Source organism: Streptomyces sp. NPDC033180, assembly GCF_055577645.1.
Window position 1 is genome coordinate 56,006 of sequence record NZ_JBVIPU010000015.1, and the last position, 55,881, is coordinate 111,886.

The 55,881-nt window shown below is 70.6% G+C and carries 50 protein-coding genes and 1 pseudogene (1 of these 51 running past the window's edge); 24 read left to right on the forward strand and 27 right to left on the reverse strand.

Annotated elements, in window-relative coordinates:
• Positions 1–187, reverse strand: partial view of a hypothetical protein gene (locus ACZ5WE_RS31270; protein WP_467688119.1) — the 5' portion only. It extends 1,034 nt beyond the left edge of the window; 187 of the gene's 1,221 nt are visible here — the first part of the coding sequence; the start codon lies at positions 185–187; the stop codon falls past the left edge of the window.
• A 242-nt stretch (positions 188–429) separates the two neighbouring features.
• On the opposite strand from ACZ5WE_RS31270, the gene phsA reads away from it, so the two are divergent.
• The 3 genes from phsA to ACZ5WE_RS31285 all read left to right on the forward strand — a co-directional run bounded on the left by phsA (position 430) and on the right by ACZ5WE_RS31285 (position 4,603).
• Positions 430–2,334, forward strand: coding sequence for an O-aminophenol oxidase PhsA (phsA, locus tag ACZ5WE_RS31275; RefSeq protein WP_467688117.1), 1,905 nt, complete (start codon positions 430–432; stop codon positions 2,332–2,334).
• Positions 2,335–2,480: 146 nt separating this feature from the next.
• Positions 2,481–3,266, forward strand: a complete 786-nt coding sequence (locus ACZ5WE_RS31280; RefSeq protein ID WP_467688115.1) for a PDZ domain-containing protein — start codon at positions 2,481–2,483, stop codon at positions 3,264–3,266.
• A gap of 212 nt (positions 3,267–3,478) precedes the next feature.
• On the forward strand, positions 3,479–4,603 hold the full coding sequence (locus ACZ5WE_RS31285) for a M24 family metallopeptidase (RefSeq protein ID WP_467688563.1): 1,125 nt from the start codon (positions 3,479–3,481) through the stop codon (positions 4,601–4,603).
• A 49-nt stretch (positions 4,604–4,652) separates the two neighbouring features.
• Here ACZ5WE_RS31285 and treZ read toward each other — a convergent pair whose 3' ends face one another.
• Positions 4,653–6,398 (reverse strand): malto-oligosyltrehalose trehalohydrolase, encoded by a 1,746-nt coding sequence (gene treZ, locus ACZ5WE_RS31290; RefSeq protein WP_467688113.1) that lies wholly within the window; start codon positions 6,396–6,398, stop codon positions 4,653–4,655.
• Positions 6,399–6,519: 121 nt separating this feature from the next.
• Between treZ and ACZ5WE_RS31295 the strand changes: the two genes are divergently transcribed.
• On the forward strand, positions 6,520–7,071 hold the full coding sequence (locus ACZ5WE_RS31295; protein ID WP_467688111.1) for an FHA domain-containing protein: 552 nt from the start codon (positions 6,520–6,522) through the stop codon (positions 7,069–7,071).
• 61 nt (positions 7,072–7,132) lie between these two features.
• On the opposite strand, the gene ACZ5WE_RS31300 is transcribed toward ACZ5WE_RS31295, so the two are convergent.
• Positions 7,133–8,383, reverse strand: coding sequence for a M14 family zinc carboxypeptidase (locus ACZ5WE_RS31300; protein WP_467688109.1), 1,251 nt, complete (start codon positions 8,381–8,383; stop codon positions 7,133–7,135).
• A gap of 163 nt (positions 8,384–8,546) precedes the next feature.
• Between ACZ5WE_RS31300 and ACZ5WE_RS31305 the strand changes: the two genes are divergently transcribed.
• On the forward strand, positions 8,547–9,704 hold the full coding sequence (locus ACZ5WE_RS31305; protein WP_467688107.1) for a cytochrome P450: 1,158 nt from the start codon (positions 8,547–8,549) through the stop codon (positions 9,702–9,704).
• Here ACZ5WE_RS31305 and treY read toward each other — a convergent pair.
• Positions 9,684–12,137, reverse strand: coding sequence for a malto-oligosyltrehalose synthase (gene treY, locus ACZ5WE_RS31310; protein WP_467688105.1), 2,454 nt, complete (start codon positions 12,135–12,137; stop codon positions 9,684–9,686). The genes ACZ5WE_RS31305 and treY overlap by 21 nt on opposite strands.
• A gap of 81 nt (positions 12,138–12,218) precedes the next feature.
• Between treY and ACZ5WE_RS31315 the strand changes: the two genes are divergently transcribed.
• Positions 12,219–13,523: an MFS transporter gene (locus ACZ5WE_RS31315; RefSeq protein WP_467688103.1), complete on the forward strand. Its 1,305-nt coding sequence runs from the start codon at positions 12,219–12,221 to the stop codon at positions 13,521–13,523.
• Here ACZ5WE_RS31315 and glgX read toward each other — a convergent pair.
• Entirely contained in the window at positions 13,520–15,631 is a 2,112-nt protein-coding gene (gene glgX, locus ACZ5WE_RS31320) for a glycogen debranching protein GlgX (RefSeq protein WP_467688102.1), read from the reverse strand. The genes ACZ5WE_RS31315 and glgX overlap by 4 nt on opposite strands.
• 296 nt (positions 15,632–15,927) lie before the next feature.
• Between glgX and ACZ5WE_RS31325 the strand changes: the two genes are divergently transcribed.
• The 4 genes from ACZ5WE_RS31325 to ACZ5WE_RS31340 all read left to right on the forward strand — a co-directional run bounded on the left by ACZ5WE_RS31325 (position 15,928) and on the right by ACZ5WE_RS31340 (position 20,185).
• Positions 15,928–16,593: a Tat pathway signal sequence domain protein gene (locus ACZ5WE_RS31325; RefSeq protein WP_467688100.1), complete on the forward strand. Its 666-nt coding sequence runs from the start codon at positions 15,928–15,930 to the stop codon at positions 16,591–16,593.
• Positions 16,594–16,647: 54 nt separating this feature from the next.
• Complete coding sequence (locus tag ACZ5WE_RS31330) at positions 16,648–17,979, forward strand: copper amine oxidase (protein WP_467688098.1); 1,332 nt, start codon at positions 16,648–16,650, stop codon at positions 17,977–17,979.
• A gap of 103 nt (positions 17,980–18,082) precedes the next feature.
• A complete protein-coding gene (locus tag ACZ5WE_RS31335) occupies positions 18,083–19,324 on the forward strand; it encodes an SAV2148 family HEPN domain-containing protein (protein ID WP_467688096.1) in 1,242 nt (413 codons plus the stop codon).
• 135 nt (positions 19,325–19,459) lie between these two features.
• Positions 19,460–20,185 carry an exonuclease domain-containing protein gene (locus ACZ5WE_RS31340; RefSeq protein ID WP_467688094.1) on the forward strand — a complete coding sequence of 242 codons (726 nt, stop codon included), beginning with the start codon at positions 19,460–19,462 and terminating at the stop codon, positions 20,183–20,185.
• 4 nt (positions 20,186–20,189) lie between these two features.
• Here the strand turns inward: ACZ5WE_RS31340 and ACZ5WE_RS31345 are convergent, their stop codons facing one another.
• Entirely contained in the window at positions 20,190–21,044 is an 855-nt protein-coding gene (locus ACZ5WE_RS31345) for a phosphotransferase enzyme family protein (RefSeq protein WP_467688092.1), read from the reverse strand.
• A gap of 180 nt (positions 21,045–21,224) precedes the next feature.
• Between ACZ5WE_RS31345 and ACZ5WE_RS31350 the strand changes: the two genes are divergently transcribed.
• From ACZ5WE_RS31350 to ACZ5WE_RS31360, 3 genes are read left to right on the forward strand one after another with little or no spacing between them, the layout of a single operon-like run.
• A complete protein-coding gene (locus ACZ5WE_RS31350; protein WP_467688090.1) occupies positions 21,225–22,148 on the forward strand; it encodes a carbohydrate ABC transporter permease in 924 nt (307 codons plus the stop codon).
• The gene (locus ACZ5WE_RS31355; RefSeq protein ID WP_467688088.1) at positions 22,145–22,987 is read left to right on the forward strand and encodes a carbohydrate ABC transporter permease; all 843 of its coding nucleotides are present in this window, start codon (positions 22,145–22,147) and stop codon (positions 22,985–22,987) included. Before ACZ5WE_RS31350 ends, ACZ5WE_RS31355 begins: the two co-directional genes overlap by 4 nt.
• The gene (locus tag ACZ5WE_RS31360; protein WP_467688086.1) at positions 22,987–24,276 is read left to right on the forward strand and encodes an ABC transporter substrate-binding protein; all 1,290 of its coding nucleotides are present in this window, start codon (positions 22,987–22,989) and stop codon (positions 24,274–24,276) included. The genes ACZ5WE_RS31355 and ACZ5WE_RS31360 overlap by 1 nt, the downstream gene beginning before the upstream one ends.
• Before the next feature lie 19 nt (positions 24,277–24,295).
• On the opposite strand, the gene ACZ5WE_RS31365 is transcribed toward ACZ5WE_RS31360, so the two are convergent.
• Both ACZ5WE_RS31365 and ACZ5WE_RS31370 read right to left on the reverse strand, forming a co-directional pair.
• Positions 24,296–25,066, reverse strand: a complete 771-nt coding sequence (locus ACZ5WE_RS31365) for a response regulator (RefSeq protein ID WP_467688084.1) — start codon at positions 25,064–25,066, stop codon at positions 24,296–24,298.
• A complete protein-coding gene (locus ACZ5WE_RS31370; protein WP_467688082.1) occupies positions 25,063–26,268 on the reverse strand; it encodes a sensor histidine kinase in 1,206 nt (401 codons plus the stop codon). Before ACZ5WE_RS31370 ends, ACZ5WE_RS31365 begins: the two co-directional genes overlap by 4 nt.
• A gap of 217 nt (positions 26,269–26,485) precedes the next feature.
• Between ACZ5WE_RS31370 and ACZ5WE_RS31375 the strand changes: the two genes are divergently transcribed.
• The gene (locus tag ACZ5WE_RS31375) at positions 26,486–28,696 is read left to right on the forward strand and encodes an MMPL family transporter (protein ID WP_467688081.1); all 2,211 of its coding nucleotides are present in this window, start codon (positions 26,486–26,488) and stop codon (positions 28,694–28,696) included.
• A gap of 67 nt (positions 28,697–28,763) precedes the next feature.
• On the opposite strand, the gene ACZ5WE_RS31380 is transcribed toward ACZ5WE_RS31375, so the two are convergent.
• The gene (locus ACZ5WE_RS31380; protein WP_467688079.1) at positions 28,764–29,858 is read right to left on the reverse strand and encodes an ABC-2 transporter permease; all 1,095 of its coding nucleotides are present in this window, start codon (positions 29,856–29,858) and stop codon (positions 28,764–28,766) included.
• 138 nt (positions 29,859–29,996) lie between these two features.
• Here ACZ5WE_RS31380 and ACZ5WE_RS31385 point away from each other — a divergent pair, with 138 nt between their 5' ends.
• The 7 genes and pseudogenes from ACZ5WE_RS31385 (at position 29,997) to ACZ5WE_RS31415 (ending at position 36,542) form a co-directional block, all read left to right on the forward strand.
• Positions 29,997–30,401 carry a MarR family winged helix-turn-helix transcriptional regulator gene (locus ACZ5WE_RS31385; RefSeq protein ID WP_467688561.1) on the forward strand — a complete coding sequence of 135 codons (405 nt, stop codon included), beginning with the start codon at positions 29,997–29,999 and terminating at the stop codon, positions 30,399–30,401.
• 31 nt (positions 30,402–30,432) lie between these two features.
• Positions 30,433–31,687: pseudogene (gene mgt, locus ACZ5WE_RS31390) on the forward strand (macrolide-inactivating glycosyltransferase).
• Between the two features lie 248 nt (positions 31,688–31,935).
• On the forward strand, positions 31,936–32,898 hold the full coding sequence (locus tag ACZ5WE_RS31395; protein WP_467688077.1) for a CDP-alcohol phosphatidyltransferase family protein: 963 nt from the start codon (positions 31,936–31,938) through the stop codon (positions 32,896–32,898).
• A gap of 327 nt (positions 32,899–33,225) precedes the next feature.
• Positions 33,226–34,434, forward strand: coding sequence for a S8 family peptidase (locus tag ACZ5WE_RS31400; RefSeq protein WP_467688075.1), 1,209 nt, complete (start codon positions 33,226–33,228; stop codon positions 34,432–34,434).
• Between the two features lie 102 nt (positions 34,435–34,536).
• Entirely contained in the window at positions 34,537–35,100 is a 564-nt protein-coding gene (locus ACZ5WE_RS31405) for a DUF1697 domain-containing protein (RefSeq protein WP_467688073.1), read from the forward strand.
• Positions 35,093–35,476: a nuclear transport factor 2 family protein gene (locus ACZ5WE_RS31410; RefSeq protein ID WP_467688071.1), complete on the forward strand. Its 384-nt coding sequence runs from the start codon at positions 35,093–35,095 to the stop codon at positions 35,474–35,476. Before ACZ5WE_RS31405 ends, ACZ5WE_RS31410 begins: the two co-directional genes overlap by 8 nt.
• Positions 35,477–35,525: 49 nt before the next feature.
• Positions 35,526–36,542, forward strand: a complete 1,017-nt coding sequence (locus ACZ5WE_RS31415) for a ketopantoate reductase family protein (protein ID WP_467688070.1) — start codon at positions 35,526–35,528, stop codon at positions 36,540–36,542.
• Here ACZ5WE_RS31415 and ACZ5WE_RS31420 read toward each other — a convergent pair.
• The 16 genes from ACZ5WE_RS31420 to ACZ5WE_RS31495 form a co-directional block, all read right to left on the reverse strand.
• Entirely contained in the window at positions 36,535–37,044 is a 510-nt protein-coding gene (locus tag ACZ5WE_RS31420; protein WP_467688068.1) for a GNAT family N-acetyltransferase, read from the reverse strand. The two genes, ACZ5WE_RS31415 and ACZ5WE_RS31420, sit on opposite strands and share 8 nt — an antisense overlap.
• A 46-nt stretch (positions 37,045–37,090) precedes the next feature.
• Complete coding sequence (locus ACZ5WE_RS31425) at positions 37,091–37,948, reverse strand: SCO6745 family protein (protein ID WP_467688066.1); 858 nt, start codon at positions 37,946–37,948, stop codon at positions 37,091–37,093.
• Between the two features lie 11 nt (positions 37,949–37,959).
• A complete protein-coding gene (locus tag ACZ5WE_RS31430) occupies positions 37,960–38,730 on the reverse strand; it encodes a sirohydrochlorin chelatase (RefSeq protein ID WP_467688064.1) in 771 nt (256 codons plus the stop codon).
• 6 nt (positions 38,731–38,736) lie between these two features.
• Complete coding sequence (locus tag ACZ5WE_RS31435; RefSeq protein WP_467688062.1) at positions 38,737–39,639, reverse strand: ABC transporter permease; 903 nt, start codon at positions 39,637–39,639, stop codon at positions 38,737–38,739.
• Complete coding sequence (locus tag ACZ5WE_RS31440) at positions 39,626–40,417, reverse strand: ABC transporter ATP-binding protein (RefSeq protein WP_467688060.1); 792 nt, start codon at positions 40,415–40,417, stop codon at positions 39,626–39,628. The genes ACZ5WE_RS31435 and ACZ5WE_RS31440 overlap by 14 nt, the downstream gene beginning before the upstream one ends.
• Positions 40,418–40,453: 36 nt before the next feature.
• The gene (locus ACZ5WE_RS31445) at positions 40,454–41,584 is read right to left on the reverse strand and encodes an ABC transporter substrate-binding protein (RefSeq protein WP_467688058.1); all 1,131 of its coding nucleotides are present in this window, start codon (positions 41,582–41,584) and stop codon (positions 40,454–40,456) included.
• Positions 41,585–41,814: 230 nt separating this feature from the next.
• The gene (locus ACZ5WE_RS31450) at positions 41,815–43,188 is read right to left on the reverse strand and encodes a sulfate adenylyltransferase subunit 1 (protein WP_467688056.1); all 1,374 of its coding nucleotides are present in this window, start codon (positions 43,186–43,188) and stop codon (positions 41,815–41,817) included.
• Positions 43,189–43,190: 2 nt separating this feature from the next.
• Positions 43,191–44,129 (reverse strand): sulfate adenylyltransferase subunit CysD, encoded by a 939-nt coding sequence (gene cysD, locus ACZ5WE_RS31455; protein ID WP_467688055.1) that lies wholly within the window; start codon positions 44,127–44,129, stop codon positions 43,191–43,193.
• Positions 44,126–44,731: an adenylyl-sulfate kinase gene (gene cysC / locus ACZ5WE_RS31460; RefSeq protein WP_467688053.1), complete on the reverse strand. Its 606-nt coding sequence runs from the start codon at positions 44,729–44,731 to the stop codon at positions 44,126–44,128. Before cysC ends, cysD begins: the two co-directional genes overlap by 4 nt.
• The gene (locus tag ACZ5WE_RS31465) at positions 44,731–45,444 is read right to left on the reverse strand and encodes a phosphoadenylyl-sulfate reductase (protein ID WP_467688051.1); all 714 of its coding nucleotides are present in this window, start codon (positions 45,442–45,444) and stop codon (positions 44,731–44,733) included. Before ACZ5WE_RS31465 ends, cysC begins: the two co-directional genes overlap by 1 nt.
• Entirely contained in the window at positions 45,441–45,620 is a 180-nt protein-coding gene (locus ACZ5WE_RS31470; RefSeq protein WP_344518628.1) for a hypothetical protein, read from the reverse strand. The genes ACZ5WE_RS31465 and ACZ5WE_RS31470 overlap by 4 nt, the downstream gene beginning before the upstream one ends.
• Positions 45,617–47,314 carry a nitrite/sulfite reductase gene (locus tag ACZ5WE_RS31475; RefSeq protein WP_467688049.1) on the reverse strand — a complete coding sequence of 566 codons (1,698 nt, stop codon included), beginning with the start codon at positions 47,312–47,314 and terminating at the stop codon, positions 45,617–45,619. Before ACZ5WE_RS31475 ends, ACZ5WE_RS31470 begins: the two co-directional genes overlap by 4 nt.
• Positions 47,315–47,430: 116 nt before the next feature.
• Complete coding sequence (locus tag ACZ5WE_RS31480; protein WP_323178717.1) at positions 47,431–47,514, reverse strand: putative leader peptide; 84 nt, start codon at positions 47,512–47,514, stop codon at positions 47,431–47,433.
• 126 nt (positions 47,515–47,640) lie between these two features.
• On the reverse strand, positions 47,641–48,204 hold the full coding sequence (locus ACZ5WE_RS31485; RefSeq protein ID WP_467688047.1) for a GNAT family N-acetyltransferase: 564 nt from the start codon (positions 48,202–48,204) through the stop codon (positions 47,641–47,643).
• Positions 48,205–48,258: 54 nt separating this feature from the next.
• Positions 48,259–49,551, reverse strand: a complete 1,293-nt coding sequence (locus ACZ5WE_RS31490) for a GAF domain-containing protein (RefSeq protein ID WP_467688045.1) — start codon at positions 49,549–49,551, stop codon at positions 48,259–48,261.
• A 264-nt stretch (positions 49,552–49,815) separates the two neighbouring features.
• Positions 49,816–51,453: an acyl-CoA dehydrogenase family protein gene (locus ACZ5WE_RS31495; RefSeq protein WP_467688043.1), complete on the reverse strand. Its 1,638-nt coding sequence runs from the start codon at positions 51,451–51,453 to the stop codon at positions 49,816–49,818.
• A gap of 17 nt (positions 51,454–51,470) precedes the next feature.
• On the opposite strand from ACZ5WE_RS31495, the gene ACZ5WE_RS31500 reads away from it, so the two are divergent.
• Positions 51,471–52,604 carry a YihY/virulence factor BrkB family protein gene (locus ACZ5WE_RS31500; RefSeq protein ID WP_467688042.1) on the forward strand — a complete coding sequence of 378 codons (1,134 nt, stop codon included), beginning with the start codon at positions 51,471–51,473 and terminating at the stop codon, positions 52,602–52,604.
• Between the two features lie 145 nt (positions 52,605–52,749).
• On the opposite strand, the gene ACZ5WE_RS31505 is transcribed toward ACZ5WE_RS31500, so the two are convergent.
• Entirely contained in the window at positions 52,750–53,625 is an 876-nt protein-coding gene (locus ACZ5WE_RS31505; RefSeq protein ID WP_467688040.1) for an NAD(P)H-binding protein, read from the reverse strand.
• 80 nt (positions 53,626–53,705) lie between these two features.
• On the opposite strand from ACZ5WE_RS31505, the gene ACZ5WE_RS31510 reads away from it, so the two are divergent.
• Positions 53,706–54,641, forward strand: coding sequence for an AraC family transcriptional regulator (locus tag ACZ5WE_RS31510; RefSeq protein ID WP_467688039.1), 936 nt, complete (start codon positions 53,706–53,708; stop codon positions 54,639–54,641).
• Between the two features lie 26 nt (positions 54,642–54,667).
• Positions 54,668–55,387: a DUF6597 domain-containing transcriptional factor gene (locus tag ACZ5WE_RS31515; protein WP_467688037.1), complete on the forward strand. Its 720-nt coding sequence runs from the start codon at positions 54,668–54,670 to the stop codon at positions 55,385–55,387.
• Here ACZ5WE_RS31515 and ACZ5WE_RS31520 read toward each other — a convergent pair.
• Positions 55,368–55,787: a VOC family protein gene (locus ACZ5WE_RS31520; RefSeq protein ID WP_467688035.1), complete on the reverse strand. Its 420-nt coding sequence runs from the start codon at positions 55,785–55,787 to the stop codon at positions 55,368–55,370. The two genes, ACZ5WE_RS31515 and ACZ5WE_RS31520, sit on opposite strands and share 20 nt — an antisense overlap.
• Positions 55,788–55,881: the final 94 nt, after the last annotated feature.

Here is a 55,881-nt window from a genome sequence, read left to right on the forward strand (position 1 = left end):
AACCGTCCCCGCACACGAAATACGTGCCCCCGGAATCGTCCCCCGCCACCGGCTCCAGCGGGCCGCCCGACGCGAGGCGGACCTCTTCGACGTGGTCCGTACGGGACAGGTCGAATGCGAAAGGGAACGCGGCCAGCTCGGCCAGACGCGGGTCCTGTCGCAGCAGACGGAGTGCACGTTCGGTCATGCTCCGAAAGTAACAGCGGTCACTGACAGCAGACCCACAACAGGACTACCCGATTCCCTATGCGCTTTCCGATACTTTTACTGCGGAATGGGGGATTCGCGGAACTGTGCCGGGGCGCCGGGAGTCTTCTGATGTGAGAGGGCGGCCACTGACCGGGCTGCCCAACTGGCCTCAGGGCAGGGGTATTCGGCTCCAGGGCTGAGGTCATTGCATTTGCATTGATCAACACGGGGGTGTTCATCTTGACCGACATCATTGAGCGCATCACGGAGCGCCTGGCGGGGACGCCGACGGGGGAATCGGCGGGGGAGTTGACGCCGTACGTCACGCCGTTGCCGGTGCCGCCGGTCCTGCGGCCGGACTCCGTCGACGTACGCGACGAGACCGATGTGCCCGCGGAGACCGAGATCGCGCTGCGGCCGGCCTGGATCCGCCTGCACCCGCAGCTGCCGCCGACCCTGATGTGGGGGTACGAAGGTCGCGTGCCGGGGCCGACGATCGAGGTGCGGCGCGGCAGGCGCGTCCGCATCGCGTGGACCAACCGCATCCCGAAGGGCGCCGAGTACCCCGTCACCTCCGTAGAGGTGCCGCAGGCCGTCCCGAGTCCCGCCACCCTGCCGGGGCGCGCGGGTGTCGAGCCGAACAAGGACGTGGCCGCGCTGCCGGCCTGGTCGGTGACGCACCTGCACGGCGCGCAGACCGGCGGCGGCAATGACGGCTGGGCGGACAACGCGGTGGGGTTCGGCGACGCGCAGCTCTCCGAGTACCCGAACGACCACCAGGCGGTGCAGTGGTGGTATCACGACCACGCCATGAACATCACCCGCTGGAACGTCCAGGCGGGGCTGTACGGCACGTATCTGGTGCGCGACGACGAAGAGGAAGCGCTCCATCTCCCCTGCGGGGAGCGGGAGATCCCGCTGCTGCTCGCCGACCGGAACCTGGACACGGACGAGGACGGACGCCTGAACGGCCGCCTGCTGCACAAGACCGTCATCGTCCAGGCCAAGAACCCCGAGACGGGCAAGCCGGTCTCGCTGCCCTTCACGGGTCCGTACAGCACGGTGAACGGCCGCATCTGGCCGTACGCGGACGTCGACGCGGCCTGGCACCGGTTCCGCCTGGTGAACGCGTCGAACGCCCGCATCTACGACCTCGTCCTCGTCGACGAGGACAACAACCCCGTGCGGGGCCTCATGCACCAGATCGGCAGCGACGGCGGCCTGTTGCCGCGTCCCGTGCCGGTCGACTTCGACGAGGAACTGCCCACGCTCACCGTCGCCCCGGCCGAGCGGATGGACCTCCTGATCGACTTCCGTGCCCTCGCGGGCAAGCGGGTGCGTCTGGTGAACAAGGGCCGCGGCCAGGCTCCCGGTGTGCCGGACCCGGCGAACGACGTGCGCTATCCGCAGGTCATGGAGTTCCGTGTGCGGGACACCGAGGCCGAGGACTCCTTCTCGCTCCCGGAGATCCTCTCGGGCTCGTTCCGCCCGCTGAGCCATGACGTCGAGCACGGCCACCGCCTGATCGTCCTGACGCCGCCCGCCACGAAGGGCGGCGGAGGACACCCGGAGATCTGGGAAATGGCCGAGATCAAGGACGCCGGCGACATCCGGGTCCCGACCGAGGGAGTCATCCAGCTGCGGGGCGCCGACGGCAAGACCAAGACCTACCGCAGGACCGCCCGCACCTTCAACGACGGTCTCGGCTTCACCATCGCCGAGGGCAGCCACGAACAGTGGAGCTTCCTGAACCTCGCGGTGAACCCACCGGTGACCCACCCCATGCACATCCACCTGGCGGACTTCCAGCTCCTCGGCCGCGACGCGTACGACACGTCGGGCTTCGACGTCACGGTGGGCGGCACCCTGGCGCCGATCGCCTTCGACCCGAAGAGGGAGATCCCCCTCGCACCGAACGAGCGGGGCTGGAAGGACGTCTTCCTGGTCCCCGGTGGCCAACTGCTGCGCGTGATGGGCAAGTTCGACGGGGCATACGGCCGTTTCATGTACCACTGCCACCTCCTGGAGCACGAGGACATGGGCATGATGCGCCCCTTCGTGGTCATGCCGAAGGAGGCCCTGAAGTTCGACCACGGGGCGGGGCACGGCGGCCATGACGGGGGCCACGGCGGAGGCGGCCACTAGGGAGGACGCACGGGCTGACGGGGCCCCAGAGGGACGGTCGGGCAGCGGAGAGTGACCCCGCCGTGGAGGCCGTACACCTGGACGTCACTCGTTCGTGAATCGTCGCGCCGGGTCACGCCGGGTAGTTCTGTGGCCGGAGGTGAGCCATGGAACAGACTGCGTTGCGTCCCAAGCCGATGCCCGGACAGGATCCCGGCCCGGGCGGCAGGTTCGGCCGAGGCGGCGGATTCGGGGCCGGCCGGAGGTTCGGCATCGGGCGGAAGGCCCGTGCCGGGCGGTCACCCGGCACGGGCCGCAGAGCCGGGTCCGGCCGCCGCCCGCACGCCGCGCGGCGGCGCGGACGGAGGCTGGTCACTCTGCTCTTCGGGCTGCTCTTCTCGGCCGTCCTTGTACTGACGGGGGTGGGTCTGGGTACCGTCAGCGCCACGGTCATAGGCATGAGCAAGCTCGCCGACATGCAGAAACAGGCGCAGCAGCAGGCACAGAAGCAGGCCCAGGGCGGCGCCAAGGGGCAGGGCGACGCCAAGGGGCAGGGCGGGCAGACGTCACCGGTCGGGCCTGCGGGACCCGGCGGTCCTGCCGCTCCGGGCACGGCGTCCGAGCCCGCCGCCCCGCCGAAGCAGTCGGGGAAGGAGCCCGACAAGGCCGGGGAGCGCACCGCCGCGCGCCCCACGCTCGGCGTGGAGGCCGTCGACGCCCCCAGGGGCCCGGGCGCCCTGCTCGTCGGCGTGCACAGCCCGGGTCCTGGCCACACCGCCGGTCTCGTACGCGGCGACGTACTGCTCGCCTTCGGCAAGACCCGCGTCACCTCGGCCAAGGCCCTGGCGGCGGCGGTCGCCGCCGCTGTCCCGGGGAGGAACGTCACGGTGACCGTCCGCCACGCGAGCGGAGGGCGGCAGTCCCTGTCGGTGACGCCGGGCTTCGTGACGTGAGGGGCCGCCGGGCTTCGTGACGTGGGGTGCCGTGGGGTGCCGACGGGACGGGGGCCGCCGCAATTGGCTCGCGCACGCGCCGGCGCAGGGGCAGGATCGGCACTACCGGCACCGCGCCGTAGCGCCGGTCGCCGATCGCCGTACCGCCGTGCACGCCGCAGCGAGCAGCCCTGGAGGCCCCCATGACCGGCAGCCCCATGACCGGCAGCCCCATGACCGGCACACCCGCGCCCTTCACCGCCGACGACTACAAGGCCCGCATGGACCGCGCCGCGGCCGGCGCGGCGGACGCGGGGCTCGCCGGACTGCTGGTCGCGCCGGGCCCCGACATGGTCTGGCTCACCGGCTACGCGCCGACCGCCGCCACCGAGCGCCTCACCGTCCTCGTGCTCGCCGCGGGCCAGGAACCGGTGCTCGTGGTGCCCACCCTGGAGGCCCCGGACGCGGAACTGGCCGCGGGCGCGAGCGCGCTCTCCCTGCGGGACTGGACCGACGGCAAGGACCCCTACGCCGCGACCGCGCCGCTCCTGGACGTCGACGGCCGTTTCGGCATCAGTGACAACTCCTGGGCCATGCATCTCCTCGGCTTCCAGAAGGAGCTGCCGAACACCTCCTACGTGTCCCTCACCGAAGCGCTCCCCATGCTGCGCGCCGTCAAGGACGCCGCCGAGCTCGAGCGCCTCGCGGCGGCCGGTGCCGCCGCGGACTCCGCGTACGAAGAGATCAGGAAGGTCCCCTTCGCGGGCCGCAAGGAGACCGACATCGCCGCCGATCTCGCCGATCTGCTGCGGCGGTTCGGGCACTCCCAGGTCGACTTCACCGTCGTCGGCTCGGGACCGAACGGCGCCAACCCGCACCACGAGGCGAGCGCTCGGGTCATCGAAAACGGCGACATGGTCGTCCTGGACTTCGGCGGCCTGCTGCACGGCTACGGCTCGGACACCTCGCGCACGGTGCACGTGGGGGAGCCCGGCGCCGAGGAGCAGCGGGTCCACGACATCGTGCGCGAGGCACAGGAGGCGGGCTGTGGCGCGGTACGGCCCGGTGCCGCCTGCCAGGACGTCGACAGGGCGGCGCGGGCGGTGATCACCGAGGCCGGGTACGGCGAGCACTTCATCCACCGCACCGGGCACGGCATCGGCGTCACCACCCACGAGCCGCCCTACATGATCGAGGGCGAGGAGCTGCCGCTCGTGCCCGGCATGTGCTTCTCCGTGGAGCCCGGCATCTATCTGCCGGGCCGCTTCGGAGTGCGCATCGAGGACATAGTGACGGTCACCGGGGAGGGCGTGCGACGCCTCAACTCCACGCCGCGCGAGCTTGCGATCGTCAACTGACCGTCCCCGTAGACCTCATGTGGGCGTCCCGTGGGCAGCCCCCGCAGGCTCATGGCGTCGCGAGCACCGCGCACGACTCGGCGGGCAGCCGCAGCAGTCCGTCCGCGCCGGGCGCGGTGACCGGCTCCCACGCCGCGAGCACCCGTGCGCCACGGCCGCCCAGCGGGACGTCGACCGTCTCCTTGCCGATGTTCACCGCGATCCGCAGGTCACCGCGCCGGACCGCGAACCAGCGCTTCTCCTCGTCGTACGCGACTCGCAGCGCCGCCAGATCAGGGTCGAGGAGGTCGCCGCGGGCGCGGCGCAGGGCGATCAGCTCGCGGTGCCAGGCGAGCACGCGCGCGTGGGGGTCGGTCAGGGGCTCGGCCCAGTCGAGGCAGGAGCGGTCCCTGGTGGCCGGGTCCTGCGGATCAGGAATGTCTCCCTCGGCCCACCCGTGTGCCGCGAACTCCCGCCGCCTGCCGCGGCGTACGGCCTCCGCGAGTTCGGGATCGGTGTGGTCGGTGAAGAACTGCCAAGGCGTCGCGGCCCCCCACTCCTCGCCCATGAACAGCATCGGCGTGAACGGCCCGGTGAGGGTGAGCGCGGCGGCACAGGCGAGCAGGCCGGGGGAGAGGGTGGCGGAGAGCCGGTCTCCTTGCGCGCGATTGCCGATCTGGTCGTGGGTCTGCGTGTAGCCGAGGAAGCGGAACGCGGGCGTCCGTGCGCGGTCCACGGGGCGGCCGTGCCGGCGCCCCCGGAAGGTCGAGTACGTCCCGTCGTGGAAGAAGCCGCCTGTCAGCGTCTTGGCGAGGGCGGCGAAGGGGGCGTGGGTGAAGTCTTCGTAGTAGCCGCTTGCTTCACCGGTGAGCGTGGCGTGCAGCGCGTGGTGGAAGTCGTCGTTCCACTGCGCGTGCAGGCCGAGACCGCCCTTCGCGCGCGGAGTGACGACGCGCGGATCGCCCTGGTCGGACTCGGCGATCAGCGAGAGCGGTCTGCCGAGCTCGTCGGCCAGCTCGTCCACGGCCGCCGAGAGCTCTTCCAGGAAGTGGCACGCGCGCGTGTCCCGCAGCGCGTGCACCGCGTCCAGGCGCAGGCCGTCCAGGCGGTAGTCGCGCAGCCAGGCGAGCGCGCTGCCGACCAGATACGCGCGCACCTCGTCCGAGCCGGGGGCGTCGAGGTTGACCGCGGCGCCCCACGGAGTCTGGTGGGTCTCCGTGAAGTAGGGCCCGAACGCGGGAAGATGATTGCCGGATGGGCCGAGGTGGTTGTGGACGACGTCGAGGACGACTCCGATGCCGTGCGCGTGCGCGGCATCGACAAATCGTTTCAGCGCTTCAGGGCCGCCGTACGGCTCGTGCACGGCCCACAGGGAGACACCCTCGTACCCCCAGCCGTGCCGGCCGGGGAAAGGACAGAGCGGCATCAGCTCCACATGGGTGACGCCGAGCTCGGCGAGGTGGCCGAGCCGCCCCGCCGCCGAGTCGAGCGTGCCGTCCGGTGTGTACGTCCCCACGTGCAGCTCGTACAGGACAGCGTCCCGCACTCCGCGCCCCGCCCAGGGCGCGCGCCACGCGTACCGGTCGTGGTCGACGACGGCGCTGAGCCCGTCGGGGCCGTCCGGCTGGCGCCGCGAGCGGGGATCGGGCAGTACGGGTCCTTCGTCGAGCGAGAAGCCGTACCGCGCCCCGTCGGCGGCGTCCGCCCGCACCGTCCACCACCCGGCCCGGCCGTCGGCGCGCTCCATCGCCCGCCTGGCACCCTCGCACTGCAGTGCGACGCGCTCGGCCTCAGGTGCCCACACATCGAACTCCACCGACAGTTCCCCCTTGTCCGCTATCCGCTGTCCTGGGTTCCATCGTGCTGCAGAAGTGATCGGTTCGCGGTCGTTCCGCGTTTTCTGGACACCCCGGCCGAGCTGACCGACAATCAGCAGGGTGACGTCGTCCTTTGAGATCCACACGTACCCCGCGCGGCTGACCGACGCCGAGCGCGACAGGGCGCTGAAGGTGCTCAGGGAGGGCGCTGCACTCGGCAAGCTGTCGCACGACACGTTCGTGCGGCGCATGGAGCTGGCGCTCGCGGCCCGTCAGCCCGACGAACTCGCCGCGCTCACCGCCGATCTGCGGACCGAGGGACGCTTCTCACGGGCGGTGTTCGGCACCGTCGGCGCCGTCTCCGGGTTCACCGTCCGGCTGCGCAGGGCCTGGCAGGCCGAGAAGCTGCCGAAACTGCTCCTGCCGGTGCCGGGGAACCCGCATCCGCTGCGGATCGGCCGCGACCCCGCGAACGGCCTCAGGCTCAGCCACGAGACGGTCTCCCGGGTGCACGCCGAACTGAGCAGTCAGGGCGGCATGTGGGTGCTGCGCGACCTCGGGTCGACCAACGGCACGTCGGTGAACGGCCGCAGGGTGATCGGGGCGGCCGTCGTCCAGGACGGCGACCAGGTCAACTTCGGGACGATGGGCTTTCGGCTCTCGGCTTCGTGAAGCGCCTGCAACTCTCGGTTCCGTGAAGCCCTCCGGGGGCAGAGGCGTGCTGTGCGGGTGGTCAGTCGCTCTCCACGCGCGCGTGGCGCGCGGCCGCGACCGTCGTCCGTGACTGGTGCTCGACCTGGTCCTCCAGTGGCACCCAGCGCGCCCTGAAACGCTCGGCGAACGCGTCGCTCCAGTGCAGGACGAGCCGCTCGAGGCGGGGCGCGGCCCGGTCGCCCGCCGAGTCGAGGACCCGCAGCAGCATCGCGGCGGCCCGCAGCGGAAGGCGGCGCCCGAAGGCGTCGACGCTGCCGATGTACGCCATCGACGTCCCCGCGGGCGGCAGCCGCGCCCAGTCGTCGGCCAGGCCGGGCACCAGGTCGAGCGCCCAGCGCGCGGCCCGCAGCAGCGGCCCCTGCGCCTCCGGGAGCCGTGGCAGCGCCTCGTCGAGGATGTCCTCGACCAGGCGCGCGTCGCGCCGCAGCCGCTGCGAGAAACCGCGCAGCGCACGCACCGGCGAGGGGTGGACTGCCGCGTCGTCCACGAGGTCGCTCGCCCACATGGGGACCTCGACGATGGCCGTCAGGCCGCCGTACCGGTGGGCGTGGTGCCAGGTGGTGTGCCGGGCGTCCTCGGGGAGGCTCGGATAGGCGGCCGCCGAACCGGGGCCCGGCAGCACATGGACACCGGGCCCCGAAACCGGCCAGCCCGCGGCATCCGAAGCCCCCGTCTCCACCGGTATGTGCAGCTCCGCCGCGGACTTGGCGAACGGCTCCGCGAGCCCCGGGATGTCCCGCGTCAACTGCACCCAGCTGCCGCCGAGATCGGTGCCGTGTAGCGACACCTGCAGGTAGGGCCGCAGTTCGTCGATGACGCCGGTCAGGGCCCGGGTCTCGGGAGGCAGCCGGTCGGGCGGAAGCACCGAGGGGGACCACTCCGGCTGCTCGGGCCCCGCGGGGCGGAAGAAGTGCCGGTGGTAGTCGAACAGGGTGCGCGGGGCGGGCGTGCGGTGCAGGTTCGCGCCGTCCGGGTCGGCGCACAGGAGGAAGTGCCAGGAGGTGTCGGCGCGCAGGTCCTCGTCCCGCAGGGTCCACTCCGCGAGGTGCAGCAGCGTCGAACCCCCGGTCGGCTCGTTCGCGTGCGCGCCCGCGACGACCAGGACGGCGCGCGGTGAGCGGCCGACGGACAGCAGGTGCAGAGGTCTCCCGGCGCGTGACGCACCCACCTGGCGCAGGGTGCTGAGCTCGGGGCGATGGGCCACCAACTGCCGTGCGGACAGCACGAGTTCGGCCACATTGGGATAGCGCTGCTCCGCCAGTTGACTCACCCCCGTCTTGTCCGCTGACGCAACCCGCAGTACGCCACGCGGTCGGGCACGTGTCAAGCGCGCGACCCAAGGGATGTCACCCCACGTCGGGCTTGTCCGACAGCATCACCCGAATGGGTGTATGGGGACTGCGCGGGCGGCCCTTTGGTGATGCCCTGAATCCGTGTCCTCGAGAACCGTGTCGTCGAGCTCGGCCCCTCGCGGGCACCATCCGTCACCGGCTCCGCCGAGTTCGTTCTCCATCCCCGGACGGGCCGAGATCCCCAGCCTCCTGGCCCCCGGCGTCGAGCGTGATCCCTATCCGCTCTATCGCACCCTCCGCCAGAGCTTCCCCCTCGTCCGCGACGAGCTCCTCGGGGCCTGGCTGCTCAGCCGGTACGCGGATGTGCGGGCCGCACTCGTCGACACCCGGCTCGGTTCGGCGGGCCCTTGGCCGAGCCCGTCCCACCAGGCGCTCATGGAGCCCGCGCTGCGGGCCGCCGCCGAGCGCACCGCCTTCGTCCTCGCCCGGCGCATAGCAGGGCGGCACGAGGTCGACCTCGTCGCCGAGTTCAGTGCCTGGCTCCCCGCGGCCGCCGCCGTCGCCGCGCTCGGGCTGCCCTGGGAGGACGCCGCGCGGGTGCAGGAGTGGTGCCGTACGGGGCCCGCACAACCCGGCGTCGCCCACCCGGAGTTGGCCGCGCTACTGCGCCCCCATGTCGCACGGCGACGCGCCCACCCCGGCGCCGACCTGCTCTCCGTGCTGTGCGGGGCCCGCGTGGACGGGCGGGCGCTCTCCGACGCCGGCGTCACCGGACTCGCCGGGACACTCCTCACCGGTGGCGGCGATTCCACCTCCCTCGCGCTGGCCTCCTTCCTCGCCAACCTCCTCGACCACCCGGCCCAGTTGGCCCTCGTGCGCGCCCGCCCCGGGCTGATACCCGGCGCCTGGGCGGAGTCCCTGCGGCGCGATCCGCCGGCCCCCGTCGTGTTGCGCCGCGCGACCGCGCCGATCACCCTGGGCGGCGCCACGCTGCCGACGGGGGCTGTCGTGGCCTGCCTCATCGGCTCCGCGGGGCGCGATCCGTTCCGCTTCGCGGAGCCCGACCGCTACGACATCTTCCGCGCGGACCCGGCGGACCCGGCGGATCCCGCGCATCTGGCGTTCGGCGCGGGACGGCACTCCTGCCCGGCCGCCGCCCTGGCCGGGCTCGTCGCCGAGTGCGGCCTGCTGGCCCTGCTCGACGCCATGCCGGGCCTGCGCTGGGCGCCCGGCTTCAGGCCCGCGCCCCGGGGCCTCATGGCGCGGGCGCCACGCCTCCTACTCGTCCACCCCGGTTGAGCCCTCCGGCGAGCCCGGCCCCGTCGGGACCCGCTCCAGAAGCACCACCGGCAGCTCCCCGAAAAGCTCCTCCACGCGCGCGTGCCCCGTGAACTCCCGCCCCCGGGTGAGCAGATCCGCCCACCGCCCCTGCGGAAGCTCCAGTTCCGTGGAGCGCCAGCCGCCCGCCTCGGCCAGCCGCAAGGAGAGCCGGGTCACCGCCGCGATCACCGCTCCGGAGCGCGCGAAAGCCACGCAGTGCGCCGCACCGGGACCCCGCGCCGCCAACGGCTCGTACGTCGCCGCGCCTCCGAACAGCTCCGGGCGCCGCCTGCGCAGCCGCAGTGCGGTCGCCGTGAGCGCCAGCTTCTCCTCGGAGAGGTCCCAGCGGTCACGGTGCTGCTCCAGGTACTCCAGGACGTGCGGCTGGAACCGCACGGGACGCCGGTTGTCCGGGTCCACCAGGGCCCGGTACTCGCCCTCCGTGCCCTGGTATACGTCGGGCACCCCGGGCATCGTCAGCTGGAGCAGCGCGGCCCCGAGGACGCTCGCCCGCACATGGGGCCGCAGGGCGCCCGCGAACTCCGCCACCGTGTAGAGCGGCGGCCCGCAGGGGCCCGCCTCCACGAACGCCGTCACTGCCTTCTCGTACGCCTCGTTCGGCTCGGTCCAGCTCGTGTGCAGGCCCGCCTCGCGCACGTGCTTGAGCAGGGCCTTCTGCAGCCGTTCGTCGTAGGGGAAACCGAAGCCGACGGCCGTCTGCCAGGCCGCCCAGGCCAGTTGGGGGTCCGGCGCGCTGGTGCCGCCCACGCGCGCGGTCTGCTCGGTCACGTCGACCAGGAGGTCGGCCCACCGCTCCGGGCACTGCGTGAGGACGGCGATGCCCGCCCGCACATCGGCGCTGCGCTTCGTGTCGTGCGTGGTCAGCACCGTCCCCGCGTACGGCCAGTCGCGCTGCACGCGCGCGCAGTAGGCGTGAAAGGCCTCCGGGGACACCGCGGGGCGCTCGGGAGTGCCGCCCACCTCGGCCGCCGACAGGAGCGGCGCGTGCCGGTAGAACGCCGTGTCCTCGACGGCCTTGGCCCGCAGCGCCGACGAGGTCTGCGCGAACCGCGCGCGAAAGCCGTCGACCGCCGGCCCGGACCCAAGACGCCCCAGGGCCAGGTCCCGTACGACATCGACCGCCTCGGCCTCCTCGCGCACGGCGAAGGCCGCCTTGGCCTCCTCGGCGGCCCCCACCGTGAGCACCGAAGCCGGTTTGGCGCCCCCGCCGACGTAGGGCCGGTAGACGGGAAGCCGCACGAGCAGCTCCAGGAGCGCTGTGCGCAGGGCCCACGGCGCGTGGTCGCGCAGGGCGGGGTCCCCGGCGCAGAGCGCGGTCGCCTCGCGCGTAAGGCGGTCGGTCTCGGCCGCCAGCTCATGGGTGAGCACCTTGTACGCGGCCCGCCGCACCGTAGCGCCCCAGTCGCCGCCCCGGTCCACCGCCGGCGCCGTGAACCGCCGGTACTGGCCGAGGAGCTCACCCGCCCCCGCCGGGTCCGTGAAGAGGCCGTCCAGATGGCGCAGCGCGTCGTATCCGGTGGTGCCCGCGACGGGCCACGCGGCCGGCAGCCGCTCCCCGTCGGCGAGGATCTTCTCGACGACCGTCCAGCGCCCGCGTGTGGCCTCCTGGAGCCGCTGGAGGTACGCCCCCGGCTCGGCGAGCCCGTCGGGATGGTCGACGCGCAGCCCCTCCACGACCCCCTCCCGCAGCAGTTGGAGGATCTTCGCGTGGGTCGCGTGGAACACATCGGGGTCCTCGACACGCACCCCGATGAGGTCAGAAATGGTGAAGAAACGCCGGTAGTTGAGCTCTGTACGGGCAAGCCGCCACCACCCGAGCCGGTACCACTGGGCGTCGAGGAGCTGTGGCAGGGGCAGCTCACCGGTGCCTTCGCGGAGGGGGAACGCGTGTTCGTGATAGCGCAGCACGTCGCCGTCCACCCGCAGGCGCTCGAGCTCGTCCCCGACCCCGCGGCCGAGGACCGGGAGCAGCACGCGCCCGTCGCCCGCGTCCCAGTCGATGTCGAACCAGCGCGCGTACGGCGACGCGGGGCCCTCCCGCAGAACCTCCCAGAGGGCGTGGTTGTGGCGCGGCACCGCCGCCATGTGGTTCGGCACGATGTCCACGACGAGGCCGAGCCCGTGCGCCCGCGCGGTCCGCGCGAGGGACCGCAGCCCCTCCTCGCCGCCCAGCTCGTCGCGCACGCGCGCGTGGTCCACGACGTCGTAGCCGTGCGTGGAACCCGGAACCGCCTCGAGCACCGGCGACAGATGCAGATGCGAGACCCCCAGCGAAGCCAGGTACGGGACGGCCGCTTCGGCGGCATCGAAGGGAAACTCCGGCTGGAGCTGCAACCGGTAGGTGGCGGTGGGCGGCGGCGGAACCGCGGGCTCTGAGCGCTCAGGCGTCATGCGAACGTACGTACCCGCCTGGCGGGCTTTCGTGCCATCGACTCATGCTTCTGGCCGTCACGGTGTCGCTAGCTTCGGACGATGGCTGCAAAAGTACAGGTCGCACAGGACGGGCCGGCGGAGGGCCAAGAGGACCGGGAGGACCGGGGCGCACCCGGGCTCCTGGACACCTACCGGGAAGTGATCGGGCACACCGGAGCGCTCCTTCCGGTGATCTCGTTCCTCGGCAGGCTCCCTGTGGCCATGATCCAGTTCGGCAGTGTCCTGCTGGTCACCGAGACCAGCGGATCGCTCGCCACGGGCGGCGTGGTCGCCTGCGCCCTCGCGCTCGGCCAGGTGACCATGGGCCCGCTCGTCGGCCGCCTCGCCGACCGGCGCGGCCAGCGCGCCGTCGTCCTCGCCTTCTCGCTGCTCAACGCCGTGGCGATCGCGGTGTACACGCTCGGCGCCCTCATCGAGCTGCCCACGCCCGCGCTGGTCGTCCTCGCCGTGCTCGCCGGCGCGAGCATCCCGGGGATCGGCCCGCTGGCCCGCGCACGCGCCGTCCCGCTGGTCCGCCGGGCCGGCGGAGACGACCGCCTCGTCAACACCGTGCTGTCCCTGGAGAGCACCATGGACGAGCTGTCCTTCGTGCTCGGCCCCGCCCTGGTGGGCCTGGCCGCCGTGGCGGGCCACCCGGCGTACGCCTTCGGTGCGGCCGCGCTCCTGGTCGCCGTCTGCGGCTCCGGCTTCGCGCTGCACCCCACGGGCCGGACGGCGCGGGCCGCACAAGAAGCGGCCCACGCGACGGGGCAGGCTCCACGCGCGCGTGGCGGCCGGCAGCGCCTTCCGCGGGCGGTCGTCGTCGTACGCGTCGGGCTCGTCTTCGTCGGTGTCCTGCTCGGCGCCTGTGGAGCGGGCATCACGGCCCTCAGCGAGGAGTTGGGGCAGCCGGGCCAGGCAGGACTCGTCTACGCCGCCATGGGCGTCATGAGCGCCGTCGTGGGGCTCTCCATGGTCGCGCTGCCCGAGCGCTTTGGCCTGTACGCGCGCTGGCGCGTGGCGACGGCCGCCGCGGCGCTGCTCTCGCTGCCCCTGGTGTGGACGGACAGCATGACGGGCCTGTACCTCGTGGTGACCGTCTTCGGCGCGATCTTCGCTCCGAACCTGATCACCGGCTTCGCGCTCACCGAGCGCTCCTGCCCGCCCCAGCGCCTCGCCGAGGGGATGACGTTCGCGGCGAGTGCCTTCGTCGGCGGCCAGGCGGTCACGCTCGCCGTGGCGGGCCGCCTGGCCGAGTCACACGGCCCCGGAGCGGCGTTCGCCCTCGGCAGCGCGGCCGCCGCCGTCGCGTTCCTCGTGGCGCTGGTCGCCCGCCCCCCGGCGGACGACAGCACGAACGCCTAGTTCGCGGGGCGCCGCAGCACGGTGAGGCTCCGGTCGACGAGCGTCAGGCGCTCCCCGGCCGCCGCCTTCGCCCCCGTGTCCGGCGCCACGCCCTGTGCCCGCGAGGTGTCCACGACCACCTGCCACTGGCGGCCGTGGTTGACCGGAACCACGAACTCCAGTGGTTCCGCGGAGGCGTTGAACATCATCAGGAACGAGTCGTCACAGATCCGCTCGCCGCGGGTACCCGGCTCGGAGATCGCGTTGCCGTTCAGGAACACCGTCAGCGCCCGCGCCTGCGACGCGTCCCAGTCCTCCTGCGCCATCTCATCGCCCTCCGGCGTGAACCACGCGATGTCGGACAGCTCGTCGTGCGTGCCCTCGACCGGGCGGCCGTGGAAGAACCGCCTCCTGCGGAAGACGGGGTGGTCGCGCCGCAGCCACGCCATCGCGCGCGTGAACTCCAGCTGAGTGCTCTCGCCCTCGGGCCAGCGCACCCAGGCGATCTCGTTGTCCTGGCAGTAGGCGTTGTTGTTGCCTCCTTGCGTCCGCGCGAACTCGTCGCCGTGGCTGAGCATCGGGACGCCCTGCGAGAGCATCAGCGTCGCGATGAAGTTGCGCATCTGCCGCTCGCGCAGCTCCAGGACGCCCGGGTCGTCGCTCTCGCCCTCGGCGCCGCAGTTCCAGGAGCGGTTGTGGCTCTCGCCGTCCTGGTTGTCCTCGCCGTTGCCCTCGTTGTGCTTGTCGTTGTACGACACGAGGTCGTGCAGCGTGAAACCGTCGTGGCAGGTGGTGAAGTTGATCGACGCCAAGGGGCGCCGCCCGTCGTCCTGGTAGAGGTCCGACGAACCGGTGAGCCGGGACGCGAACTCCGCGAGCGTGCGCGGCTCGCCCCGCCACATGTCGCGCACCGTGTCGCGGTACATGCCGTTCCACTCGGTCCACAGCGGCGGGAAGTTGCCGACCTGATAGCCGCCCTCCCCGACGTCCCACGGCTCGGCGATCAGCTTCACCTGGCTCACCACGGGGTCCTGCTGCACGAGGTCGAAGAACGACGACAGGCGGTCCACCTCGTGGAACTGCCGGGCGAGCGTCGCCGCGAGATCGAAGCGGAAGCCGTCCACGTGCATGTCGGTGACCCAGTGCCGCAGCGAGTCCATGATCATTTGGAGTACGTGCGGCGACCGCATCAGGAGCGAGTTGCCGGTCCCCGTGGTGTCCATGTAGTAGCGGGGATCGTCGGTGAGGCGGTAGTACGAGGCGTTGTCCAGGCCCTTGTAGGAGAGCGTCGGACCCAGGTGGTTGCCCTCGGCCGTGTGGTTGTAGACGACGTCGAGGATCACCTCGATGCCCGCCTCGTGCAGCGCCTTCACCGCCTGCTTGAACTCCAGGACCTGCTCGCCCCGGTCGCCCCAGGAGGCGTACGCGTTGTGGGGCGCGAAGAAGCCGATCGTGTTGTAGCCCCAGTAGTTGTTGAGCCCCATGTCGACCAGACGGTGGTCGTTCACGAACTGGTGCACCGGCATCAGTTCCAGGGCCGTCACCCCCAGTTGCACCAGGTGATCGATGACCGCCGGATGTGCGAGCGCCGCGTACGACCCGCGCAACTCCCTGGGAAGATCCGGGTGTTGCATGGTCAGGCCCTTCACATGGGCCTCGTAGAGCACGGTCTCGTTGTACGGGGTGCGGGGCGGCCGGTCGTCCCCCCAGTCGAAGTACGGATTGACCACCACGGACGTCATCATGTGCGGCGCCGAGTCCATGTCGTTGCGCTTGTCCGGGGCGCCGAAGCGGTAGCCGTACACCTCCTCGCCCCAGTCGATCCGGCCGCTGACCGCGCGCGCGTACGGGTCGAGAAGGAGCTTCGCCGAGTTGCAGCGGTGCCCCTGCGCGGGGTCGTACGGACCGTGCACACGGAAGCCGTACCGCTGGCCCGGCATCACGCCGGGCAGGTACGCGTGGAGCACGAACGCGTCGGACTCGCGCAGCTCGACGGCTGTCTCCGAGCCGTCGTCGTGCAACAAACAGAGCTCTATGCGGTCGGCGGCCTCGGAGAAGACCGCGAAGTTCGTGCCGGCGCCGTCGTACGTGGCACCGAGTGGATACGCCTGCCCTGGCCACACCTGCATGCATATGACTCTTCCACTACCGCCCCCTCGGCTCGGGGTCACTTCGCTCAACGTTCCCCGAAAGTGGGGCAACCACCCAGGAGTTGAGTCCGTCTAACCGATCGACCACATACTCGGTATGCCCATGAGTGGGACACCAGGGGAAGAAGGGGGAGGATGTGCGCGAACTAGTCAGACGCCATCTGGGGAAGGTAGTGGCGGGCACGGCGGTCGCTGTGGCCGCCACCGCCGTGATGGTAGGAATCACACTGCCCGGAACGGCCGGGGCGGGGGAGTCCCGGAGCCAGGACCGCAGTGTGGCCGCAGGAGCGGCGCAGCAGAACGCGATCCCGAAGGACGCGGTCGTCGAGGCCGCGCCCGAAGAGGGCGAAAAGGGCATCGGCAGCGACCCGTTGACCGACGACGAGATGAAGCGTGCCGAGCAGATAGCCATGAAGGGCGACGTCCGGAGGTCGGCCCGTGACGTGGAAGGGGACCGCGGCCCCCAGCTCCTCACGAGCAATCTGAGCGAGGTGGACCCGGCCGAGGCCGTCGATCCCGACAGGCCGCGCCGCGCGGACATCGTCTACTACGACTACAAGAACGACGCGATGGTCACCAAGACCGTCAATCTCGCCACCGGCAAGGTGGAGAACACCGACACCTCGCACGGTGTCCAGCCGCCCGCGGCCAAGGACGAACTCCGCGAGGCCGCACAGCTGTTGATCGCCGACCCGCTGGGCGCGGACCTCAAGAAGGACTACGAGGACGCGATGGGCAAGGAGCTCACCTCGCCCGACCAGCTGACCCTCAGCGCCTTCGTCTTCCACAAGGAGACCGTCGAGAAACTGCCGGCCCCGCTCGCCGAGTGCGGCGAGCACCGGTGCCTCAGCATCGTCAGCAAGGTCGTCAACGGCCCCTGGATCGACACCCGCGACCTCATCGTCGATCTGAGTGACCGCAAAGTCACCCGCCTCCGCTGAGCGACTAAGGCACCGCTCGCACTCTTTCGCTTCCGTACAAGGGAGTCATCTCGCATGCACGTGAACAGACTTACGCGCGCCCGCAAGCGCGCCTCCATCGGCCTTGCGGTCACCGCGCTCCTGGGTACAGCCGTCGCCGCCGCGGGCCCGGCGGGCGCCACGCAGAACGCCGCCAAGGACGCCCCCGCTGCCGCCGCCCCGGCCTGCAGCGCCGACTACCGCATCGAGCAGACCGTCGACGGCGGCACCACCTGGCGTATGTGCTGGCACTACAACACCAACGCCGGGCTCGTACTGGACAACATCTCGTACCAGCCGAAGAACGAGCCCAAGCCCATACCCGTCCTCACCAGCGCGCGCCTCGCACAGGTCCACGTGCCCTACGACGACGGCGACGCCGAGTACCAGGACATCACCGGCGCCAGCTTCGGCACGGACCTCGTGCCGTTGAAGCCCGCCGAGTGCCCCGGCGGCACCCTCAAAACCGTGAAGGTCGGCAGCTCCTCGCCCATCCCGGGCGGCAAGGTGAAGGGCCTGTGCACCACCACGCGCGCGCGTGGCCACGCCTACCGCATGACCCCGGACCTCTACGAGAAGCCGGACAAGGTCTACCAGGCGCAGGGCAAGGACCTGCTCGTCTACACCGTCAACCAGGCCTCCTGGTACGAGTACATCACCGAGTGGCGCTTCTCCTCGGACGGCACGATCACCTCGAACGTCGGCGCCACCGGCAGCCTCTCGCCCAGCGACTACGACGGTACCGACGGCCGCGGCTGGCCCATCGGCAAGGGCGCGAGCGACTACGCGGAGAGCCACAGCCACAACGTCTCCTGGCGCCTCAACTTCGGCCTCGACGGCTCCCCGAAGGCCAAGGTCGAGCAGTACGACTCCAAGGTGACGCCGCCCGCCGGGAACGGCAGGCCCAAGACGAAGACCACCCGCACCCCCGTCACCAAGGAACTCATCGGTGACGTCAAGGGCATGCGCTGGTGGCGCGTGGTGAGCACGGCGGGCAAGAACGAGGACGGCCACCCCAGGTCGTACGAGATCGTGCCGGGCCGCTCCGTCAAGCACCCGGGACGCGCCTACAGCAACCACGACGTGTACTTCACCGAGTACAAGAAGTGCGAGCAGTACACCAGCGACAACCTCTCATCGAACTGCGGGCCCAAGAGTGTCGACAAATGGGTCAACGGGCAGACGCTCAAGCACCCGATCACCTGGGTCAACATCGGGTTCCACCACGTCGCGCGGGACGAGGACCAGCAGCCCATGCCGGTCCACTGGCAGGGCTTCTCGATCGCCCCGCGTGACGTGACCGCTATGAATCCGCTCACTCCCGCGGACCTCGCCGACCAGAACGGCAATCCAGAGGGCGGTAGTTGAGAAAGCTCCCTCTCCATCCTGCTGCACCGGCCGCCGCTCCCGGAGTACCCTTCCTTGATCGTTGAACGGGGGAGTGCTCGGGGGAGCGGAAGGGGTGCGCTGGGTGAGCTCGGGAGGGCGGGAACTGCCCCCTGGTGACGAGGGTCACGAGGGGAGTTCCGCGGACGGCCCGCCCGGAGCGGTGTCCCTGGCGCGGCCGATGGAGATGGGATCCCAGATCGGACCCGAACTGGACTGGGGCGCCGACGCCTGGCGCGAGGTGCGCACACGCGCCCAGCGCGCCGGGCGGGCCTACATCTGGCTCAATCTCGTGGAACAGCGGCTGCGCGCGGTCGTGGCCGCTGTCCTGCGTCCCATCTACGAACCGGTCCACGCCGACGACTGGGTGGTCGCGGCCGCCGGGCCCGCCGGACAGGAGTGGGTGCAGCGGGCCGTCGCCGTACGCGAAGTGAGCCGCCGCAAGGGCTATTTGCTCGACCCGGCGGACGACAACGTCCTGAGCTTCCTCACGCTGCCCCAGCTGCGCGAGCTGATGGTGCAGCACTGGCCGTGCTTCGAGCCGTACTTCGACGACCGCAGGGACGTCGAACTCGCTCTGGACGAGCTGGAAGTGACCCGGAACGTCGTCTCGCGCAACCGCGCCCTGTCCACCACCGTGCTCGCCCAGGCGGAGCGCGCGTCGGCGAAGCTCCTGGACATACTCGGCACGGGCACCGACACACCGTCCGCGCGCCGGTTGCCCGTCGACGCCGTCGAGTCCCTGGTCGGCGACCGGTACGCCGACGTGGTGGGCGTCCATCCGGACCGGGTGCGGCTCCTGCGGCAGTTCCCCGCGGAGGACATCTTCGGCGGGGCCCGCCGCCTCGACGCGATCGGGATAGGCCTGAACCTCCTGGTCCAGAACTTCTCCGGACGGCGCCTCGTCCGGCTCGCCGAGTCCGGCTGCCGGGTGCGGCTGCTCTTCCTCAATCCGGCGAGCAGCGCGGTCAAACGCAGGGAGCGTGAACTGGGCCTGAAACGGGGCGAGCTGAGCCGCAGCGTCGAGATGAACATCCTGCACATGCGCCGGGTGCGGGCCCGCCTGCGTGACCCGGGTGCCTTCGAGATCCAGGTCTTCGACGAGACGCCGCGCTTCACCGCGTATCTGGTCGACGGGGACGGCGCGGACGGCATCGCGGTCGTCCAGTCGTATCTGCGCAGGACGCGCGGGATGGAGGCGCCGGTGCTGGTGCTGCGCGGCGGCCGCCGGGTGGTGAAGGCGGACGAGCCGGACGAGAGCGGACTTTTCTCGACGTACCGGGAGGAGTTCGAGCTCGCCTGGGCGGACTCGCGGCCGGTGTCCTGAGCCCGGTCTCCTGCTCCGTCAGCCCGGTCTCCCGCGCCGCTCCGGCCGGCAAGCGGAACGCGGACCTCGGATTGTCAGTGGCGCGTGGGATCGTGGTGGTCAATGGGGGAAAGCACCACAGAGAAGGGGGCGGCCATGGGCTGGCACCGGGAGCTGCTGATCGGTTTCGACCTGGAGACGACCGGGACGGACCCGCACGAGGCACGCATCGTCACGGGCGCGGTGATCGAGGTCAGGGCCGGCGAGGCGCTGGGCCGCAAGGAGTGGCTGGCCGACCCGGGGGTCGAGATCCCGGCGGAGGCCGTGGCGGTGCACGGCATCTCGAGCGAGCGGGCGGCGGCGGACGGCAGACCGGCCGCGGAGGTCGCCGACGCGATAGCGGCGGTCCTCGTGTCGTACTGGCAGACGGGCGTCCCGGTCGTCGCGTACAACGCCACCTTCGACCTGACCCTGCTCGCCGCGGAGTTGCGCAGGCACGGCCTGCCGTCCCTGCGCGAGCGCCTGGGCGGCGCGGAACCGGCCCCGGTCATCGATCCGTACGCGATCGACCGCTCCGTCGAGCGGTATCGCAAGGGCAAGCGGAACCTCGAAGCGGTCTGCACCGAGTACGGCGTGCTCCTGGAGTCGGCGCACGACGCCACGTCGGACGCCCTGGCCGCGGCCCGCCTGGCCGGTGCCATAGCCGAGCGCCACCCCAAGCTGGCCGCCTTCGGACCGGCGGAGCTGCACCGCCGCCAGATCGACTGGTATGCGCAGTGGGCGGCGGACTTCCAGAAGTTCCTTCGCAAGAAGGGCGAGACGGACGCCGTGGTGGACGGCACGTGGCCGCTGCGGGAGGAGTTCAGCGCGTCGGGGGTCTGAGGTCTCAGAACGGATACCACCGCACGGTCGCGTCCCCGTCCCGCAGCGACGCCACCCGACGGCGGAACTCGGCCAGGGCCTTCGGATTGGTGGGCGCATGCTGGGCGACCCACGCGCAGCTGGCCGTCTCCCGGGCGCCTCGAAGCACCGCGCACCCTTCCCACTCCCGCACGTCCCACCCGTACTCATCGACGAACCCGTCGTACGCGTCGGCGGGCAACCCGTAGCGGTCCCGGGACAGCGCCATGACGACCAGGTCGTGCTCGCGCAGATCGGAGGAGAACGTCTCAAGATCCACGAGAACCGGCCCGTCCGCGCCCACCAGGACGTTCCGGGGCAGGGCGTCGCCGTGGATGGCTCCGGGAGCGAGCCGCGGCGAAAGCGCCGATGCCGCCGCCTCGAACCCGTCCCTGCGCTCGCGCAGATAGTCCGCGTCCTCGACGTCGATCGCGTCGCCCGCGAGCCGCAGCCAGCGCTCCACCCCGCCGAGGAGCTCGCGCCGGGGCAGCTCGAACCCCGGTGCGGGCAGCGCGTGCACGAGCCGCAGCAGTGCGGCGAGGTCACGCGGCTCGGCGGGCCGCACGGCCTCCGGCAGCCGGTGCCACACCGTCACCGGATGCCCGTCCACGAGCCGGGGCTCCTTCTCCGCTGCCCGCACCGCGGGCACCCCCGACTCCTCCAGCCACCGCGCGACCCGCAACTCCCGCCGCGCACGGTCGAGAAGCTCGGGCGCCGCACGCCCGACCTTGACCACCGACCCACCACTGCCGAACACCGCGTTCTCGCCAAGGGCGAGCAGCGCCCCGTCCTGCTCAAGACCCGCGGCGTCCAGTACGTCCCGTGCCCGCGCCTCGTCCATCCGTTGCCTCCCGCACCGTTCGCTCCGTTCGCCACGTTCGCCGGCACAGTCTCCCATTCGCACTGGCCAAGCGGCTGCGAGGCCTGCGTAGCTGCTTGACGTATCAAGATCCCATCAGCACGATGACGGGGGCCGCCTGGGCGGCCAAACCCCGATGAGCCGCCCAAAGGAGCCGATTCCGTGACATTGGCGACCGCGACGAAGCGGTCAGCGAAAGGCGCGTCCGCCCGCAGAGGCGCGGACCACGGCGCCTGGTTCCTGGTCCTGCCCGCGCTGATCCCGATCCTGATCCTCAGCGTGGGCCCTCTCCTCTACGGCATCACGCTCGCGTTCACCGACTCCCAGTCGGGCCGCACCGAGCCCACCGAGTGGATCGGCCTCCTCAACTTCCAGGACCTGCTGCACGACACCCTGTTCTGGGACTCGTTCCGCATCGGCCTGCTGTGGGCGGTCGGCGTGACCGTGCCGCAGTTCCTCCTGGCGCTCGGCCTGGCCCTCCTGCTCAACCAGAATCTGCGCTTCCGCTGGCTGGCGCGCTCGCTCGCGATCATCCCCTGGGCGATGCCCGAAGTGGTCGTCGGCATCATGTGGCGCCTGGTCTACAACCCGGACGCGGGCGTTCTGAACGAGACCCTGGGCAATCTCGGTTTCGGTGACGGCCGAGACTGGCTCACTGGCCTCGGCACCGCGCTGCCCGCCGTGATCGTCGTGGGTATCTGGGCGGGCATGCCGCAGACCACCGTGGCGCTGCTCGCCGGTCTGCAGAACACCCCGCGCGAACTGCACGAAGCGGCCGAGATGGACGGCGCGGGCGCCTGGCGCCGTTTCCGCACGGTCACCTGGCCGGCGCTGAAGCCGGTCGCCCTCGCCATCACGGCGCTCAACTTCATCTGGAACTTCAACTCCTTCGCCCTCGTCTATGTCCTGACGAACGGCGGCCCCGGCGGCCGCACCCGCCTCCCCATGCTTTTCGCCTACGAAGAGGCGTTCCGCTACGGCCAGTTCGGCTACGCCGCGGCGATGGGCTGCGTGATGGTCGCGGTGATCTCGGTGATCCTCGCGTTCTACCTCGTGGGCCGGCTGAAGGGAGGCGACGAGAAGTGAGCTCCACACGCACCAGCAAACCCGCGCGCGCCGGGCAGTACTTCGCGCTCCTCTGCTACCTCGTCTTTCTCGCCTTCCCCTTCCTCTGGCTGATCTCCACGGCCTTCAAGCCGCCGCGCGAGCTGGCCAGCCTGCACCCCACCTGGATTCCCAAGGACCCGACCCTCGCCAACTTCCGGCAGGCCTTCGACGAACAGCCGCTCCTGCGCGCCGCGGGCAACTCCCTGATCGCGGCCGTCTGCGCGGCCCTCATCGCCGTCGCCATCGCGACACCGATGGCGTACGTCATGGCACGGCACCGCACGCTCCTCGCGCGGGCGGCCACCGGCTGGGTCGTGGTCAGCCAGGCGTTCCCCTTCGTCCTGGTGATCATCCCGCTCTTCCTCGTCCTGAAGAACCTCGGCCAGATCAACTCCCTGCCGGGCCTGATCATGGTCTACGTGGTGTGGGCGCTGCCCTTCGCCCTGTGGATGCTGGTGGGCTATGTGCGCGCCGTACCCACCGAGTTGGAGGAGGCCGCGGCCGTCGACGGCGCGGGCAAGCTGCGTACGCTCATCTCGATCACCGCGCCGCTGCTCGCGCCCGGCATCGTGGCCACGATCCTCTTCGCCTTCATCACCGCGTGGAACGAGTTCTTCTTCGCGCTCGTCCTGCTCAAGACCCCGGAGAAACAGACGTTGCCGGTCGTCCTCACGCACTTCATCGGCGCCGAGGGTGCCGCCGACCTCGGCCCGCTCGCCGCTGCCGCGTTCCTCGCCACCCTCCCCTCGCTCGTCATCTTCGCGATCATCCAGAAGCGGATCACGGGCGGCATGCTGACCGGGGCGGTGAAGAGCTGATGCGCGCACGCCTCACCACCGCGGTGACCGCCGCCCTCGTGCTGCTGCTCGCCGGATGCAGCGGTGACTCCGACGGTTCCGACGACGGCAGGATCACCCTCCGCTTCCAGTCGCTCGCCTGGCAGAAGGAGTCGGTCGACGCCAACAAGGAACTCGTCAAGGAGTGGAACGCCGCCCACCCGGACGTCAAGGTCGAGTACGTCCAGGGCAGTTGGGACAGTGTCCACGACCAGCTGCTCACCTCCTTCGAGGGCGGCGAGGCGCCGGACATCATCCACGACGCGTCGGACGACCTCGCGGACTTCGCGTACGGCGGGTATCTCGCGGACCTCGACGAACTGCTCCCCGCCCGGCTCAAGTCCGACATCCCCGAGCGGAGTTGGCAGACGACGACGTTCGGTGAGGGTGTCTACGGGGTGCCGTTCCTCCAGGAACCCCGCGTCCTGATCGCCAACGCGAAGTGGCTGAAGGAGTCGGGCGTACGGATCCCGACCCCCGAGAAGCCCTGGTCCTGGGACGAGTTCCGCTCGGTCAGCAAGGAACTGGGCGACGGCAAGGGCAAGTACGGCGTGGCCTGGCCCCTCAAGGAGCCGGTCTCCGCGACGCTCAACCTCTCGCTCTCCACCGGCGGCCGGATGTTCCACCGCGGCGAGGACGGCAAGGTCGACATCCGCTTCGACAAGGCCGACGAGATCATGCCGCGCACGGTCCACGACCAGGTGAACGACGACAAGAGCGCATCGAGCACCACCCTGGGCATGGGCGGATCCGACACACTGCCGGGCTTCTTCGGCGGCAAGTACGCGATGGTCCCGCTCGGCTTCTCCTACCGCCAGCAGATCGTCCAGCAGGCGCCCAAGGGCTTCGACTGGCAGGTGCTCCCCGCCCCGGCCGGAGCCGAGGGGCTCGCGCAGGGCGTCAGCCCGCAGACGCTGTCGGTCTCCGAGGACACCGAACACAAGAAGGAGGCGGTCGAGTTCATCGACTTCCTCCTGCAGCCCGAGAACATGGTGCGCCTCGCACAGGGCGACTGGATGCTGCCCACGGGCACGGAGGCCCTGAAGGACCCGGCCCTGCGCACCGAGAAGAACGACTGGGCGGTGGGCACGGCCCTGGCGAAGGACCTCCGCTCGGCCCCCGCCCAGTCGGTGCGGGGCTACGCGGAGTGGAAGGACAAGGTGGCGACACCGGCGCTCCAGGAGTACTACAGCGGAGCGATCGGCCTGGAGGAGCTGCGCAAACGCCTGGTGAAGGACGGGAACCTGGTGCTCAAGAGGTACCAGCGCTAGGCCGTCACCAGGGCCGGAATCAGCGGGGGTGGCTGTTTCCCTGCCCCGCCCGCACGAGCCCCGATTCGTACGCGGCGATGACCGCCTGCGCACGGTCGCGGACGCCCAGCTTGGCGAAGATGCCGGTGGCGTGGTTCTTCACGGTCTGGACGCCGATCTCCATCCGCTGTGCGATCTCGGCGTTGTCGAGGCCCGCGGCGATCAGACGGAGCACGTCGACCTCGCGCGGCGTGAGGCCGGCGAGGTCCGCCGTCGGTGGATGCGAGGCCGGGGCCGGGGTCACGAAGGTGGCGAGCAGCCGGGTCAGGAGCCGTGGGGCGACGACCGCTTCGCCGCGGTGGACGGTGCGAAGGGCGGCCACCAGCTCCTCGGGGGAGACATCCTTGGGCAGGAACCCCGAGGCCCCCGCCCGCAGGGCGCCGACCACGTGCTCGTCCATGTCGAAGGTGCTGAGCGCGAGGACCCGGCACCCGGGTAGCCGGGCGGTCAGGCGCTCGGTGGCCCTGACGCCGTCGAGCACGGGCATGCGGATGTCCATCAGGACCACGTCGGGGCGGAGTTCGAGGGCCGACGCGACGGCCTGCTCGCCGTCGCCCACCTCACCGACGACGCGGATGGCGGGGTCCGAGAGCAGGATCAGTGACAGGCCCCGGCGTACCAAGGGCTGGTCGTCCGCGATGAGCACGGTGATGCCGTCGGGCCCGGACCCGGGCTTGGCCTCGGGCTCGGACCCGGGCTTGGCCTCGGCCTCGGGGTCGGTTCCGGGACCGGGCTCACTGGGGGAAGTCATCGGATCCTGTCCTTCTCGTACGTGTCGGTGGACAGCGGCACGCTCGCGGTCACCACGAACCCGCCCTCCTCGCGGCTGCCGGCCCGCAAGGAGCCGTCATGCAGGGCGACGCGCTCCCGCATGCCCAGGAGACCGTATCCGCCGCTGTCGCCCTTCCCGCCGGGTGCCCTGCCGTCGCCGGCGCCGTCGTCGGCCACTTCGACGGTGACGCGGTCCGGGAGATAGGCGAGCCGCACCGTGGCGCGGGCGGGGCCCGCGTGTTTGCGGGCGTTGGTCAGCGCCTCCTGGACGATCCGGTAGAGGGTGAGGCCGAGCGGCATCGACAGCGCCACGGGCCGCCCGGTGACGTGGAGTTCGGCCGGCAGGCCCGCGGCGGTCGAATCGGCGACGAGCCGCTCGATGCCGTCCACCCCCGGCTGGGGCTCCGACGGCGTCTCCTCCGGCGTTTCGGTGCTGCGCAGGACCCCGAGGAGCTGGCGCATCTCGTGCAGCGCCGTGCGTCCGGACTCCTCCAGGGTCACGAGCGCCTCGCGGGCCGTGTCGGGGTCGCGGTCCAGGGTCGCTCTCGCCCCGCCCGACATCAGGTACATGGTGGTGATGTGGTGGGCGACGATGTCGTGCAGCTCCCGGGCGATGCGGCGCCGTTCCTCGGTCACCGCGCGGTCGGCGAGGAGCCTGCGATTGATGTCCAACTGCCGTTTCCACTGCCGCACGGCCAGGCCCACGGCGACGATGAGACAGGGCGTGACCAGCACGTCGGTGAGGCCCATCCCCAGGAAAGGCACGTCGTTGTGCCAGTACCGCGCGAGCTGCACGGGCGCGGTGGCCACGACACCCAGCGCCACGGCACGCCGGCCGCTGTACCTGGCCACGGTGTAGAGCGCCACCGCGACGGCTCCGCCGTAACTGTTCGACATCGGTGTGCCCGGATCGACGACAAGGCCGAGATTGACGGCCATCTGCACGACGAGGACCGCGCCGAGCACCGGCACGGGGTGATGGCGCCTGAAGAGCAGCGGGAGCACGGAGACGGCGACCAGCAGGACGCCGAGCACGGTGACGGGCGCCCCCGGTCCCTCCTCGCCCGGGGCGAGGTAGGCCAGTACGTCGAGCCCCACCGCGACGACGGCGACCGCCACATCGCCCGGAGTCGGCCGCGCCCCGCCCGTGGGCGGTGCCGGAGGGAAGAAGTCGCGGCCCATCCGGGCGCCTCCTGGTCGAGCTGGTGCGTCGGGCCCTGATGTTCCCGTCTTTGCGCACCATTACATCCCGGCCGACCGGGCCGGGAATCGGCGCGGGGGCGGTTGTTCCATCCAGTACTGGAGTACTGCCCGCGACGAAGTACCGGACCAGGGTCACGGACGCGTCCCCTTCCGGCGGCCGACGCTCACAAGGGGCCCCGCGTGATGACCTGTTGGCATGATTCGCAAGCTGACCTCTTTCTCCACCCGGCATCGATGGATGACGATCGTCGTCTGGACCATCCTCGGAGCGGCATTGTCGTTCGTGGGGAAAGCGATGATGTACGACGTCACCGATTCCCAGGCCGGGGATTTCCTGCCCAAGAAGTACGACTCGGCGGTGGCACTGCGTATAGCCGAGGACGAATTCGGCACCAAGCCCGACCCCAACGCCCTGACCGTGCTCGTCGCCAGGGACGACGGCGGCAAGCTCACGGCCGGTGACCAGCGGCGGATCGCCGCCACCGCCAAGGGCCTTGGCCGGGAGCGGATCGCCGCGCCGAAACCCGAACCGCTCATGAAGGACCACTCCCAGACGCCGCGGGTTTCGCCGGGCGCCGTGGCCCCGGACAAGACGTTCCGACTGCTGACGGTGTCGTTCTCGGGAAACCCCGATGACCCCGGTTTGCAGGACGTCTACAAGAAATTCCGTGACGGCGCGAAGGGCGAATTCGCCGCCGCCGACCTGCGGGTGGGATTCACGGGCGGCATAGCCTCCACGGTCGACAACACGGAGGCCGAGGAGCCCACGGGGAAAGTCGTCGGCAATCTGACGATGGGCCTCATCGTCCTCCTGAACGTGCTGGTGTTCCGCAGTCCTGCGGCCGCTTTCGTGCCGTTGATCGCGGTCGCGCTGATCGGCGGGGTCGCCTCGGGAGCGGTGGTGGGTGCGGCGAAACTCCTCGGCATCAGCCTCGACCCGTCCACCCCCTCGCTGATCGGTGTCGTACTCCTGGGAATCGGAATCGACTACTTCCTCTTCCTGATGTTCCGGTTCCGGGAGCAGCTGCGGAACCATCCCGAGCAGAACGCCCGGACGGCCGCGGCCGAGACGACAGCGCGCGTGGGCAGTGCGATCACGTCCGCGGCCCTGACGATCGTGGCGGCCTTCGCCACCCTCGGCCTCGCTAGCTTCGGGCAGTTCCGGGTTCTCGGCCCCGCGATCGCGATCTCCGTACTCGTGATGCTCCTCGCGAGCCTCACGCTCATGCCCGCCCTCCTGGCCCTGCTCGGCCGCGGCATGTTCTGGCCCGCCCGCGCCTGGAAGAAGGAGCGCACCGGCGGGATCAGCGCACGCCTGGGGCACGCGGTGAGCGCCCGGCCGGTGCGGTACGCCCTGGGCAGCCTGGTGCTGCTCGGTGCCCTCGGCGCCGGCGCGATCGGCATGAAGATGAGCTACGACCAGCAGGGCCTGCACGAGACCGCCGCCGTCAGGACCGCGGAGCAGATCTCCCGAAGCCTGCCCGCGGGTGTGTCCGACCCGCACAGCGTGTACGTACGGAGCACCGACGGCGGTGCCATCAAGGAGAGTTCGCTCGCCGGCATGACCCGCGCCCTCGCCGAGGCCGAGGGCGTCGGCGAGGTGGGCGAACCGGTGCTCGACAAGGACCGGACGGCCGCGCGGGTCGATCTGTTCCTGAGCGTCAAGTCCGATACGCAGAAGGCGCGCGACCTGGTCTCCGGGCCCGTCAGGGACACGGCCGCGCGAACCGCTCCGCAGGGCACCAAGGCGTACGTCACGGGAACGGCCGCCGTCTTCGCCGACATCTCGACGGCCGTGGAGAAGGACCTGCGCCTGGTGTTCCCGGTCGCGGCCCTGCTGATCGCGGTGATCCTCTTCCTGCTGCTGCGCTCCCTGCTCGCACCGGTCGTGCTGATGATCGCCGTCGGGCTCGGGTTCCTGGCCACCCTCGGCGCGAGCACGCTGTTCTTCCAGCACGGCCTCGACCGTCCCGGGGTGTCGTTCACGTTGCCTCTGGTGCTCTTCCTCTTCGTCGTCGCCCTCGGCACCGACTACAACATCCTGATCACCGACCGGATCAGGGAGGAGATGGAGAAACCAGTACCGGCGCGGCACGCGGTGGCCGAGGCGGTCCGCCACACCGCGCCCGCCGTCGCCACGGCCGGAATCGTGCTCGCCGGTTCCTTCGCGAGCCTGGCCGCGAGCCCCTCCACCCAGGAGATCGGCTTTGCCACGGGGCTTGGGATCCTCCTGTCCTCGCTCGTGCTCTCCCTCGTCCTGGTGCCCGCGCTCGCGGCGCTCCTCGGCCGTGGGCTGTGGTGGCCGCGCAGGCCGAGCCGGACCCAGGGCCGCCACCACACACCGGAGGGACCGCCGTCCGCTCCCGAGCAGTACCAGCCCTACGCGGTGTACTCCGAACCCCGGTAGGCACATCGGTCGGCGCGATGACAGCCGTGGCCCCCACCCACACGGGTGGGGGCCACGGCTGCCACCGTCACACCGCTACGGACTCCTCCATCTCCTCTTCCTGTTCCTGCCTGGCGCTTTCCTGCCCGGCGCTGCCGCCCGACGCGGCCACCGCCGGCCGCAGCCGCCGCTCCCAGAGCGCCGCGATGCCGGTGATCACCAGGCCGACGAGCAGCCATGCCGCCAACGTCCAGACATGGCCGCCCAGTTCGTGGCCGCCGAAGTAGAGGTGGCTGCGGATGCCCTCGACGAATCCGGCGCCGTTCCAGAAGGCGTGCAGCGAGCCGAAGAAGCCGTTTTGGAGTTCCGGCCTGAAAAGACCGCCGGAGGACGTGAAGTTGAGCATCACGAAGAGGACCATCATCGTCAGCGTCGTCCAGCGCTTCAGGAACGTGTGCAGCCCGACGCCGATGAGGAGGATGCCGGCCGAGTACAGCCACGCCATGGCCCACACGCCCCACAGGCCCTGGTGCACCAGGTGGAAGACGGGCCCGGCGAGCGCCGCGCCGATCAGGCTCACGGCGAACGAGACGCCGAGCGCGAGCCCCGCCCGGGCCCGCATCCGCATCCCGGCCCCCGCCGCGCCGAGCGCCGCCACCGACGCGTACGAGCCGATGCTCAACGCGACGAGCAGGAAGAACAGGCCCTGCCCCGTGGGGTCGTCGTCGACCGTGCCCGCCACGTCCGTGACCTTCAGGGGTACGCCCTGCTGCGCCGCGACGGGCGTGAAGATCTTCTCGACCGCCATGGCGCTCATGTCGGAGCCCGCGGTGGCCACGATCACCTCGGGGGTCTTGGCGTCGGGGAGGTAGGCCCCCGATATGTCCATCGACTTGAGCTCGTCGACCGCCTGGGCGCGGGAGCCGACGGTCCGCACGTCGAGGGCGTCGCCCGCCTTGTCCTTGACGGTCTGCGCGAGGGTCTGCGTCTGCTCGCCCGATCCGACGACGGCGATCGGCAGGTCGTGCGGCTCCGGAGTGACGAACGCGCCCATGTAGGCGAGACCCATGCCGAGGCACATCAGCAGGGGTGTGAGCAGGTGGAGGAGGACGTGGCGGAGTGGTCCGGAGGCGGTTGCCGGGCCGGCTGATGCCTTGTGGGCGGGCGCCGAGGTGGCGGTCATCGGGAGACCTCTCGCGGTAGTTGGCTTATACACTCACTCTCGGTGTTGTACTGTACAACCATTCGCGGAGAGGGAGAAATCGTGACCGACCGACACGGGTCCGACCGGGACGGGTCCATCGAGATCATTCAGCGGGAGATGACGGCGTTCGCCCGGCGGGCCCGCGCCACCGCCGCGCGGATGCACCCCGAGCTTTCGCTCGTGTCGTACACGCTCCTGAGCCACCTCGAGTACCAGGGCGGATGCCGGGCCACGGACCTCGCGGCGCACTACACGCTGGACAAGTCGACGATCAGCAGGCAGGTGGGCGCGCTGGAGAAGTCCGGCCTCGTGGAGCGGCGGCTCGATCCGACCGATCACCGGGTGCACGTGCTGCACCTCACCGACCGGGGGATCGAGGTGCTCGCGCAGGTCACGGACGCGCGCAGGGTCGCCTTCCGGGAGCGTCTCGCGGAGTGGGGCGAGCCGGATCTGGAGAAGTTCGCCGAGTGTCTGCTGCGCTACAACGACGCCGCGTCGCGCAGTGGCCTGGCCGTCGAGTAGGGCCTCGGGGTGAAGTGGGTGGCGCGAAAGGTTGCACGAGACGTCTCGTCTCGCTTAAGGTCAGGGGCATGACCTCACGCCAGCCTGCCCATATCGCCATGTTCTCGATCGCCGCGCACGGGCACGTCAACCCGAGCCTCGAAGTGATCCGCGAGCTCGTCGCCCGCGGCCACCGTGTCACGTACGCGATCCCGCACCTCTTCGCCGAGAAGGTCGCCGAGACCGGCGCCGAGCCCGTCCTCTTCGAGACGACGCTGCCGGGTCCTGACGACGACCCCGAGGCCTGGGGGACCGAACTGATCGACAACATCGAGCCGTTCCTCACCGAGGCGATCGAGACACTGCCGCAGCTGGCGGCGGCGTACGAGGGTGACGAACCGGACCTCGTCCTGCACGACATCACCTCCTACCCCGCGCGCGTGCTCGCCCGCCGCTGGGGCGTGCCCGAGATCTCGCTCTCGCCGAACCTGGTCGCCTGGGACGGGTACGAGGAAGAGGTCGCCGAGCCGATGTACGCCGAGCTGAAGCAGACCGAGCGCGGTCAGGCCTACTACGCGCGCTTCCACGCCTGGCTGGAAGAGAACGGGATCACCCAGCACCCCGATCCCTTCGTCGGCCGCCCGCCGCGCTCGCTCGTCCTGATCCCCAAGGTGTTCCAGCCGAACGCCGACCGGGTCGACGAGACGGTGCACACCTTCGTCGGCGCCTGCCAGGGCGACCGTTCGGCGCAGGGCGACTGGCGGCGTCCCGCCGGTGCGGAGAAGGTGCTGCTCGTCTCGCTCGGCTCGTCCTTCACCAAGCAGCCCGGCTTCTACCGCGCCTGCATCGAGGCGTTCGGGAACCTGCCCGGGTGGCATGTGGTGCTCCAGGTCGGCAAGCACGTCGAGGCGGGCGAACTGGGGGACATCCCCGGGAACGTGGAGGTCCACCAGTGGGTGCCGCAGCTCGCGGTCCTCAGGCAGGCCGACGCCTTCATCACACACGCCGGAGCGGGCGGCAGCCAGGAGGGGCTCGCCACCGGGACGCCGATGGTCGCGGTGCCGCAGGCCGTCGACCAGTTCGGCAACGCGGACATGCTCCAGGGGCTCGGGGTCGCCCGGCACGTACCGATGGAGGAGGCCACCGCGCGGACGCTGCGGGACGCGGTGCTCGGCCTGGTCGACGACCCGGAGGTGGCACGCCGTCTCGCGGAGGTTCGGGCGGGGATGGCGGGGGAGGGCGGCACGAAGAGGGCGGCGGATCTGATCGAGGAGGAGCTCGCGAAGGCCGGGCGGGGCGGGGCGTGATGTCCGCGGCGGGCCGCATGTGGCTTCGGTTCCATCGGGGCGTAACGCTCCGTGAAGCGTTTCTGTAACGCCCCGGTCATTCCATAACGCTCAGGTAACGCAGACTGGTTCTGGCATGGGTATTGACTCGTCCTGAAAGGTTGACCGTTACCCCCGGCCAAAGGTTGCACACTCAGGTTCTTGTTCCTTGAACCAATACCTTCTTAGCGTGAGGTGAACGTTCCGCGAACGCCAGGAAGTTGACCCCCATGCGACGAGACATACCGCCCCTCGCCGAGGTGCGCCGCATCACCCAGAAGAAGCGCGACGCGTGGTGGACCGTGATCCTGGTCGATCCGGTCGCCACGCCGCTCGTGCGGTGGACGGCGATGCGGACCAGAATCACGCCCAATCAGATCACGTGGGGCGCGTTCTTGCTGGGGCTCGTCTCCGCGGGGTTCTTCGCGCTGGGTGACTGGCAGTGGCTCGTCGCCGGCGCCGTCGTCTACCACTTCAGCTTCGTCCTCGACTGCATGGACGGCAAGGTCGCCCGCCTCACCGGCACCGGTTCGGTCTTCGGCGCGTGGCTCGACTTCGTCTTCGACCGCATCCGCGTGATGGCGTGTGCGGTGGCCCTGATGGGCGGCCAGTTCCACCGCACCGGGGACGCCTTCTACATCTGGGCCGCGGTCGCCGTGGTCGCCCTCGACACGCTGCGCTACATCAACGGGCTCGAGATCTTCAAGATCCGGCACACGATGCGCAAGCAGATCAAGGTCCGCATGAGGGCGGCTCGCCGGGCCGAGAACGAAGCCGAGCTGGCGTTCATGGAGGACCTGCTCCGGGACAACCCGGAGGCGGACATCGAGCAGGACATGCAGAAGGCGCAGTCGGAGCAGGGGGTCCCGGAGTCCCCTGAGGCGCCCGCGCCCAAGCGCCAGGTCATCGACCTGCACCAGGAGTTCAGGGGCAAGTTCCCCGCGTATCTGCGGGCGCGTTCCTTCCTGCTGCGGCACCGGATCCGTACACACCTGGTGAGCGGGATCGAGTTCCAGATGGGCGTCTTCATGATCGGCCCGCTGTTCGACGTGGTGCTCCCGGCGACGATCGTCTCCGGCGCCCTGCTCCTCGTCTTCGAGCTGGCGATCATCTACAAGCTGCTGCTCTCGACGCGGGACTTCACGCGGACGATCGACTCCTTCGAGGAGCGCAAACTGATCGCCGCGGCGTAGGCGAGTATCACCGAGTTCGTCATCGAGCGCCGGACAGGCTGGGTACGTCCAGCCTCTCCGGCGCTCGACGTGCGTCACAAGCCCCTTACATCTATGAGGACTTGAGGGATGCGGCCCCACGGTGTCCGTTCTGCCGCCGGGGGCCCGTTTTGTTATTACAGAAGCTTGTTGAACAAGTCACAGGTGTATGTAGGTATTGATCTGCGCGCGTCAATCAGACATGGTTTCGTCCCAACGCCCGGAGATCTTCCGGATCTCAGGGGACGTCGCAGTGAAGTTTTGAAACCCCCCACATCCCCCCACATCACCACGAGGAGACCCCTCTTCATGGCAACTCACAAGCGTGCACGCTCGGTGAAGCTCGTCTCGGCGATAGCCGCCACGGCCACCGCAGTCGGCGTCACCGTCTTCGCCACCTCGTTCGCCGGCGCGGCAACCCCCGCCGAGGGCAAGGTGTACGGAGCCGATGCCAAGGGTGCCGTCTCCGGCAGCTACATCGTCATGCTCGACGAGAAGGCCGACAAGGGCGCAAAGTCCGACCTGGCCGAGGAGTACGGCGGCCAGCTGAAGCGGAACTACTCGTCCGCGATCAACGGCTTCTCGGCCAAGAGCCTCAGCGAGACCGAGGCCAAGCGCCTGGCCGCCGACCCGGCCGTCGGCAAGGTCGTCCAGTCCAAGAAGTTCACCATCGACGCCACGCAGGACAACCCGCCGTCGTGGGGCCTGGACCGCGTCGACCAGGCGGACACCGCGGGCGACAAGAAGTACACGTACCCGGACGCCGCCGGTGAGGGCGCCACGGCGTACGTCATCGACACCGGTGTCCGCGTCAGCCACAAGGACTTCGGCGGCCGCGCCACATCCGGCTTCGACGCCATCGACAACGATGACAACGCGGACGACGGCAACGGCCACGGCACGCACGTCGCCGGCACCATCGCCGGTGAGGCGCACGGACTCGCCAAGAAGGCGAAGATCGTCGCGGTCCGCGTCCTGGACGACCAGGGCTCCGGCACCACCGAGCAGGTCGTCGCGGGCATCGACTGGGTCACCAAGAACCACCAGGGCCCCTCGGTCGCCAACATGAGCCTGGGCGGCGGCGCCGACGAGGCGCTCGACGCGGCGGTCCAGAAGGCGATCGCCTCCGGCGTCACCTTCGCGGTCGCGGCCGGCAACGAGTCGTCGGACGCCGGCCAGGGATCCCCGTCCCGTGTGAAGGAGGCCATCACCGTCGCCTCCTCCACCAAGGACGACGAGCAGTCGGACTTCTCCAACTTCGGCTCGGTCGTGGACATCTACGCCCCGGGCTCGGACATCACGTCCGCCTGGAACACCGGCGACGACGCCACCAACACCATCTCCGGTACGTCGATGGCGACCCCGCACGTCGTGGGCGCCGCGGCCATCTACGTCGCGGCCCACCCGGACGCCAAGCCGGACGCGGTCGCCAAGGCGCTGACCGACGGCGCCACGCCGGACAAGATCTCCAACCCGAGCGAGGGCACGCCCAACAAGCTGCTCAAGGTCGTCGAGTAAGCGCCCTCTCGCCCTCTCGTTACTCCCTCGAGTGACACCCACAGAACCGACGGCCGTCGCGCCCACCCCCACGGGGCGCGGCGGCCGTCTTATGGTGTGCGGATGACGGTCAAGGCATACGCGGCTCTTCTCCGCGGCATCAACGTGGGCGGCAGCAGGAAAGTGCCGATGGCTCAATTGCGCACGCTGCTCGACGGGCTCGGACTCGGCGACGTGCGCACCCATCTGCAGAGCGGCAACGCGGTCTTCACCTGCGCGGCCGGCGACGAGAACACGCTGGCCGCGCGGATCAGCGAGGCCATCGAGCGGCACTTCGGGTTCACCGTGGACGTCCTGGTGCGCGACGGCGCCTACTTGAAGGCGGTCGCCGACGCCTGCCCCTTCCCCGCGGCCTCACTCGAAGGCAAGCAGCTGCACGTCACGTACCTCTCCGAGCCGGTCGACGCGTCCCGGTTCGACGCGATCGACGCGTCGGCCTTCCTCCCCGAGGAGTTCCGCGTCGGCGACCGCGCGCTCTACCTCTATGCGCCGGAGGGCCTCGGCCGCTCCAGGCTCGGCGAAGTGCTGTCCCGACCCGCCCTGTTCAAGGGCGTCATCGCGACCACCCGCAACTGGAACACCGTTTCCAAGCTGGTGGAACTGACACAGGAGCAGAACCGTGGCTGACCGCACGCCCGCCGTGGAGGCGGCCATCGAAGCCGAACTGCGCCTGCTCGCCCCCGAGGTGCGCGCATCGCCCGAACTGCTCGGGCAGCTGCTGCATCCGGAGTTCACCGAGTTCGGTACCTCCGGCACCCACTGGGACCGCGCCTCGATCATCAAGGCCCTGACCGAGAGCACGCACAGGACGGGCCGCCCGATCATGACCTCCCGGATGCGGGGAGCCCAGCTCGCCGACGACATCGTCCACCTCACCTTCGACACCGACAGCAACGGCCGTATGGCACACCGCAGTTCGCTGTGGCGGCGGCACGAGGACGAGTGGCTGCTCTGGTTCCACCAGGGAACGCCGTTCGGCACGGACGGGACGCCCGAAGCCTGAGGCTCCTCAGGCCTGATCTCCCCGGGGGCGATGTGCGAAGCTCGGCCCCATGCGCTACATCATCATCGGAGCAGGAGCGGTCGGCGGCACCGTGGGCGGGCGCCTCGCCGAGAGCGGACATGACGTGGTCCTCGTCGCGCGGGGTGCGCACTACGAGGCGGTACGGGAGAGCGGCCTTCGGGTCAGGACGCCCGAAGGGACGCTGACGCACCGGCTTCCTGTCATCCAAAGCCCTGCGGAACTGGGTGAGTTGAGGGCGGACGACGTGCTGTTCCTCGCCGTGAAGACACAGGACTGCGAGGCCGCCGTCGATGCCTGGAGCGGGCGGCCGGTGGCGGGTGGCGCGACGGCGGGCGAGGCCATCCCGCTGGTCTGCGCGCAGAACGGCGTGGAGAGCGAACGCATCGCGCTGCGCCGCTTCCGGCGGGTCTACGGGGTGTGCGTCTGGCTGCCGGCGACCCACGTCGAGCCGGGCTCCGTCTCCGCGGCAGGTGCTCCTTACACGGGCATCCTGCACATCGGCGGCTACCCGCAGGGCACGGACGACACCGCCCGCCTCATCTCCGCCGACCTGGAGAAGTCCAGGCTGCTCGCGCCCGTCGTGGCGGACGTGATGCGCTGGAAGTACGGGAAGCTGCTCGCCAACCTGGCCAACTCCATCGAGGCCGTCACGGGTGTGCTCCGCGACAACGAGGCCATCGCGCTCTACCGGCAGGCCCGCGCGGAGGGCGAGGCGGCGCTCGCCGCCGCCGGCATCGAGGCGGTGAGCGAACAGGAGCAGAAGGAGACCCGCGGCGACCGCATCCGCCTGGAGCCCCTCGACGGCTCGGAACGCGGCGGCGGCTCGTCCTGGCAGAGCCTGAGCCGGGGCACGGGCACCATCGAGGCGGACTACCTCAACGGCGAGATCGCGCTGCTCGGCCGCCTGCACGGAGTGCCGACGCCGGTGAACGACGCCTTGCAGGCCGTGGCGAACGCGTTCGCGCGGGAGCGGCGCGAGGCTGGGTCGATGCCGGTGACCGAACTCCTCGGCCTGGTGGCCGGGGCACAGGAGAGGTTCAGCTGAGCACCGAGGTCATCAGGAGCGTGGTGCGGCCGTTGTCCTCCGGGACCGCGCGGCCCTGCGTGTAGCCGAGGCGCTTGAGGACGGTGAGCGAGGCTGTGTTCTCCGCGTCCACCGTCGCGTGCACCTCGCCCAGGGCCAGGGTCTGATGGCCGTACGTGGTGAGCAGGCGGGCCAGCTCCGTGCCGAGGCCCACGCCCCAGCTGCCCCGGAACAGGCCGTAGACGATCTCGTGACCGTCGAGCCAGCTCTCGGGCGACGGCTTGATCTCCGCGTGGCCGATGTAACGCCCTTCGTGCCGCACCGCCCAGACCGGGAACTGGTTCTCGGCGTACACGAGGCCGAAGATCCGGCGGAACAGCGCGTGCGTCTGCTCCACGCTCTGCATTCCGTCCCCGAACCAGCGGCCCACGGCCTCGTCCTGGAGGAGCGAGACGAACTGTTCCTCGTCGGCGGCGACATAGGGGGACAGAATCAGACGCTCGGAACGGAGAACGGGGGTCATCGGCGTGACGGTAGGGGCAGGAGGGGCACTTCGGCAACTGGATTGACTAATCCGCTGGCCGCGGAAGACCGATCGGGTTGGGGAAGGGCACGACGTCCGCCGCCAGGATCTGCCGCACCGGGCGTTCCAGAGCGGCCAGGAGCGTGTCCGCGTCCCGTGCGGCCAGCGGGCGCAGCAGGCGCGCAGACAGGCGGTCCGTGGCGTCCTCGATCAACTCACGCTCCGTACGGCCGCGTTCGGTGATGTGCCCCTCCCCGTCCACCAGGCCGCGTCCGCGCAGCCGGTCCACCGCGTGCGCCCACTCCTGTTCGTCCCACCCCCGGTCGTGCCGGATGGTGTCCGGGTCCACGCGGCCCGTGGCGGCGGCGAGCACCAGTGACTCACAGGCGTCGAGGCCGTGGTCGGCCAGCGCGGACACATGCGCGTCGCCCCTGAACTCCCGCACACAGGTCACCAGTTGCCACAGCCGCTGCACCGGGTCGGCGCGCTCGCTCACGTCGCGGTTCGCCGTGAACAGCGGGCGGGCGAGCGACGGGGCGTCCTCGACCATCGCCGCGAGCGGCGGACACAGGGCGATGGCCTGGTCGTCGATGCCCGGCACCAGCGCGCGCAGGGCCCGCGCCGTGTAGGCCGCGCGCTCCTCCACGATCCGGCCCGGTGACACGTACTGCCAGGCGGACGGGAGGGCCCGCTCCACCATGCCGGGGGCGAAGACACCGAGCGCGGCCGTCGCGGCGCCCGACTCGACCGGGCCCATGGGAGCCGTGCGGGCCGCGAAATAGCCCATCCAGAAGCCCTTGAGGCCGAGCGCCCTGCCCAGGTCGCGGCAGCGCTCCTCGAAGTAGATCACTGCGTGCAGGGGCTCGGTCCGCAGCCAGAGCGTCCGGGATCTGGAGAGGGTCATGAACCCACAAACTAGGCCAGCACGGGAACCCGCGCCACCCGCCCGACCACACCTTTTGCGGCACATGCCTCGTCGTAGCGCCGTACGAGCAGCCGTGCCAACCCGGCCGAAGGGCCGAGGACTTGGGCCGTGACGTCCGCTTCGGCGGCCCCGCGCTCGATGCGGTCCGGCAGGAAACCGGGCGCGATGACGTAGGGCGCCACCGCCACCCTGCGCACCCCGAGGGCGCGCAGCTCCCGTACGGCGTCCTCAGTACGGGGCAGAGATGCGGAGGCGAACGCAGGCCGCACGGCGCACCAACCGGTGTGCCGCCACTCCCGCGCGATTTCAGCGATCACTGCGATCGCCTCCGGGTCCGATGACCCCGCCGAGGCCAGCACGACCCCGGTCGAGGACTTGTCGGCGGGGGAGAGCCCCGCCTCGTACAACCGCTGGTCCAGAGCGGTCAGGAGCAGGGGCGAGGGGCCGAGCACCGCCGCCTGCCGGATGCGCAGGCGGGACGGCGCCTGGCTCAGGACCGCCGGGATGTCCGACTTCGCGTGGAACGCCCGGGTGAGGAGCAGGGGGAGCGCGATCACGTCGCGTACTCCCTCGGCGTCCAGGGATTCGAGGACCTCGGGGACCGAGGGCGAGTTGAAGTCGAGGAAGCCCGTCTCCACCCGCAGCCCCGGCCGCTGCTCCCGCACCCGGCGCACCAGGGCGCGCACCGTCGCGGCATGCCGCGGATCGCGGCTGCCGTGGGCGACGACGAACAGGACGGGGCGGGCGGGACGGCCGTACATGGTGGGTCAGCTCCTCACGAGGAGTCCGCGGCTGCGCAGCACGCGCCGCTCAAGCGGGCTGAAGATGAGCAGGTCGATGGCGATGCCGACGATGAGGATGAGGAGGATCGCGAAGAACACCTGGGACATGCTGCTGTTCGTGCGGCCCGCCTCCAGGAGCTGGCCGAGGCCCATGCCCAGATCGGGCGACTGCGCGATGATCTCCGCGGCCATCAGGGAGCGCCAGGAGAACGCCCAGCCCTGCTTCAGACCCGCGAGATAGCCGGGCAGCGCGGCGGGCATGACGATGTGCCAGGTGTGGCGCAGGCCCGTGGCACCCAGCGTGCGGCCCGCCCGCAGGTACAGCGGTGGCACCTGGTCGATGCCCGCGACCAGGCCGTTGGCGATCGAGGGGACCGCGCCGAGCAGGATCACCGCGAACATCATCTGGTCGTTGAGCCCGAGCCAGATCACAGCCGGCGGCACCCACGCCACCGAGGGAAGCGACTGAAGACCGGACAGGATGGGGCCGATCGCGGCCCTGATGAACCGCACCCTGGCCACGATCAGACCCAGCGGCGTACCGATCGCGAGGGCCATCAGGAAGCCGAGCAGGCCACGCGACACGGACGTCCAGATGTACTCCAGGAGCGTGCCCTGGAGCCAGGCTTCCTCCACCTCGTCCCAGACGGCGGAGGGCGCGGGCAGCGTGTAGGAGTCGGTGACCTTCGCCCACACCAGGACCTGCCACACCACGATGACCAGCACGACGGCGGTCACCGGCGGCAGGATCTTCTGGACGAAGGTGTGCCGGAAGGGCGTACGCCGGGTCTGGACCGCGTCCAGGGCGTCGAGGCCCGCCTCCAGACCGGCCAGGTCCTGGCTGCTGTCGCTCTCGGCCTTGTCGACCGGAGTGTCAGTCCTTGCCATGTCGGCGGATCTCCCCACGCAGTTGTTCGGTGATCTCGACGGACAGTTCCGCCACGGCGGAGTCCTCGATGCGGCGCGGGTGGGGGATGTCGACGCGCCACTCGTGCGCCACCCGGCCCGGACGCGACGAGAGGAGCACGACGCGCTCGGCGAGGCGGACGGCCTCGCGCACGTTGTGCGTGACGAAGAGGACGGAGACGTTGGTCTCGCGCCAGATGCGGGTCAGCTCGTCGTGCAGGACGTCACGCGTGATCGCGTCGAGCGCCGCGAACGGCTCGTCCATCAGCAGGATCTTGGCGTCCTGCGCGAGGGCGCGGGCAAGGGCGACACGCTGGCGCATGCCGCCGGACAGCTCGTGCACCCGCTTGCCGTACGCCCCCTGGAGCCGTACGAGGCCGAGGAGCTCCTCGGCCCGCTCGCGCCGCTCGGCCTTCGCGATGCCGCGCAGCTTCAGGGCGAGCTCGATGTTCTTGCCCGCGGTCAGCCACGGGAACAGCGCGTGATCCTGGAACATCAGGGCGGGGCGGCCGTCGGTGGCGATGGCGCCCACCGTCGGCTTGTCGAGCCCGGCCACCAGATTGAGCAGCGTCGACTTGCCGCAGCCCGAGGCTCCCAGGAGGGTGACGAACTCACCGGGAGCGACATCGAGCGTGATGTCGTCCAGGACGAGCTGCTGCCCGGCGGGCGTGGCGAAGGACTTCGAGACGTGTTCGATCCGGGCTGCGTGCGGGGCGGCCGTGATGTCTTCCGCCGCCTTGGCGAGGGTCGTCGTCGCCATGGTCGTCACCTCCTGGGAACTGGTCTGATTCCGGGGTTACTTGACGCCTAGACCGGCGTCGTCGACAGCGGACCTGCCCTCGCCCTTGAGGACCTTGTTCAGCGGCTTCAGGTCGTAGATGCCCTTGAGGTTCGGCTGGTCGAGGAGACCCGCCTTCACCGCGTGCTTCGCCTCGGAGTCGAGCGTGGCCGCCAGTGGGTCGTCCGTGGTCTGGATGGACTTCCACGCCGGGTCGATGACCTCGGCGGGCAGCTCCTTGCCGGACGACTCCTTGAGGGCGGCGTTGGCGGACGCCTTCGCCTTCTCCGGGTTGTCCTTGATCCACTGGTTGGTCTTCACCGAACCGCGCAGGACGGCCTCGACGACCTTCGGGTGCTCCTTGAGGAACGACTGCGACACGATGATGTTCGTGATCACGAACTTCTTGTCCGGCCACAGGTCGGCCTCGTCGAGGATCACCTTGCCGCCCTCGGCGACCAGCTTCGACGCGGTCGGCTCCGGTACCCAGGCGCCGTCGATCGAGCCGGACCGGTAGGCGTCCGGGGTGATCTTGTTGTCGGTGCGGACCACCGAGACATCGCCCTTGCCGCTCTCCGCGTCGACCTTCCAGCCCTTTTCCCTGATCCAGTTGAGGAAGGCCACGTCCTGGGTGTTGCCGAGCTGAGGCGTCGCGATCTTCTTGCCCTTGACGTCGTCCAGGGACTTGATCTTCTTGGGGTCGACCACCAGCTTCACGCCACCGGAGGCCGAGCCGCCGATGATGCGCAGGTTCTCGCCCTGGGACTTGGTGTAGCCGTTGATCGCGGGCGACGGGCCGATCCAGCCGATGTCGATCGACTTCGAGTTCAGCGCCTCGATCTCCGAAGGGCCCGCGTTGAACTGCGTGTACTTTGCCTTCGTGGCGCCCAGTTCCTTCTGGAACAGGCCCTCCTGGTCACCGACGAGCGCGGTGGCGTGCGTGAGGTTCGGGAAGTACCCGATCTTCACCTCGTCCAGGCCCTCGATCTTCTTCGCACCCGCGGCCACCTGGGCCTTGTCGTCCTCGTCCTGCGCGGCGGATCCGTAGCCGCAGGAGGCGAGCACCACGGCGAGCAGCGGCAGGGCGGCGACGGCGCCCAGGGCGCGGCGGCGGCCGGTGGTGCGTGGAGTGCGGAAGCTGGCAGGCACGGGAGGTGGTCCTCTCGTTGGCCCGGCGGTCACACCGTCAGGGCGTGGCCGGGAGATCGGCAGGTTTTCGTCTTCGCAGGTCGAACTCGCGGGGGGTGTGGGCGCGCAGGCGGTGCGCGTACGTCATTACGCACATCGCCCGACTCCGCCCTGCCCCGCGCCGAGGGCGCCGCTGCCGACGCGGCCGCCCTCCTTCGCGAAGGTCGAGAAGTAGTCGATCGAGGTCATGGTCAGAAGTCCCAACCCTCGTCGTCGGCCGACTTCTTGGCCTCTTCGACCGTCTCGACGGTTTCGGCGAACGCGTCGCCCGCCATGCCCGCCGCGAGCGTCGTGCCGTCCGCCGGGTCGATCAGGAGGAACGAACCGGTGCGGCGCGAAGCCGCGTACGAGTCGACCGCGATCGGCTCGGCGGTGCGGATCACGACGCGGCCGATGTCGTTGGCGACCAGCTGTCCGGGGTCCGGGTGCTGGGAGAGGTCGTCCAGGGTGAGCCGCGAGGGGATCTCCTTGACGATCGCCTTGACCGTGCGGGTGGTGTGCTTGAGCAGCACCCGCTGGCCCACGCTCAGCGCGGCGTCCGCGACGTGGCAGACCGTCGCCGTGAGGTCCTGCGAGGTCCCCGGCTGGTCGCCGCTCGGCACGATCAGGTCACCGCGCGCGATGTCGATGTCGCTCTCCAGGAGCAGCGTCACGGACTGCGGCGTCCACGCCACGTCCACGGACTTGCCGAGGAGGTCGATGCCCGCGATCTTCGACGTCTCGCCCGAGGGAAGCACGGTCACGGACTCGCCGACCCGGAAGGTGCCCGCCGCGATCTGTCCCGCGTAACCCCGGTAGTCGGGGTGCTCCGCGGTCTGCGGGCGGATCACGTACTGGACGGGCAGGCGTGCGTGGCAGGAGGTCAGGTCGTGGCTGACCGGGACCGTCTCCAGGTGCTCCAGGACGGTGGGGCCGCCGTACCAGTCCATGTTGGAGGACGGCTCGACGACATTGTCACCGGCGAGCGCGGAGATGGGGATCGCGGTGATCTCCGGGACGCCCAACTCGCTCGCGTACGCGGTGAATTCCTCGGCGATCTTCGCGAAGACGGTCTCCTCGTAGTCGACGAGGTCCATCTTGTTCACGGCGAGCACCACGTGCGGGACGCGCAGCAGCGCGGCGACCGCGGCGTGCCTGCGGGTCTGCTCGATGACGCCGTTGCGGGCGTCGACGAGGACCACGGCGAGGTCGGCCGTCGACGCGCCGGTGACCATGTTCCGGGTGTACTGCACGTGCCCTGGGGTGTCGGCGAGGATGAACCGCCGCTGCGGCGTTGCGAAGTAGCGGTAGGCGACGTCGATGGTGATGCCCTGCTCGCGCTCGGCCCGCAGGCCGTCGGTGAGCAGCGCGAGGTCGGGCGCCTCCTGGCCGCGGCCGAGCGAGACGCGCTCCACGGCCTCCAGCTGGTCGGTGAGGACCGACTTGGAGTCGTGAAGCAGCCGTCCCACCAGGGTGGACTTGCCGTCGTCGACGGAGCCCGCGGTGGCGAACCTCAGCAGGGTGGTGGCCGAGAGCTGCTCGGCGGAGAGCGGCTGGGCCTTGTCGGGTTCGGTGGTGCTGGTCATGTTTAGAAGTACCCCTCGCGCTTGCGGTCTTCCATCGCGGCCTCGGACATCTTGTCGTCGGCGCGGGTGGCGCCACGCTCGGTAAGACGGGACGCGGCGATCTCGGTGATGACGGCGTCCAGCGTGGTGGCGTCGGAGTCGACGGCTCCGGTGCAGGACATGTCGCCGACGGTGCGGTAGCGGACGAGCCGGTTATCGACTGTCTCGTCGTCCTTGGGGCCGCCCCAGTCGCCGGCGGTCAGCCACATGCCCGAGCGCCGGAACACGTCCCGTTCGTGCGCGAAGTAGATCTGGGGGAGGTCGATGCCCTCGCGGGCGATGTACTGCCACACGTCAAGCTCGGTCCAGTTGGACAGCGGGAAGACGCGGACGTGCTCGCCGGGGGCGTGGCGGCCGTTGTAGAGCTGCCACAGCTCGGGGCGCTGGCGGCGCGGGTCCCACTGGGAGAACTCGTCGCGCAGCGAGAACACCCGCTCCTTGGCGCGGGCCTTCTCCTCGTCGCGGCGTCCGCCGCCGAAGACCGCGTCGAACTTCTCGCTCTGGATCTTCTCCGTGAGCGGCACGGTCTGGAGCGGGTTGCGCGTTCCGTCCGGGCGTTCGCGCAGCTTGCCCGCGTCGATGTACTCCTGCACGGAGGCGACGTGCAGCCGCAGGCCGTGCTCGGCGACCACGCGGTCGCGGTACTCGATGACCTCGGGGAAGTTGTGCCCGGTGTCGACGTGCAGCAGCGAGAAGGGGATCGCCGCGGGGGCGAACGCCTTCAGCGCGAGGTGCAGCATGACGATCGAGTCCTTGCCGCCGGAGAAGAGGATCACCGGCCGCTCGAACTCACCCGCCACCTCACGGAAGATGTGCACCGCCTCGGACTCAAGGGCGTCCAGGTGGGACAGCGCGTAAGGGCTGTCCGTCCCCTCGGTCACGGTGGCCACGGTGGTCGTCATGCCAGACCCCTTTCGATGAGCAGCGCGCGCACGGCCGCCGCGGACTCCTGCACGGTCTGGTCCTGGGACTCGATGCGCAGATCGGGTGACTCGGGCGCCTCGTAGGGGTCGTCGACCCCGGTGAGACCGGAGATCTCGCCGGCCGCCTGCTTGGCGTACAGACCCTTCACGTCGCGTACGGAGCAGACCTCAACCGGCGTGGCCACGTGGACCTCCAGGTAGGGCGTCCCGCCCGTCTGGTGGCGCTTGCGTACCGCGTCGCGGCTGTCCGCGAACGGCGCGATCACCGGCACCAGGACCTTCACGCCGTTACGGGCGAGCAGTTCGGCGACGAAGCCGATGCGCTGCACGTTCGTGTGCCGGTCCTCGCGGCTGAAGCCGAGGCCCGACGAGAGGAACTCGCGGATCTCGTCGCCGTCGAGCACCTCGACCCGGTGGCCGTCCTCGCCCAGCTTGCCCGCGAGTTCGTAGGCGATGGTGGTCTTGCCCGCGCTGGGCAGGCCGGTGAGCCAGATGGTGGCTCCGGTGGTCACGTGCTTCTCCGATACGTTCCGGGGACCGGTGTCCTGCTGAGGCCGAGTCGCTGTCTGAGGCCCTGTCATCAGTGGATCCCGCACTCGGTCTTGGCGTTGCCCGACCAGCGCCCGGCGCGCGCGTCCTCGCCCTCCAGGAGGCGGCGGGTGCAGGGCGCGCAGCCCACGGAGCCGTAACCGTCCATGAGGAGGGGGTTGGTGAGGACGCCGTGCTCGGTGACGTAGGCGTCCACGTCGTCCTGCGTCCAGCGGGCGATCGGCGAGATCTTGACCTTGCGGCGCTTCTCGTCCCAGCCGACGACCGGGGTGCCCGCGCGGGTCGGCGACTCGTCGCGGCGCAGGCCCGTCGCCCACGCGGAGTACGAAGTCAGGCCCTCCTCAAGGGGCTTGACCTTGCGCATGGCGCAGCACAGGTCGGGGTTGCGGTCGTGCAGCTTCGCGCCGAACTCGGCGTCCTGCTCGGCGACGCTCTGCCGCGGCGTGAGCGTGATGACGTTGACGTCCATCACGGCGGCCACGGCGTCACGGGTGCCGATGGTCTCGGGGAAGTGGTAGCCGGTGTCCAGGAACACGACGTCCACGCCGGGGCGGGCGCGCGAGGCGAGGTGGGCGACGACGGCGTCCTCCATGGAGGAGGTCACGCAGAAGCGCTCGCCGAAGGTGTGAGAAGCCCACTGGAGGATCTCCAGGGCGGATGCGTCCTCCAGGTCGTGCCCGGCCTGCTCGGCGAGAGCCTTCAACTCCTCGTCGGTGCGCTGCTCTTGAGCCTGCACAGTCGTCATATCTCTTCCCCTCCACCGCTGTTGCGCTGAACTCCCTGGGCGAGCAGCCCGAGGAACTTCAACTGGAAGGCTCGATTGCATGCGGCGCATTCCCATGCGCCGTGACCGGTTTCGTTGGGGCGCAGGTCCTCGTCGCCGCAGTAGGGGCAGTGGAAGGGGGCGGCGCGCTCACTCACGACAGTGCCTCCTCACTGGCACGGGCCACCCAGGTGGCGAAGCGCTCGTCGTCCGCGCGCTCGTTCTCGAAGCGCTTGAGGACCCGCTCGACGTAGTCGGGCAGCTCATCCGAAGTGACCTTCAGGCCACGGACCTTGCGGCCGAACCCGGCCTCCAGGCCCAGCGCGCCGCCCAGGTGCACCTGGAAGCCCTCGACCTGGTTGCCATCGCCGTCCAGGACCAACTGCCCCTTGAGGCCGATGTCGGCGACCTGGATACGGGCGCAGGCGTTCGGGCAGCCGTTGATGTTGATGGTGATCGGCTGGTCGAACTCCGGGATGCGGCGCTCCAGTTCATCGATGAGCGAGGCTCCGCGCGCCTTGGTCTCGACGATCGCCAGCTTGCAGAACTCGATGCCGGTGCAGGCCATGGTGCCGCGCCGGAAGGGGGAGGCGTTGACCCGCAGGTCCAGGGCTTCGAGCCCGGCGACGAGGGACTCGACCTGAGCCTCCGCCACGTCGAGCACGATCATCTTCTGCTCGGCGGTGGTGCGCAGCCTGCCCGAGCCGTGGGCGGCGGCGACGTCGGCGATCTTCGTGAGTGTCGCGCCGTCCACGCGGCCGACGCGGGGGGCGAAGCCGACGTAGAAGCGGCCGTCCTTCTGCTTGTGCACGCCGAGGTGGTCGCGCCACGTGTCGGCGGGCTGCTCGGGCGCGGGCCCGTCGAGGAGTTCGCGCTCGAGGTACTCGTCCTGAAGGATCTGCCGGAACTTCTCCGGCCCCCAGTCGGCGACGAGGAACTTCAATCGGGCGCGGTTGCGAAGGCGCCGGTAGCCGTAGTCGCGGAAGATGCCGATGACACCGCCGTACACGTCGGGCACCTCGTCCAGCGGCACCCAGGCGCCGAGCCGCACGCCCAGCTTGGGGTTGGTGGAGAGGCCACCGCCCACCCAGAGGTCGAAGCCGGGCCCGTGCTCGGGGTGGTTGACGCCGACGAAGGCGACGTCGTTGATCTCGTGCGCGACGTCGAGCTGCGGCGACCCCGAGATGGCGGTCTTGAACTTGCGCGGCAGGTTCGAGAAGTCCGGATTGCCGATGAAGCGGCGCTGGATCTCATCAATGGCGGGCGAACCGTCGATGATCTCGTTCTCGGCGACACCGGCGACGGGCGAGCCGAGGATGACGCGGGGCGTGTCACCGCACGCCTCGGTGGTCGAGAGCCCGACTGCCTCGAGCCGCTCCCAGATGGCGGGAACGTCCTCGATGCGGATCCAGTGATACTGCACGTTCTGCCGGTCGGTGAGGTCGGCGGTGCCGCGCGCGAACTCCTGCGAGATCTCGCCGATGACGCGCAGCTGCTCGGTGGTCAGCCGCCCGCCGTCGATGCGGACCCGCAGCATGAAGTACTCGTCGTCCAGCTCCTCCGGCTCCAGGATCGCGGTCTTGCCGCCGTCGATGCCCTGCCGGCGCTGGGTGTAGAGCCCCCACCAGCGCATACGTCCACGGAGATCGTTCGGGTCGATGGAGTCGAAGCCGCGCTTCGAGTAGATCGTCTCAATGCGTGTCCGCACATTGAGACCGTCGTCGTCCTTCTTGAACTGTTCGTTGCCGTTCAGCGGCGTGAAGTGGCCTACGGCCCACTGGCCCTCACCACGGTGACGGCTCGCTTTGCGCCGGGGCGCGGCAGTCGTGGGTTTTTCCGGGGTGGCAGCCATGGCTATACGTCCTTCAAGGCGGGCTGAGGGAGGCTCTGACCTGCACACTTCGCGCAGGAGGCGCGGCGGTGCGCAAAAGGTCGGTCAGGAAGAGAGAGGCGGCGGCGCTGGTGCTGTCAGCTCGCCGGACACATGGCGCTGGACATGCGGCAGAGATCGACGTGACGCCGACTCACCAAGGCAATTCCAGTGCGATCCATGACGGAAGCGTGTCATGGGACTTTCGGCCCAGTCCACCATTATCCAAAATGTGGACTGGAGAGTCTCGCTATGCGAGACAGTGTGGTCTCGGTCACTTCTTGTGGGACCCCCGAGGGGGTCGGGGGCTACGCGCCGGTCCAGGGGCCGGGGGCGGGAACGTCCGGCTCCTGTTCGACCTTCGTGTCGAAGAGCTTGAAGCCGCGCCGCAGGTAATTGTCCATGGCGTGCTCGCCGTCCTTGGAGCACGTGTGCAGCCATACCCGCTTGGTGGGGGTGAGCTCGGGCCACCGCTCGGCGAGGTCCCAGGCCCTGCGCACCCCGTACGAGAGGAGGTGCCCGCCGAGCCGCCGGCCCCGGAAGGCGGGGATGAGTCCGAAGTACACGATCTCGACGACCCCGTCTTTCTGCGCCGCCAGCTCCACATACCCGGCGGGCGTCCCCTTGTCGTACGCGACCCAGGTCTCGACGCCAGGCTTCCCGAGCTCCTCCTGCCACTGGGCGTAGGAGAGGGAGAGCCGGTCCGTCCAGTGGATGTCGCCGCCGACGGAGGCGTACAGGAAGCGGCTGAACTCGGGGGAGGGGATCTCGGCCCGGACGATCCGCACGGCGTCGCCCTCAGGGGCGGCGGCGGGAAGCAGATCGGTGGGAGCGGTCTGCTCCAGGGACCAGGTGGTGACAGTGAGGCTCATGCAGGTCAGAGAATCACGGGGGCGGGATGTCGTCCAAGGCGGGCACCACCGCACTCAAGGCTCCGGCGCCGTTCGCGCCGCACGCACCGCGGGTGCCGTCGAATGCGGCAGCAGCTGCGCCGGGTGCTCCGGCAGGATCACCTCCACGTCCACGTCCTCGGGGAAGCGGTAGGGGCGGTGCGCCAGTAGTCCGCCCAGGTACCGCCGGACCCGGGAGAGCTCGGCGCGGACCGTCACCGTGCGCGCCGGGTCGCCGAACATGTCCTCGGCGAGGCCCGAAGCGCTGCGGCCCTTGCGGCGGGTGCTCAGAAGGAAGAGCAACTCGGCGTGCCGCGGGCTGAGTTCATGCGTCCAGCCGCCGGTGCCATCGCCCTCGACGGTGACCGACCAGCGGCGCGGCCCGCTCACGTCCAGGACGACGCGGGTGGCCGCCGGCGGCCGTGGGTCCTCCTCGACGCGCAGCAGCCAGCCGCCGGGCAGCGGCTCCACCGTGCAGGTGCCGAGCGAGGGCAGCCGTATGTGGCCCGCGGCCATGGTCCTGGGCAGCGCGAGCCGGTCCGTGGGCGGCATTCCCGTGACCGCCGCCGTCCACCCGTGGGTGTCCACCGCGACGGCACGCCCCGCGAGGCGGGCGAGCACCGGCGCCGCCACCGAACGGAGCCGGTCGAGCGCCGTCACATGGGTCTCCCGCAGCCGGGCCTCGGCGAGCTTGGCCACCGAGTCGACCAGCGCCAGCGTCGCCGGATGCATCGTGTTCAGCGGACCGCTGATGTCGACCACGCCGAGCAGACGGCCATCGCGAGGATCGGTGATGGGCGCACCCGTGCACGTCCACGCGTGATGTGTCTCCACGAAGTGCTCGGCGGAGAACACCTGCACGGGACGGCGCACGACCAGCGGTGTCCCTATGCCGTTCGTGCCGACGACGCTCTCGGCCCAGTCGGCACCCAGCTCGAAGCCGAGCGAGTCCGCCTTGCGCAGCACCGTGGAGCTGCCCTCGCGCCACAGCACCCGGCCCTCCGGGTCACAGACGACCATGATGTGGTGCGCCGCGTCCGCCACCGAGACGAGCGCATCCCGCAGCACCGGCATGATCTCCGTCAGCGGCGACGCGCGCCGGCGCTCCTCGAGCTCCTCGATGCTGAGCAGCCGGGAGCGGAAGTCGTGGTCGGGGTCGACCCCGTCGAGCTTCATGCGCTCCCAGGACTCCTCGATCACCGGTCGCGGCAGCACACGCGGCCGCAGCCCGGCGAGCGCCGCGAGCCGGACACCCGCGAGGAGCCGCGCGGCCTGCGCACTGTCCATGGCGGAGATCCTCGCGAGACTGATCGTCGAAGTCGCGTTCATCACCGGGTCCTTCCCGAGCAGAGCCAGTGCGTCGGGGGCACCCACTCATCGTGCCCCTTCGGCGTCCGCAAGGGTATTGGTTCAGTAATGAACAGCTGACTTGCAACCATCTGCAACTCTCGCGAACGGCCGTGCGGCGGTCGAAGCTGATGCCGACGCCGTTCGCGCGGCGTGCACGCTCCTCAACGGGGCCAGAACGCGGGGGTGGTGCCGTGTCGGCGCAGCACCACCCCCGCGCTTCCGTCATGAGCCGCCGGACAGCGCCTAGTTGTCGCGCGGGGCCGCCCGCTCCACCACGGAGGCCAGATCGAGGCTGTGCGGCAGCGTCCCGAACGCCGAGCCCCAGTCCCCGCCGAGCCGCGAGGCACAGAACGCGTCGGCCACCTCCGGGGGCGCGTACCGCACGAGCAGCGAACCCTGGAGCACCAGAGCCATCCGCTCCACAAGGCGGCGTGCCCGCGCCTCGATGGCGTCCAGGTCGGCAAGTTCGGTGAGCAGTCCCTTGATCGCGCCGTCCAGGCGGTGATCGGCGCCGCGGGCGAGGCCGACCTCCTGGAGGAAGGCGTTCAGCGCCAGCGGCTCCCGCTGCAGCGCACGCAGCACATCCAGCGCCTGTACGTTCCCCGAGCCCTCCCAGATGGAGTTGAGCGGCGACTCGCGAAGGAGCCGCGGCATCCCCGACTCCTCGACGTAGCCATTGCCGCCGAGCACCTCCAGGGCCTCCACCACGAGCGGCGTGCAGCGCTTGGTGACCCAGTACTTCGCGGCCGGCACCGCGATCCGCAGGAACGCCCGCTCCTGCTCGCTCCCGTCGTCGTACGCGGCCGCGAGCCGCATCGCGAGCGTCGTGGCCGCCTCCGACTCCAGGGCCAGATCCGCAAGGACGTTGCGCATGAGCGGCTTGTCGACGAGCTTGCCGCCGAACGCCTCGCGGTACGTGGCGTGGTGCACCGCCTGCGCGACGGCCTGGCGCATGAGCGCCGCCGAACCCACGACGCAGTCCAGCCGCGTGGCCGCCACCATCTCGATGATGGTGCGCACCCCGCGCCCCTCGTCCCCGACCCGCCGCGCCCACGTCCCGTCGAACTCCACCTCGCTTGACGCGTTCGACTTGTTGCCCAGTTTGTCCTTCAGGCGCTGAATGGCGAAGGCGTTCCTGGTGCCGTCCTCAAGGACCCGCGGCACCAGGAAACACGTAAGTCCCGCCCCGGTCTGCCCGAGCACGAGAAAGCCGTCGGACATGGGTGCGGAACAGAACCACTTGTGTCCCGTGAGTTCATAGGCGCCCTCTTCCGCGAGCGCGCGCGCTCGCGTCGTGTTCGCGCGCACATCGCTGCCGCCCTGCTTCTCCGTCATACCCATCCCGAAGAGCGCTCCGGCCTTCTGGGACGCGGGCCGAAGACCCTCGTCGTAGACGAGGGAAGAGAGCCGGGGCTCCCACTCGGCGGCGAGCGCGGGGTCGGCCCGCAGGGCCGGAACAGCCGCGTGCGTCATCGAGACCGGGCAGCCGTGCCCCGCCTCGACCTGCGACCACACCAGGAACCCTGCCGCGCGCCGCAGATGACCGCCCGGCCGCGACCAGGCGGTGGTCAGGCCCGACGACACCGCCTTGCCGAGCAGCCGGTGCCACGCCGGATGGAAGGTGACTTCGTCGATACGGTTCCCATAGCGGTCATGGGTGTGCAGAACGGGCGGATTCTCATTGGCCAGGAACCCCCATTCCCGCGCCTGGGCCGAGCCCGCGGCCCGCCCGAGTTGGGAGAGTTGCTCGCGCGCGGTGTCGAGGAGGGCGGGATCGAGATGCCGCTCGACTCCTTCCGTGAGGGCGCGGTCGGACGTAAAAACGTCATATCCCACCAGGGGCGGAGCCTGGTTGGTCACTGTGTGGGTGGTGGCTGCCATGCCGCTACGGTAAGGAGGTGCACCAGGCAAAAGAAACACCCGGGAGGCCGTCCGGCCGCTGGAACCGGGCCCGCGCTCTCTACAGCAACGTCTCCAAGCGCAGGACCGCCTGGCTGCTGCTCAAGGACACGGTCAACTCGTGCGTGGAGTACCGGATCCTGGGACTCGCCGCCGAGGCGGCGTTCTTCACGCTGCTTTCCGTGCCGCCGCTGCTCCTGAGCCTCATCGGCCTGCTCGCGTACGTGGACCGGTGGACCGGCGCGAACACGATCGCCAGCGTCGAGAACAACATCCTCGAGGCCTCCCGCACGGTCCTCTCCGACCGGGGCGTCAGCCAGATCGCGGAGCCGATACTGGAGGACGTCATGCGGGTCGGCCGGCCCGACGTCATCTCCATCGGTTTCCTCTTCGCCCTGTGGTCGGGCTCGCGCGCCGTGAACGTCTTCATCGACACGATCACGGTCATGTACGGCCTCGACGGCGCGCGCGGCATCGTCAAGACCCGCCTCCTCGCGTTCGGCCTGTTCATCGTGGCGCTGCTGATCGGTTCGGTGGCTCTTCCGCTGATGGTGGCGGGTCCTGACGCGGTGGTGAATCTGGTGCCCGGCTCCACGACGGTGGTGCAGATCCTGTACTGGCCGGTGGTGACACTTCTGTCGGTGGTCTTCCTGACGACGCTGTACCACGTGTCCGTGCCGGTGCGCTCGCCCTGGGTGGAGGACATGCCGGGCGCGCTGATCGCCCTCGGGATGTGGGTCCTCGGCAGCTTCCTGCTCCGGATCTACCTGACGAGCACGGTCGAAGGCCCCACGATCTACGGTTCGTTGGCGGCGCCGGTGGCGGTGCTCCTGTGGATCGGCGTGTCGGCGTTCGCCGTGCTGGTGGGCGCGGCCGTGAACGCGGCCATCGACCGGGTGTGGCCCTCCGTCGCCACGGCTGCCGCGCGTGCGGCCAACGACCGGATACGGGAGGCGCGGGCGGTGGAGGTGGTGGCCCGCGCGGCCGCCGCGCGGGAGGCTTCCGCGGACCCGGACGACCCCGACATGCCGTCGGAGTTCCCGGAGCGTTGGTCCCGCTTTCTGCCCCCGGATGACGTCTCCTCACGCCTGCGGACGCACGTGAAGAAGAACGGGGAGCCGCCGCCGGAGTAGGGGCGGGCCCTGCGAGATGTCCTCAAACGCCGGACGGGCTGGAAATCCAGCCCGTCCGGCGTTTGGAGGTCAAGGCCCCCGCGCCGGGCGCCCCGCGGCGGAGCCGCAAATGTCACAGCCGGGAAGGGGCGGGCTCGGGGAAGACTCACCCCTTCCAGACGCCCGCCTCCGCCTGCTCCCTGGCGAAATCGGCGAAGTCACGCGGCGCCCGCCCCAGGACCTCCCGCACGCCCTCGGAGAGATACGCGTTGCGGCCGTCCAGGTTCGTCTCGAAGAGCTCGATCAGGAACTCGGCCTCCTCCGCGGGAACCCCGTACTCGGCGAGAGCACCCCCGTACTCCCTCGCCGAGACGGGGACATACCGAATCTCCCGCCCCGCGGCCGCCGACACCTCGGCCACCGCGTCGCGGAACGAGAGAAGGCGCGGGCCCGATATCTCCAAAACCCGTCCCACGTAGCCCGAGTCGGGGCGCAGGACCGCCACCACCACGTCGGCGATGTCCCGCGAGTCGACGAACGGTTCGAGCACCTCGCCGGCGGGGAACACCAGCTCCCCGGCTCGCATGCCCTCGAGCAGCGGCCCCTCGCTCAGGTTCTGGGCGAACCAACTCGCCCGTACGACAGTCCACTCCGCTCCGGACTCCCGCAGCGCCCGCTCGGCCGGCTCCGCCTGGTCCTCGCCCCGCGCCGAAAGGAGGACGAGCCGCCGCACGCCGAGCGCAACCGCCTGCCGGGCCAGCGCGCCCACCGCGTCGCCCGCGCCGGGAGCGCCGACGTCCGGCATGTAGGCGAGGTACGCGGCGTCCGCGCCCCGCAGCGCGTCCTCCCACGTCGAGGGGTCGTACCAGTCGAACCGCACGGCCCCCGAACGCGATGCCGCCCGCACCGTGCAGCCCGCCGCCTCGGCGGCCTCCGCGACCCTGCGCCCGGTCTTGCCGGTGGCGCCCGTGACCAACACCGTCATGTTCCGCGTGCTCTTCGAGCTCTGCGTGTTCCCCGCGTTCCCCGCGTTCTCTGTCATGACTTCAGTGAACCGGCCCGCGCCACAAGGAGCCATCCGCCAGGGGCTCACCCCCATACGCGTACGTCTACGCTTTCGCCATGGACGTACTCGCAGGCTTGCTGGAAGGCCCCCGCGCGCGAGGAGCCTTCATGATCCGCGCGTGCTTCGATCCGCCCTGGTCCGTCCGCATCGCGGACGAGGCACCGCTCTCGGTCATGATCATGGTGCGGGGCACCGCATGGATCGTGCCCGACGACGGCGAGCCCCAGCTGATCCGTCCCGGAGACGTCGCCATCGCCCGCGGCCCCGACCACTACACCGTCGCCGACGACCCGGCGGCGCTTCCTCAAGTCGAGATCCGGCCCGGCGAACACTGCGTGCCCCTCGGCGATACTCCGCCCGGGCAGTACCGGGACCTGGGCCTGCGCGCCTGGGGGCAATCGATCGACGGCCCCGCGGAGATGCTGATCGGCACCTATCAGGCGCGCGGCGAGATCACCGGACGGCTCCTCGACGCCCTGCCCCCGCTGCTCGTGCTGTCCACCGAGGTGTGGGACTGCCCGCTCACCCCGCTGCTCGCCGACGAGATCTCCAAGGATGAGCCGGGGCAGGACGTCGTGCTGGACCGGCTGCTCGATCTGCTGATGATCGCCTCGTTGAGGGCCTGGTTCTCGCGGCCGGAGGCGGAGGCCCCCGCCTGGTACCGGGCGATGGGGGACCCGGTCGTCGGACAGGCCATCCGGCTGCTCCAGGACGACCCCGCACACCCCTGGACCATCGCCGCGCTCGCCGCGAAGGCGGGCGTCTCGCGGGCCGCGCTCGCCCGGCGCTTCACCGAACTCGTGGGAGAGCCGCCGATGGCGTACCTGACGGGCTGGCGGCTCGCGCTCGCCGCCGACCTGCTGCGGGACAGCGAGCAGACGATCGCCGCGATCGCCCGCCGTGTGGGATACGGCAGCGCGTTCGCGCTCTCCAGCGCCTTCAAGCGGGTGTACGGGGTCAGCCCGCAGGAGCACCGCTCACCGGCCGCGTAGCCCTCCAGCGGCGTAGCCTTGAGAACGTGTCGTACGAGACAGTCGAGTACGCGGAGCGGCCGTCCCGGCTCGCCGGCGCGGTCCTGTGGACCCGGGCCTCCGGCGGCGCGGCGGGCCCCGTGTACCCCGTCCTGCCCGACGGCTGCATGGACCTGCTGTGGACCGGCGGCAAGCTCCTGGTCGCGGGCCCCGACACGCGCGCTCACCGCCCCGAAGCGAACGTCACCGCCCGGTACGTGGGCATCCGCTTCTACCCCGGCACCGCCCCCGCCTTCCTCGGCGTGCCCGCGCACGAACTCCGCGACCGGCGCGTCGACCTCGCCGACCTGTGGCCGTCCGCCGAAGCACGTCGACTGACCGAACGCATGGACGCGGCCCGCGATCCGGCGGCCGTCCTGGAGTCCGTCGCCCTGACGCGCGCGGGCGAGAGCGAGCCGCCCGACCCGCTCCTCGCGCACGTCGTCAAGGCCCTGGACGCGGGACGTTCCATCGCGGCGACCGCCGACGAGGCGGGCATCAACGCCCGTCTCCTGCACCGGCGTTCACTCGCCGCGTTCGGCTACGGACCCAAGACGCTGGCCCGTGTCCTGCGGCTGCAGCGCGCGCTGGCCCTGGCCAGGGAAGGCCTGGCCTACGCGGAGACCGCGGTCGTCGCGGGCTTCGCGGACCAGGCCCATCTGGCGCGTGACGTCAAGGAGTTGGCGGGCGTGCCGCTGAGCGAGCTGCTCAGCCGGCGGCCGGGCTAGACAGCGGCGCGAACAGGTCGACGCCGTTGCCGTCCGGGTCCAGGACGGAGGCGTACCGCTGGCCCCACACGGCGTCCCACGGCTTGAGCTCACCGTGATGGCCGGCGCCGACCAGCTCCTCGTACGTCGCGTCGACGCCCGCCGGGGTCTCGCAGTGGAACGCGAGTCCGATGCGGCCCGAACTCCGCGGCGGCTCCCAGTTCTCGACGAAGGAGCGGATGGTCTCCTCGGTGTCGAACGCGATGCGCAGACCGCCGGGGAGCGCGGCCTCGACGTGCGGCTGGTCCTCGGAGCCCGCGGGGAACTCCAGGCCGAGGCGGCGGTAGAAGGCGAGTGTGGCGGCCATGTCGGCCACGACGATGCCGACAAGGTCGAAGCGGGGTGTGCTGTTCGTGTTCATGCTTCGCAGCGTAGGCAGCCGCCTGCCGCACGTCTTGAAGAAAACGGACGCCCGGTGTCCGGCGCCGGGGGAGCGGGAGGCCCGCGGCCGACTG

What these genes read in the sequence shown, in the direction of transcription:
- ACZ5WE_RS31280 (WP_467688115.1), top strand. Translation starts at nt 2,481, where the DNA reads ATGGAACAGACTGCGTTGCGTCCCAAGCCGATGCCCGGACAGGATCCC.
- ACZ5WE_RS31285 (WP_467688563.1), top strand. Translation starts at nt 3,479, where the DNA reads ATGACCGGCACACCCGCGCCCTTCACCGCCGACGACTACAAGGCCCGC.
- treY (WP_467688105.1), bottom strand. Translation starts at nt 12,137, where the DNA reads ATGACGCCTGAGCGCTCAGAGCCCGCGGTTCCGCCGCCGCCCACCGCC.
- ACZ5WE_RS31315 (WP_467688103.1), top strand. Translation starts at nt 12,219, where the DNA reads ATGGCTGCAAAAGTACAGGTCGCACAGGACGGGCCGGCGGAGGGCCAA.
- glgX (WP_467688102.1), bottom strand. Translation starts at nt 15,631, where the DNA reads ATGCAGGTGTGGCCAGGGCAGGCGTATCCACTCGGTGCCACGTACGAC.
- ACZ5WE_RS31330 (WP_467688098.1), top strand. Translation starts at nt 16,648, where the DNA reads ATGCACGTGAACAGACTTACGCGCGCCCGCAAGCGCGCCTCCATCGGC.
- ACZ5WE_RS31340 (WP_467688094.1), top strand. Translation starts at nt 19,460, where the DNA reads ATGGGCTGGCACCGGGAGCTGCTGATCGGTTTCGACCTGGAGACGACC.
- ACZ5WE_RS31345 (WP_467688092.1), bottom strand. Translation starts at nt 21,044, where the DNA reads ATGGACGAGGCGCGGGCACGGGACGTACTGGACGCCGCGGGTCTTGAG.
- ACZ5WE_RS31360 (WP_467688086.1), top strand. Translation starts at nt 22,987, where the DNA reads ATGCGCGCACGCCTCACCACCGCGGTGACCGCCGCCCTCGTGCTGCTG.
- ACZ5WE_RS31365 (WP_467688084.1), bottom strand. Translation starts at nt 25,066, where the DNA reads ATGACTTCCCCCAGTGAGCCCGGTCCCGGAACCGACCCCGAGGCCGAG.
- ACZ5WE_RS31370 (WP_467688082.1), bottom strand. Translation starts at nt 26,268, where the DNA reads ATGGGCCGCGACTTCTTCCCTCCGGCACCGCCCACGGGCGGGGCGCGG.
- ACZ5WE_RS31375 (WP_467688081.1), top strand. Translation starts at nt 26,486, where the DNA reads ATGATTCGCAAGCTGACCTCTTTCTCCACCCGGCATCGATGGATGACG.
- ACZ5WE_RS31380 (WP_467688079.1), bottom strand. Translation starts at nt 29,858, where the DNA reads ATGACCGCCACCTCGGCGCCCGCCCACAAGGCATCAGCCGGCCCGGCA.
- ACZ5WE_RS31385 (WP_467688561.1), top strand. Translation starts at nt 29,997, where the DNA reads ATGACGGCGTTCGCCCGGCGGGCCCGCGCCACCGCCGCGCGGATGCAC.
- ACZ5WE_RS31395 (WP_467688077.1), top strand. Translation starts at nt 31,936, where the DNA reads ATGCGACGAGACATACCGCCCCTCGCCGAGGTGCGCCGCATCACCCAG.
- ACZ5WE_RS31400 (WP_467688075.1), top strand. Translation starts at nt 33,226, where the DNA reads ATGGCAACTCACAAGCGTGCACGCTCGGTGAAGCTCGTCTCGGCGATA.
- ACZ5WE_RS31405 (WP_467688073.1), top strand. Translation starts at nt 34,537, where the DNA reads ATGACGGTCAAGGCATACGCGGCTCTTCTCCGCGGCATCAACGTGGGC.
- ACZ5WE_RS31415 (WP_467688070.1), top strand. Translation starts at nt 35,526, where the DNA reads ATGCGCTACATCATCATCGGAGCAGGAGCGGTCGGCGGCACCGTGGGC.
- ACZ5WE_RS31420 (WP_467688068.1), bottom strand. Translation starts at nt 37,044, where the DNA reads ATGACCCCCGTTCTCCGTTCCGAGCGTCTGATTCTGTCCCCCTATGTC.
- ACZ5WE_RS31425 (WP_467688066.1), bottom strand. Translation starts at nt 37,948, where the DNA reads ATGACCCTCTCCAGATCCCGGACGCTCTGGCTGCGGACCGAGCCCCTG.
- ACZ5WE_RS31430 (WP_467688064.1), bottom strand. Translation starts at nt 38,730, where the DNA reads ATGTACGGCCGTCCCGCCCGCCCCGTCCTGTTCGTCGTCGCCCACGGC.
- ACZ5WE_RS31435 (WP_467688062.1), bottom strand. Translation starts at nt 39,639, where the DNA reads ATGGCAAGGACTGACACTCCGGTCGACAAGGCCGAGAGCGACAGCAGC.
- ACZ5WE_RS31440 (WP_467688060.1), bottom strand. Translation starts at nt 40,417, where the DNA reads ATGGCGACGACGACCCTCGCCAAGGCGGCGGAAGACATCACGGCCGCC.
- ACZ5WE_RS31450 (WP_467688056.1), bottom strand. Translation starts at nt 43,188, where the DNA reads ATGACCAGCACCACCGAACCCGACAAGGCCCAGCCGCTCTCCGCCGAG.
- cysD (WP_467688055.1), bottom strand. Translation starts at nt 44,129, where the DNA reads ATGACGACCACCGTGGCCACCGTGACCGAGGGGACGGACAGCCCTTAC.
- cysC (WP_467688053.1), bottom strand. Translation starts at nt 44,731, where the DNA reads ATGACAGGGCCTCAGACAGCGACTCGGCCTCAGCAGGACACCGGTCCC.
- ACZ5WE_RS31465 (WP_467688051.1), bottom strand. Translation starts at nt 45,444, where the DNA reads ATGACGACTGTGCAGGCTCAAGAGCAGCGCACCGACGAGGAGTTGAAG.
- ACZ5WE_RS31475 (WP_467688049.1), bottom strand. Translation starts at nt 47,314, where the DNA reads ATGGCTGCCACCCCGGAAAAACCCACGACTGCCGCGCCCCGGCGCAAA.
- ACZ5WE_RS31480 (WP_323178717.1), bottom strand. Translation starts at nt 47,514, where the DNA reads ATGGATCGCACTGGAATTGCCTTGGTGAGTCGGCGTCACGTCGATCTC.
- ACZ5WE_RS31485 (WP_467688047.1), bottom strand. Translation starts at nt 48,204, where the DNA reads ATGAGCCTCACTGTCACCACCTGGTCCCTGGAGCAGACCGCTCCCACC.
- ACZ5WE_RS31490 (WP_467688045.1), bottom strand. Translation starts at nt 49,551, where the DNA reads ATGAACGCGACTTCGACGATCAGTCTCGCGAGGATCTCCGCCATGGAC.
- ACZ5WE_RS31495 (WP_467688043.1), bottom strand. Translation starts at nt 51,453, where the DNA reads ATGGCAGCCACCACCCACACAGTGACCAACCAGGCTCCGCCCCTGGTG.
- ACZ5WE_RS31505 (WP_467688040.1), bottom strand. Translation starts at nt 53,625, where the DNA reads ATGACAGAGAACGCGGGGAACGCGGGGAACACGCAGAGCTCGAAGAGC.
- ACZ5WE_RS31510 (WP_467688039.1), top strand. Translation starts at nt 53,706, where the DNA reads ATGGACGTACTCGCAGGCTTGCTGGAAGGCCCCCGCGCGCGAGGAGCC.
- ACZ5WE_RS31520 (WP_467688035.1), bottom strand. Translation starts at nt 55,787, where the DNA reads ATGAACACGAACAGCACACCCCGCTTCGACCTTGTCGGCATCGTCGTG.